Genomic DNA, 57,157 nt, shown 5'->3' on the forward strand with positions numbered 1-57,157 from the left:
TTAGCTGGGGAGGAGAAGAGCTACGCCGCCCGCATCCACACGGCGGTGTCGTGGAAGGCGGCGCCGCCGTTGGGAGGGACGGGGTCGGCGCCGATCAGGGTGTTGATGCCCACCCGCTCCGGATAGGCGTCGCTCGGCCAATTGCCTTCGACGATGACGACTCCCGGCCGAGCCGTGCGCGCGGCGCGGGCGGCGAGCTTGACCTCGCCGCGGGCGTTGCCGAGGCGGACCATGGCGCCCTCGCCGAGGCCGAGCCGGGCCGCGTCGTCCTCGTGGATCAGGGCGCGCGGCTCGCCCTCGCGCGAGACCGAGCCGGGCGTCTCGGTGAAGGTGGTGTTGAGGAAGGCGCGCGCTGGCGGCACGACAAGGCGGAACGGCAGGTCCGCCGACGAACGCTCGTAGTTCTCGAGATGGTCGGGCAGCGCCTTCAGGCCGGCATGGTACGGCCCGACCGCCTTCCAGTCGGGCTTGAAGTGAAAGCGGCCGTCACGCGACGGGAAGCCGTCGAGGAAGTGCGACGCCTGGAAATCTTCTGCGCAATCGACCCAGCCGCGTGCCGCCGCCTCTGCCCAGGTCCCCTTGCCCGAGGCGCGCAGGGTAGCATCGACGGCGCTCATGCGGAAGCTCTCGTGGGGCGCGCCCAGCCGCTGCGCCAGGGCGCAGACCAGCTCGTGGTTGGTGCGGCAGTCCTCGTAGCGCTCGAGCACGCACGGGCCGACCGTCAGGTGGGTGTGGCCCAGCCCGTAATAGATGTCGTCGTACTCGAGGAACATCGCCGCCGGCACCAGGATGTCGGCGTACTTCGCCGTCGCCGTCATGAACTGCTCGTGCACGCAGACGAACAGGTCCTCGCGACCAAGGCCTCGCGCCACCGCGGCGCTGTCGGGCGCCACGTTGGCCGAGTTGGCGTTCTGCATCAGCATCGCCTTGACCGGCGGCCCGCCCGCTAGCGCGTCCGGCTCGCCGCACAGGACCGGGCCGATGCGCGACTGGTCGAGCACGCGCGTCTTCGGATCGATCAGATCGAGGCCATGCGCCAGCCGGGTGTCGAGCCGCCAATTGTCGAGATTGAGGAAGAACGCGCCGCCACCGCGATGGCGCCACGCCCCGGTCATCGCCGGCAGGCAGGTCACGGCGTGCATCGCGGTCGAGCCGTTGCGCGAGCGGGTGAAGCCGAAGCCGACGCGCAGGAAGCTGCGCCCGGTGCGGCCGTAGAGGCGGGCGAAGTCGGTGATCTCTTCGGCCGGCAGGCCGGTGACGGCGGACGCCCAGTCCGGCGTCTTGTCGGCGAGATAGGCTTCGATGTCCGGCCCGAAATCCGTGTAGCGCGCGAGATAGGCGCGGTCGGCCAGTCCCTCCTTCAGGAGCACGTGCATCATGGCGAGCGCCAGCGCGCCGTCGGTGCCGGGGCGCAGCACCAGGGCGATGTCGGCTGCCTCGACCGTCGGCGTGCGGTAGACGTCGACGACGGCCAGTTTGGCGCCGCGCTGCTTGCGCGCCTTGGCGATGTGGGTCATCGCGTTGACCTGGGTCGAGACCGGGTTGCCGCCCCACACGACGATGAGGTCGGAGTCAGCCATCTCGCGCGGGTCGGGGCCGGTGAGCTTGCCGACGCCGGCGCGCCAGCCCGACTCGGCCGGCGTCACGCAGATCGTCGTCTTCTGACGCGAATAGCCGAAGGCATGGCGCAGGCGGTCGAGGCCCCAGCGCTGCACGACGCCCATCGTGCCGCCGGAATGGTAGGGCCAGACGGACTCGGCGCCATGCGTGCGGGTCGCCCGCTGAAAGGCCTCGGCGATCTCGTCGAGCGCCGCCTCCCATGAGATCGGACGGAACTCGCCCCGACCCTTCTCGCCGGTTCGCTGCAGCGGCTGCTTCAGGCGGTCGGGATGGTGCGCCCGCTCGGCGTAGCGCGCCACCTTGGCGCACACGACGCCGTCGGTATAGCTGTTCGCAGCCGCACCGCGAATACGCCCGATGCGCGTCGAGGACAATCGCTCGACCTCGAGGCAGCAGGCGCTGGGGCAGTCGTGCGGACAGGCCGACTTGACGTACTCCTTGACCATCCACTCCTCCGCGACGGCCGGCTCGGCCAGGGCCCGACCAACGATGTCAAATGACGAATGGCGATACTACGAGACCCATCACTAATACTACGAGCATCCTCATGGACGGGCACTTGCGTTGACCATCCATCGCCGCCGGCTATGCTACGCAAAACAACACGATCCTTTTTCGAAGGCCCTGTGTGGGAGGGAATGACATGTCGCTTCGTCGTCGCCAAGTCCTGGCCGGATCGGCCGCCACTGCAACGGCTCTCGCCGCTGCCGGCAGCTTTCCCGCGCCGGCCATTGCCCAGTCCGACCCGATCAAGATCGGCTACCTGCCGGCGCTGACCGGACCCAGCTCGTCGACCGGCATCGGCATCAATCGCGGCACCCAGCTCGCGGTCGAGGAGATCAACGCCGCGGGCGGCATCAAGGGCCGCAAGCTCGAGCTGGTCAGCCGCGACACGCAGAGCGATCCGACCAAGGCGGTGAACGCGGTGGCCGAGCTGACGCAGCGCCAGAAGGCCTCGATCATCTGGGGGCCGCTCAACTCGGGCGAGGCGCTGGCGGCGACGCCGCTGATCGCGCGCGACAAGGTGCCGATGCTGCATCCGTGCTGGGTCGACGAGCTGATCGACGTGAAGAAGTATCCCATGTCGTTCCGCATCGCGCCGACCAACACGCAGGTCGGCAAGGGCGCCAACCACTATGTCGTCAACGTGCTGAAGCTGAAGAAGGTCGCAGTGATCAGTGACACCACCGGCTACGGCACGGCCTCGGTCAACACCTACGTGCCGATGCTGAAGGCGATGGGCGCCGAAGTCGTCTACTCCAACCACGTCGACGCGGCGAACCCCGACCTCAAGCCCGAGCTGCTGCGCATGCAGAACGCCGGCGCCCTGGCGATCATGCCGTGGAGCGTCAATGCGGGCTTCCTGTCGCGCATCCTCAACACGCGCGGCGCCATGGCGTGGGACGTGCCGGTGGTCGGCCAGACGACCTTGGGCTCTGGCCAGACCAAGGCCCTGCTCGACAAGCCGGAGAACTGGAACAAGGTCTATTCCAACAACTTCCGCAACTGCTGCTACGTCGGCGGCAAGCTGCCGGAGCGCGCGGCGGCGTTCGTCGAGCGCCTGAAGAAGAACAAGATCGAGTTCGGAGACACGCTCCTGTGGTGGGTGGCGCTGGGCTGGGACGGCGCCCAGATGATCGCCGACACTTTCAAGGCGGCCGGCACCAAGCCCGCCGACGTCGTCGCCCACATGAACAAGGTCAAGAGCTGGCCGGGCGTCTACGGCACGGTCACCTGGACGCCCGAGCAGCACAACGGCTTCCCCGACCAGGAGGTCGTGATGGCAGAGGTCAACTCGCTGAAGGACGGCGCGTTCAACCTGGCGCCCGGCTACGCCAGCTAGACCATGTTCCAGTCGATCGTTTCCTACGGCCTCGCGGTAGGAGCGGTCTACGCACTGATCGGCATCACGTACAACGTGATGTACTCGGCGTCGCGTGTGTTCAGCTTTACTGCTGGCATGCTGGGAATGCTGGGCGGTGTGCTGGGCGCGCTCTTCATCCACCAATGGGGCATCAACGCCGTGCTGGGCTTCGTGGCCGTGCTGGCGTGCGGCGCCGCGCTCGGCCTCGTCACCGAGATCCTGACCGTGCGCCCGGTGCTGAAGAGCGTCGAGCAGCATCTCTACGTGCTGTCGACGCTCGCCTTCGCCTTGATGATCCAGCAGGTCACCGCGATCGAGTTCGGCACCGAGGCGCAGCCCTTCCCGCCGCTGCTGCCGCTCGATCCCAACCTCGGCGCGGGCTGGCTGGACCAGAAGCTCTGGCTGCCGATCGTGGCCTGCGCCGTCACCATCGGCGGGCTGGAGTTCCTCTATCGCAAGACCCTGGTCGGCCGCGCCTTCCTCGCCATCGCCGAGGACAGCTACGCCGCGCGCGCACTCGGCTTGCCCGAAACGCAGCTCCGCATGGCAAGCTTCGCCCTCGCCGGCGTCATCGGCACCCTGGCAGGCTTCACCGGCGCGCAGATGCTGCTGGCCTTCTTCGGCAACCAGTCGATCCTGAACTTCTACGGCTTCGTGCCCGTGGCGCTGGGCGGCATGGGCTCCAACCGCGGTGCCGTGATCGGCGGCCTGGCGCTCGGCCTGTTCCAGCAGGCCGCCAACTTCCTGGTCGGCGGCATCTTCGCCGCGGTCGCCGTGTTCGCCGTCTTCATCGTCGTGCTGTTGCTGCGGCCCGAAGGCCTGGCCGGCGCTGCGGCGGCGCGGCGCGTCTGACGGGCGGGGACCATATGACAACGGATACCGCCGCCTCCTTCGCGGCGCCCCGCCCACAGGCCGGCCTGCTCGGCTGGCTCGAGGGCAAGGCGTCTTGGATCGCGCTCGGCCTGATCGGCCTGCTGCTGCCGCTGCTCGACGATTCCTACATCGGCGTCATCGCCCAGCGCGCCTACATCTACTGGGTGCTGTCGGCCGGGCTGAACCTCGTGGTCGGCTACGCCGGGCAGATCGCCATCGGCTGGGTGTCGATGCTGACGCTCGGCGCCTACACCACGGCGGCGCTCGCGGCCGGCCGCGTCGGGCCCGAGTGGCCGGCCTATCTTGCGCTCGCCGCGGGCGGCGTCATGGGCGCGATCTTCGGCGTCATCGTCGGCCTGCCGGCGCTGCGCCTGCGCACCTTCTACTTCGCCATGACCACGCTGGGCTTCGCCACCATCGTCACCCAGGTGGCGCTGGCCTGGAAGGACGTCACCGGCGGCGGCGTCGGCACGCCCGGCCCGGTGTTCCCGTGGCCGTTCGATCCCGGCTGGGGCTTCTACTATTTCTGCTTCCTGCTGGCGGCGCTGGCGACTTGGATCACGGCCAACATAGGCTCGAGCCGCTACGGCCGCGCCCTGGTCGCCATCCGCGACGCCGAGGTCGCGGCCGAGGCGTCGGGCATCGCCAAGCCCCGGCTGCTGATGCTGATCTTCCTGCTGGCCGGCGCACTCGGTGGCGTGGCGGGCGGGTTGTTCGCCGCGCTGCAGTCGTACATCACGCCCGACGCTTTCACCTTCGAGATGTCGGTGCTGTTCTTCATCGCCATCCTGATCGGCGGACGCGGCTCGATCCTGGGGCCGGCGCTGGGCACCATCATCCTGACGGCGCTGCCCGAGTTCGCGGCGCCACTGGTGCAGTGGTCGACCTTCCTCTACGCAGCACTGTTGCTGGTGATCGTGCTGCTGATCCCGGGCGGCATCGCCGACCTGCTCGACTTCAAGAACCGCCGGCCGCTCGAGCAGCATCGCGAGATCGTGCCACGGCCCGAGCTTTTGCCGCGCGTGCTCGACAGGAGCGCGCCGAGCACGATCTCGCTGAAGAACATCTCGCTGCATTTCGGCGGCGTGCGCGCCATCGACGGCCTCGATCTCGAGATCCGCTCCGGTGAGGTGCACGGCCTGATCGGCCCCAACGGCAGCGGCAAGACGACGACGCTGAACGTGATCTCGGGCTACTACCGGCCGAGCAGCGGCACGATGACCCTGGGCGGTGCCGAGCTGCCGTTCGAGCAGCCGTACCGGCGCGCCGAGTACCGTATCGCCCGCACCTTCCAGACACCGCGCCTGGTCGGCGCGGCGTCGGTGTTGGACAACGTCATGATCGGCGGCACGGTGCACGGCCAGGCGAGCTTCAGCGAGGCGATGCTGAGCCTGCCGCGCCATCGCCGCGACGAGAAGCATCTCGAGCAGGCGGCTATGCAGGCGCTGGCCACGGTCGGCCTGGAGACGCTGGCCGGCGTGCGCGCCGACCGCCTGCAGCACAGCGAGCTGCGCTTCATGGAGATCGCCCGCGCCCTGATGCTGCGGCCGGCCTTCCTGATGCTCGACGAGCCGGCGGCCGGTCTCTCCGCGGAGGAGATCCGCCGGCTGGGCGCGCTGATCGTGGCGATCAGCCGGGCCGGCACCGGTGTGCTGCTGGTCGAGCACCACGCCGACCTGATCTTCGACATCTGCGATCGCGTGACCGTGCTCAACCTCGGCAAAGAGCTGGCCGCCGGCACGCCAGCCGAGATCCGCTCGCATCGGGAGGTGGTCAGTGCCTATCTCGGGGCGTGAGACTCTGCTCGAGGTCAAGAGCCTCAGCGCCGGCTACGGCAAGATCGGCGTGCTGAACGGCATCGACCTCACGGTCGGCGCGGGCGAGATCGTGGCGCTGCTGGGCCCCAACGGGGCCGGAAAGAGCACGCTCCTGAAGGCCCTGTCCGGCCTGCTGCCGCGCACCGGCAAGGTCACCTTCGCCGGCCGCGACATGAGCACGACCGGTCCGCGCGAGGCGGTCAATGCCGGCCTCGTGCACGTCGTCGAAGGCCATCGCGTGTTCACCCAGCTCAGCGTGCACGACAACGTCATGCTGGCGGGCTACGGGATGGCGCGTCGCGAGCTGGAGGGGCGGGTCGAGGAGGCGCTGGCGTTCTTCCCCGAAATCGCCGAGAAGCGCAACGACCGCGCCGTGACCCTGTCGGGCGGCCAGCAGCAGATGCTGGCAGTTGCCCAGGGCCTGGTGCGGCACCCCAAGCTCCTGATGCTCGACGAGCCGTCGGCCGGCCTCTCGCCGGTGCTGGTCGATCGCGTGCTCGCCGCGGCGGCACGCCTGCGCGACGCCGGCACCGCCGTGCTGCTGGTCGAGCAGCTGATCGAGAAGGCGCTGAATCTCGCCGACCGCGTCTACGCCCTGGCCCGCGGCTCGATCGTGCTCGAGGCGCGGACCGACGAGCCCGACCTGCCCAACCGCCTCGAGCACGCCTATTTCGGCCAGGACGTCAGCGCACCGCTGGCGTGATCATTCTCCTCCCCGGCAAAGCCGGGGAGGTGTCGACGTCTTCGCCGACCTGCCTTCGCCGTAGCGAAGCCGCTTCGGCTTCGCGCAGGCAGGCGGAGGGGTCATGCTCTTCCGGACCGCGGGCGCCCCGCTCGCTCATGATCATGAGAATGAACGGGCGGGACGCCCGCGGTCCGCGTGATTCATGACCCCTCCGTCGGCGTAAGACGCCGGCACCTCCCCACACAAAGCGTGGGGAGGAGAGCTATTCCACCCCGAACGCCTGCTTCATCGCCTGAACGCCCTCCTGGTGCGGTCCCCACAGGCGGCCGCCGACCATGCCGCCGTCGACCACGAGGTCATGGCCGTTGATGAAGGTCGACTCGTCCGACGCCAGGAAGACCGCGGCGTGGGCGATGTCGTCGGTCAGGCCGGCGCGCGGGATCGGCTGGCTCTTGGCGAAGCCGGCCTTCATCGCCTCGGCATAGCTGTCGGCCTTGTCGGGCGGCAGGCCGAGCGCCTTGGCGAAGATGCCGGTGGCGATGCCGCCCGGCGAGATCGAATTGCAGCGCACGTTCTTCTCGCCGAGCTGCATCGCCGCGCACACCGTGAGATGCACCACGGCGGCCTTGGCGGCGCCGTAGATCATCGAGGTCGAGTAGCCGGCGCGGCGCGCCGCCACGCTGCCATTGTTGATGATGCTGCCCGCGCCCTGCTTCATCATGACCGGTGCGGCATGCTTCATGCCGAGCATGACGGAGCGCACCAGGGTCGCCATGGCGGCGTCGAAGCCCTCGACCGGGATGGTCTCGATGCCGCCCACCGGCGCCGGCCCGCCGGCATTGTTGAACAGGCAGTCGAGCCGGCCCCAGCGGCCGAGGCAGGCGGCGATCATCGCCGCGACGTCGGCCTCCCGAGTGGCGTCGGCCTTTATGAACAGGCACGCGTCCTTGCCCAGCGCCGCCTCGAGCGCGCGGCCGAGCTTTTCGCGGCGGCCGGTCGCCACGACCCTGGCACCTTCCTGCACGAAGATCTCGACCGTGCGCCGGCCGATGCCGCTGGTCGCGCCGGTGACGATGGCGATCTTGCCGTCGAGCTTGCCCATGATTTCTCCCAACCGTTTCGGCAGGGATGATACACCAGCGCCAGCAGGGAGAAGCAGATGACGGTGCTGGGCATCCTGGGTGGCAGCGGTGTGTACGAGATTGCCGGCCTCGAGCGCGCGACCTGGCGCCGGGTCGCCTCGCCGTTCGGCGAGACCTCGGACGAGTTCCTGTTCGGCGTGCTCGACGGCCTCGACCTCGTGTTCGCGCCGCGCCACGGCCGCGGCCATTGCCATTCGCCGACCACGATCAACTACCGCGCCAACATCGACGCCCTGAAGCGCGCCGGCGTCACCGACCTGCTGTCCCTGTCGGCCTGCGGCTCGCTGCGCGAGGACCTGCCGCCCGGCCATTTCATGGTCGTCGACCAGTTCATCGACAGAACGTTTGCGCGCGAAAAAAGCTTCTTCGGCGAGGGACTGGTCGCCCACGTCTCGATGGCCCATCCGACCTGCAATCGCCTCGCCGAAGCGGCGCGCGACTGCGCCCAGACGGCCGGCATCCCGCTGAGGTTCGGCGGCACCTATCTGGCGATGGAGGGACCGCAGTTTTCCAGCCTAGCCGAATCGAGGCTCTATCGTTCATGGGGCTGCGACGTCATCGGCATGACCAACATGCCGGAGGCCAAGCTCGCCCGCGAGGCCGAGATCTGTTACGCGACCGTCGCCATGGTCACCGATTTCGACTGCTGGCATCCCGACCACGACCACGTGCAGGTCGCCGACATCGTGCGCGTGCTGACAGAGAACGCCGAGAAGGCCAAGACCCTAATCAAGCTGATCGCCCCGCGCCTCAAGGCGTCGCGGCCGGCCCCCTGCCCGGCGGGCTGCGACCGCGCGCTCGAGTACGCGCTGATCACCGCGCCGCCGGCGCGCGCGCCCGCGATGGTGAAGAAGCTCGAGGCGGTCGCCGGACGCGTGCTGGGCGGGCACGCAGCAGCGTGACTCATGTTCCTCCCCCGTAGTCGACCCGTAGTCGGGGGAGGTGGCCCGTAGGGCCGGAGGGGGAAAGCCTCAAACGAGGTTCGTAAAGTTCCGACGTCGGAATCTCATGGATCTCGTCTGAGGCCTTCCCCCTCCACCCCGTATGACGGGGCACCTCCCCCGACTACGGGGGAGGAATTTGAAACGCGTCCGCTCGATATCGGCAAAGCAGGGGAAGAGCGCGTGCGCGCGCTGACGTCGATTTCACTTGTCACCAAGCGCCATCGAGACGCCACACCACGCTCATCTTGCGGCCGCATGCGGGTCGCTAGAGTTGCCGCCTCGGACAACGGCAACAACGATGCTCATTCACTCCACGGAACGGCGCTTGGGACTTTCATTGACTCGAGAGCAACGGCGCCTGGCGGGAATCCTCGCCCTCGACATGGTCGGCTACTCGCGCCTCCTCGGCCGCGACGAGAGTGGCACGGTCACGCGCTGGCGCACCCATCGCAGCCAGCGGCTCGAGCCGACGCTGGCGCGCCACGGCGGGCGCCTGGTCAAGATGACCGGCGACGGCGCTCTGGTGGAGTTCGCCAGCGCCGTGGAGGCGCTGGGCGCTGCCATCGAGTTCCAGCAGGCGATCGCCGACACCGACGCGCCGCGGGCGCACGACGACGCCATGGCGTTCCGCATCGGGCTGCATGTCGGCGACCTGATCGTCGACGGCGACGATCTCTATGGCGATGGCGTCAACGTCGCGGTCAGGCTGGAAGCCGAGGCCGAGGCAGGCGGCATCATCATCTCCGGCAACGTCCTCGATGCGACCAGCGGACGGGTGAAGGCGACGTTCGACGATCTCGGCGAGCTTGCGCTGAAGAACGTCGGACGCCGGGTCAAGGCCTACCGGGTGCGCTGGCAGGCCTCCGACTGGCGGGTGTCGGCGCCCAGCGGCACCGCGCCCTCGCCCGTCAAGCCGCCGGTCGAACCCGCGCTCGCCCTGCCGGAGCAGCCGTCGATCGCCGTGCTGCCGTTTCAGAACATGAGCGGCGATCCGGACCATGACCATTTCGTCGACGGCATCTGCGAGGACGTCACGACCGAGCTGTCGCGCTTCTCCTCGCTGTTCGTGATCTCGCGCAACAGCGCCTTCACCTACAAGGGCCGCGCCATCGACGTCCGCCAGGTGGCGCGCGAGCTGGGCGTACGCTACGTGCTGGTGGGCAGCGGCCGCATGTCGGGCAATCGCGCGCGCATCAACGCCCAGCTGATCGACGCCCAGTCCGGCGGTCATCTGTGGGCCGAGCGCTACGACGTGGTCGTCGACGATCTGTTCGACGTCCAGGAGGACCTCACCCGGCGCATTGCCGCCTCGGTCGGCCCACGCGTCGAGGCGGCCGAGGCCTCGAGCCTGCGGCGCGCGCGGCCGAGCCACATGGGCGCCTACCAGATGGCGATGCGCGCCTGGGGCGATGCGATGGCGGCCTACCAGCGCGTCGACACGTCCCTGCGCAACAACGCGATTGCCCAGGCCGAGGCGGCAATCGCGCTAGACGCGCGCTGCGGCCGTGCCTGGACGACGCTCGCCTTCGCCTGGTGGCAGCACGCCAACTTCCGCACCACCGACGATCCGGCGGTTGCCCTGGCGCGCGCCCTCGAGGCCAGCGAGAGCGCGCTCGAGATCGATCCCGACGACTACACGGCGCGGGTCTACAAGGGCGTCGCGCAGTGGCTCGCCCAGCGCTTCGACGATGCGCTCGAGAACATGCGCGAGGCGTGGCGCCGCAATCCCAACGACGTCGCTGTGCTGGTGGCCCTCGGCTGGTCCGAGGTGGCGTCCGGCGACACGGCATCAGGCGCGCAGCGGCTGCGCGAGGCGCTGCGCCTCAGCCCGCGCGATCCGCAGCAGTACAACATCTATACCTGCCTGTGCGCCGCGAGCTTCGTCGACGGCGACTACGCCGCCGGCATCGACTGGGGTCTGCTGGGCAAGCGGCTGCTGCCGACCTACGCGCCGATCCTGCACTATCTCGCGCTGAACTACGCCGGCCAGGGCGATCTGGCGCGCGCCGGCGTCGAGATCGACAGCCTGCGCCGCATCGCCCCCGAATGGCTCGAGCAGCGCCTTTCCGGCTTCTCCGGCCTCGCCCGCCCCGCCGACCGCGCCCGCTCGCTCGCGCTGCTGCGAAAGGCGGCGGGGGTGGAGGCGTAGCTCATCGCCGGGAGCTCTTCTTCCGGACCGCTGGCGTCCCGCCCGCACATGAACCCGCTCATGAGAAGAGCGGGCGGGACGCCCGCGGTCCACATGAGCGTCAGATCACCGGCGCCAGCCGGTGCGCGACCACCGAGGCGTAACGGGCGGCGACAGGCAGGAACGCGCGGAAGTCGAGGTGGCTGTCGGAGCCTGCGAGATCACTCAGGCAGCGCACGTTGACGATCGGGATGTCGGCGCCCCAGCGGCGGGCGATCTGGGCCACGGCGCCGCCTTCCATCTCGACCGCCATGGCGCCCGCGAAGCGTTCCTGCAGGCGCCGGCGCGTGGTCCCGGAATTGACGAAGATGTCGCCGGTGAGGATCGGGCCGAAATGCAGGCCGGGTCGGCGCCGGCCCACGCCGACCGCCTCCGGCAACGGCTCCAGCTCGACCCCGGCAAGGGCGTCCCGCAGGCGCGTCACCAGCGCCTCGGACAGCGGATAGCCGGGCGCCCAGTCGTCGCCCAGCGAGGGCCGGCTGCCCGGCTGGATGGTGACGAAGCCGCTCTCCCGGTCGATACCGTAGTCGTGCTGCAGGTTGTTGGTGCCGATCACGATATCGCCGACGCCCAGCGCCGGATCGAGGCCGCCCGCCACGCCGCACAGCATCAAGGCCCGGCAATCGAAGCGGTCGAGCATCAGGGCGGTGGCGACGCCGCCATTGACCTTGCCGGGCCCGGTTTCGACGAAGACCGCATCGCGGCCGGCGATCTGGCCACGCCAGAAAGGCAGTCCCCCTACCACCGTCTGCTCGCCCGAGCGGTCGGACAGGTGGACCAGCTCTTCCGGAAGGGCTGACAGGACGCCCAGGAGACTGTTTGCCATCGACCGATGGGCTATAAGGGCGCCCGTCCCAAAAGCAACCCGGAAACCGTGCCCCTGCCCCCTCCCGCGGACCTGCGCGCCGCCTGTACCGACCTCGCCCGCGACGCCGCCCGCGAGATCATGCGCATCTACGCCGGCGATCTCGGCGTCCGTGACAAGCCCGACAAGAGCCCGGTGACCGACGCCGATCACGCCTCCGAGGCGATCATCGTTGCCGGCCTGCGCCGGCTGACGCCCGGCACCCCGATCGTTGCCGAGGAGGAGATGGCGGCGGGCCGCGTGCCGGTGATCGGCGACGGCCCGTTCTGGCTGGTCGACCCGCTCGACGGCACCAAGGAATTCATCAAGAGGAACGGCGAGTTCACCGTGAACATCGCCCTGATCGAGAACGGCCGGCCCACGCTCGGCATCGTGCTGGCGCCGGCCAGCGACACGCTGTGGCGCGGCGCGGCGAGCCTGGGCGCCGACAAGTCCGAGAAGAGCGGCGCCTTCGCAGCCATTGCCGTGCGCACGCCGCCGGATGACGGGCTGACCTGCTGCGCCAGCCGCAGCCACGCCGTCTACAGCGATCTCGACATCTGGTTCCGCCGCGAGGGGCTGACCGTCATCGACCGCATCCAAGCCGGCTCGTCGCTGAAATTCTGCCTGATCGCCGAGGGCAAGGCCGACATCTACCCGCGCTTCGGCCCGACCAACGAATGGGACACCGCGGCCGGCCAGGGCGTGCTCGAAGCCGCCGGCGGCGAGGTGGTGACCACCGACGGCCGGCCGCTCGCCTACGGCAAGCCCAACTTCTCCAACCCGCACTTCATCGCCCGCAGCAGGGCGTTCCGGTGACGATTGTCGAGCCGACGGCCGCCACCATCGTGGCTGCCGCCAAGCTGTTGACCGATGGCAAGCTGGTCGCGTTTCCGACCGAGACCGTCTACGGCCTGGGCGGCGATGCCACCAACGAGCGCGCCGTCGCGGCGATCTTCGAGGCCAAGGGACGTCCGCAGTTCAATCCGCTGATCAGCCACGTGCTCGATGCCGGAGAGGCGCGGCGCTTCGTGCGCTGGAGCGATTCGGCGGAACGCCTTGCGTCGCGGTTCTGGCCGGGCGCCCTCACGCTCGTCCTGCCACGCGCAAACGGGTCGGCGATCGCGCTGCTGGCGACCGCCGGCCTCGACACGGTGGCGATCCGCGCGCCCTCCCATCCGGTGGCGCAGGCGCTGATTCGCGAAGCCGGCCGGCCGATCGCCGCGCCGTCGGCCAATCGCAGCGGCGCCATCAGCCCGACCCGCGCCGAGCACGTCGCCGAATCGCTGGGCGCGCGCGTGCCGATGATCATCGACGGTGGCCCATGCCTGGTCGGCGTGGAATCGACGGTGCTCGATCTGTCGCGCGACGCGCCGGTACTGCTGCGGCCGGGCGGCATCTCGCGCGAGGCGATCGAGGCGGTGATCGGCCGCATCGCCTTGAGCGATGCCCTGCCGACAGGAGACGCGGCTCGCAGATCGCCCGGACAGCTCGCCAGCCACTACGCGCCGGCGCGACCGGTCCGTCTCGACGCGACAACCGCTGGCGCCGACGAAGGCCTGTTGGCGTTCGGGCCCGATGTGCCCTCGGGCGCCATGCTGACGTTCAATCTCAGCCCGGCCGGTGATCTCGCCGAGGCGGCCGCCAACCTGTTCGCCATGATGCGCGCGCTCGATCGGCCGGGCATCGGCCGCATCGCCGTCATGCCCATTCCGGAGACGGGACTGGGCCTTGCGATCAACGACCGCCTGCGCCGTGCCGCCGCGGATGACGGCAAAAGCGACCGGCGCTAGTCTCGCCTCAACGGAGGAATTATGCCCGATACAGTCGTCGTTCCCAGCATTCCCACCGTGCCGGTCACGCCTGCGGTCCTCGACCAGCTGCGCGCCATCGTCGGCGACCGGGGGCTGATCCTGGACGATCCGGGCAAGGAGCCGTTCATCCGCGACTGGCGCGGCTCGCTCTCGGGCAGTGCCGCCGTGGTAGTGCGGCCAGCCAACACCGACGAAGTCGCGAAGGTAGTCAAGCTCTGCCACGACCACGGCATCGCCATCGTCCCGCAGGGCGGCAACACCGGGCTGATGGGCGGCGCCACGCCGTGGCCGACGCACAACGGCATCCTGCTCTCGCTCGGCCGCATGAACCATGTGCTCGACGTCGACCCGGTCGGCTACACCATGACGGTCGAGGCGGGCTGCGTGCTGCAGATGCTGCAGGACACGGCGGCGAATCACGACCGCTTCTTTCCGCTGAGCCTCGGCGCCCAGGGCTCGTGCATGATCGGCGGCAACCTCTCGACCAACGCCGGGGGCGTGCAGGTGCTGCGCTACGGCAACGCGCGCAACCTGGTGCTCGGGCTGGAGGTCGTGCTGCCCAACGGCGACGTGTGGAACGGGCTGCGCTCGCTCAAGAAGGACAATACCGGCTACGATCTCAAGCACCTGTTCATGGGCGCCGAGGGCACGCTCGGCGTCATCACCAAGGCGGTGCTGAAGCTGTGGCCGGCGCCCAAGGACGTCGCCACCGCCTGGCTCGCCATCCGCGACCCTCAGGCCGCCATCGAGATCCTGTCGGCGGCGCATGCCGCGTCGGAGGACAATGTCGGCTCGTGCGAGCTGATGTGCCGCAACGTCATCGACATGGTGGTCCGCCACCTGCCCAACACGCAGGATCCGCTGAAGGCCGACACAGAATGGTACCTGCTGCTCGAATGGTCGTCGTCACGTGCCAAGGTGGAGGGCGCGGAGGGCATGTCGGAAAAGCTCGAGCAGTTCCTGGCCGACGAGATGGAGGCCGGCCGCGTGCTCGACGCGGTTATCGCCCAGAACGAAGCGCAGGCACGCAACATGTGGCGCCTGCGCGAGGGCGTCGCCGAGGCCGGGCGCGCCGACGGGCCGGCGCTGAGCTACGACGTGTCGGTGTCAATCTCGAAGATTCCGGGCTTCATCGACCAGGGCGTCAGGGCGGCGCTCGAGATCCTGCCCAGCCTGCGTCCACAACCGCTCGGCCATATCGGTGACGGCAACATCCACTTCGGCTTCGCCGCCCCCAAGGGCATGGACCGCCAGATGCTCGGCCAGTACGAGCCGGAGATCACCCGCGTGGTGAACGACCTGGTGCGCGACATGGCGGGCTCGATCTCGGCCGAGCACGGCATCGGCCAGCTCAAGCTCGACGAGCTGGCGCACTATCGCAGCAGGGTCGAGCTCGACACCATGCGTGCCCTGAAGCGCGCCCTCGATCCGCAGAACATCATGAATCCGGGGAAGATTCTGAGGCTGTGAGCGGTGAGATCTCATTTCCCTCCCCCGTCATCGTCCGTCATCGGGGGAGGTGGGCCCGAAGGGCCGGACGGGGAAGGCCGCAGTCCGATTCTCTCCGAGTCCGACGTCGGAATCAGAAGCATCTTGTCTGCGGCCTTCCCCCTCCGCCCCGTATGACGGAGCACCTCCCCCGATTACGGGGGAGGATTGGACGTGGGTAACCCAATGAGCGCTATCATCGACAAGCTCGCCGCCATCGTCGGCGAGCGCGGCTTAATAACCGATCCGCAGGGCAAGCATCCCTACCTCACCGACTGGCGCGAAAACTATCTCGGCGCGGCGCTCGCCGTCGTCAGGCCAGCCAGCACCGAGGAGGTTGCTGCCGTCGTCAAATTGTGTGCGGCCGAGAGAGTCGCGATCGTGCCCCAGGGCGGCAACACCGGCATGGCCGGCGGCGGCACGCCCGACCAGAGCGGGCGCGAGATCGTGCTGTCGCTCAATCGCATGAACCGCATCCTCGAGATCGATCCGATCGGATACACCATGACGGTCGAGGCCGGCGTCGTGCTGGAGACCATCCAGGAGGCGGCGGCGCAGCACGACCGGCTGTTTCCGCTGAGCCTCGCCGCCCAGGGCAGCTGCACCATCGGCGGCAATCTCTCGACCAACGCTGGCGGCGTTCACGTGCTGCACTACGGCAATGCCCGCCAGCTGGTGCTCGGCCTCGAGGTGGTGACGCCGGCGGGCGAGGTCTGGGACGGCCTGCGCGCGCTCAAGAAGGACAACACCGGCTACGATTTGCGCGACCTCTATCTCGGCGCCGAGGGCACGCTGGGCATCATCACGCGGGCGGTGCTGAAGCTGTGGCCGCGGCCCAAGGACACGGCCACCGCGTGGATCGCCGTGCCCTCGCCCGAGGCCGCGGTCGCCCTGCTGAGCGGCGCCCACGCCGCCAGCGAGGACAACGTCACCTCATGCGAGCTGATGAGTCGCCAGGGCATCGACCTGGTGCTGAAGCACATCCCGGGCTCGGTCGATCCGCTGGCCGAACGCCACGACTGGTACGTGCTGATGGAATGGGGGTCGACGCGGCCGCGCCGCGCCGGCGACAACGCCTCAGGCCTGGCCGAGAAGATGGAGGGCTACCTCGGCGAGGCGCTCGAGGCGGGCCAGGTGCTGGACGCGGCGATCGCCCAGAACGAGGCGCAGGCGCGCGCCTTCTGGGCGCTGCGCGAGAACCATTCGGAATCGCAAAAGCGCGAGGGCCCTTCGATCAAGCACGACATCTCGGTGTCGGTGAGCCGGATCCCCGCCTTCATGAGCGAGGGGCTGGCGGCGATGAAGCGCGTGCTGCCCGAGTGCCGGCCGGTGCCGTTCGGCCATGTCGGCGACGGAAACCTGCATTTCAACTGTCAGGGACCGCCGGGCTGGGACAAGGCGCGCTTCATGACGCACGCCCACGCGATCAGTGGCGCCGTCTACGATCTGGTGGTGAGCCACGGTGGCTCGATCTCGGCCGAGCACGGGATCGGCCAGCTCAAGGTCGACGAGCTTGCGCACTATCGCAGCCAGATCGAGCTCGACACCATGCGCACCATCAAGCGCGCGCTCGACCCGCAGAACCTCATGAACCCGGGCAAGATCATCCGGGTATAGCCATGGGCGGGCGCGTCGCGGTGGTGTCCTACTTTGATTGGTCGGACATTCTAGTTCGACGGCTTTGCCAGCGGAGGCAAAGCCACATTGCGGCCGCGAAAGTTACTCCTGTAGTTAGCGCATCGACCGGCGATCGTATCCCACCCAAGCGCAGCACGGCATAGAACCGTCGCCGATCGCGGCACTGCACGGCCTAGAAGTCGAACTCGACCACGTCACAAGCTGAGTTTCAGCTCCCGATCAGCCTTGCCTCCCGACGCCTTGAAAGCTCGAGCGAAGTCATCTTCGAGGGCAACGGTCGCAAGCGCAAACTCGATCAGATCCGTATCCGTCTCGATGCCGGTCTGCCGCTTCGCCTGCCGTAGCAGAGCCGGACTCACCCTCCCGGAAAGGCAAGTTCAGGAGGCCGGGCTCCACGCTTTCCAGCGCTACGCTACTGGAACGAAGGCGTATCCCTGCCCTTCGCCCACTACCTTGCCGATGCCCGGCCAATCGACGTGAGCGCCGGCCAGCCAGGTGCCGGCAGCCGCCGCATCATGCAGCAGCCTGATCCGGGTGGCCCTGGCCTCGGACTGGTTGGCGTCGTAGGTCCACGTAAGCTCGGGCCTGGCGAACTGGGCGGCGGAAACATGGATGATGTCGCCACAGAACAGAAATTTGTCGTCGCCCGTATCCAGAAGATAGCCGATGTGGCCGGGCGCGTGCCCCGGCATCGCGACCGTTGTCAGGCCATCCGCGAGGCGGGTGCCGCCTCCGATCGGGGCAAGCAGAGGTCGGTATTGCCGGAGATGCGACTCGTTCCGGAAACTTGCCACAGCGTCTTCGGCGATCACGATCCTTTTCAGGCTCGGGAATCCTTCCCGGCCATTTGGCGTCCGCAGCCCGTTGATGTGATCCCCATGCGTATGGGTAAAGGCGACGGTCGTGATCGATGACGGGTCGATTCCGGCCTCCACCAAGGCCGTCTCGAGGTGACCCATGGAAGCGTCCCAGCTTCCCCCTGCTCCGCAATCAATCAGTGTTCTGTCCGCACCCGCGTCATCCAAGAGGAAGCAGTTGACCGACAGTCGGACGATCGACCCTACCTGGGCAAACGATCGGGGCATTCCATAGACCCGGCCGTCCGGCTCCTTGAGCAGCTCGGCGGGAAGATCGACATAGCCGTCGGAAAGCGCCCAGATCCTCCAGGCGCCCGAGCTGCAGCCGAGCGAGTTCGCGCCTCGTGAGGTGATGATCATCGGAGCTCCTGCCGGACCTTCGGGACGGACTTCACGCATCAACCAAAGCAGATCGCAACAATCGATGTCCACTTCTCGATCGACCGTGTCCGCTTCCTGTCGTCCTGAGCGTAGCGAAGGATCTCATCGCCAGAGGTGCAAGAGCACACTTGTGGCAAACGGCGATGAGATCCTTCGCTACGCTCAGGACGACATCACGGTGAATCGCGAGCCCGATCGCGCTCATGTCGCCCTTGTGAAGCAGATCGGCTTGAAGGTCGAGCAACGCCTCCGATGCCCACTTCCCGGCAGGCCAGTCCTATCTCGGGCAGTTCGGCATCCCGTGCATTTGCAGACCTTGCAGATGCGCCGCCACCGTGAAAGCGCCGGCATCGACGACCAAGGCATTGAATACACCCGAATCGAAGACGCGGCCCCGCAACGACAACAGTGGTTTGCCGTCCGGCCGACCCGCGCGCGTGATTGCCATGGAAAGCGACCAGGACTGGGTGCCCGGTGCCTGCACGTGGCGTTGCGATGGCGGTGTTGTATCGGGAGTCCCGGTTGGCGTCCGTTTCACCTCGATCAGGAAAGCAGCCCCTTCCGCCTCGGCGCCGAACATGAGCACCGGAAAGACTTCGCTTCTCGCGAGCAGCCGCCGGACCAGATAGCCCATCGCGGCGACTGGCATCAACGTTTGCGACGGCAGAGTCGATTGCTCGGCGTCACCCGGCGTCTCCACTTCGACCCGGTACGTACCAGCGTTCCTCTGAACGGTACCCCGTACCTCGCGTTCGGAGCCGTTGACGACCTGGACTGTCCGCCAAGTGAAGCCGTTGCCGCCGCGCTGTTCCCTGCCCTCGACGCGCGCGGCGATGCTCACCTTGAGCGACGGGGTCAGCGACATATCGACGGAAAGCTCGCGCCGGATGCGCCAGCCATCACAGTCCAGCTCGATGTCCTGAACGGCCCTGCCGATGCGCGTTGCATTGAGGGCGGTGCCGAGACGCAACGAATACTCGGCCCTGTGAGGCTGCAATTGCGCCTCGGTCGGGCCCGGCGCCAGCATGGCGACTGCAGCGGCCAATCCCGAGACGAGTGCCGCAACTCGCCTCGTGCGTACCGCGCATCCCGCGTTGCGCGACCCGCCGGAGCGGCGCGTCGCCTGCTCGAGCAGGCTCGCGGGGCATATCCAGGCAAGAGGAATTTTCTTGGACGGCACAGCCATGAGAGATCCTTCAGTGCCCTTTCATGCCTGTACTTGTCCACCACGCACTTGCAGCCGCAAACGCGCGGCATCTTGCCGTCAAACACTGCGGGCATGACTGCGGGTGCAATTCAGCGCTCGATCGGTGTCATGATGATGGTGATCGATTCGCCTGCAACAACGACCCTAGCGCTTCCTGCGCGGCCAGAGCTTGCCGACCGCGAGCGCGAACCGCGCCAACGCCGGAACGCGGGTCGGTCGGCACAGACGCGGATCGTAGCCTGCCAGGCGCCGGTCGTTTTCCTCCAGGCAGATCCGCATCAGATCGAGGAATCCGATCTCGACCGACGTCACCGCCTGGGCGCCGTTGACGGTGAAGTTGCTTTCCTGCTGCGTGATCTTCCTGTTGGTGCCGACGCTCCTCGCAAGCCCCACGCGCAGCCCGGCGATGTAGACCCAGGCGGCCGCAACACGCAGCTCGAACCGGATGCGGCGCCACCAACCGAGGTTGGCGCGGTGCCACGCCAGCCAGTTGGCGAAGAACAGGATGTGGCGGCATTCCTCCTGGATCACGGGCTCGAACGTCTCGACGAGCTCTGCGGGAAAGAAGCCGGATCGCCTGGCCAGCTCGAAAAGCCCGAAGGCGAAGAAGCTGTCGATCGATTCGGAATAGCCGGTGACGAGAAAGGCAAACCCCCGGTCTCGCGGCGGCAGATACGGCGGCTCCTCCGCCAGCTCGATGCCGTAGGCACGCACCAGATGCGAGAGGACCTCCTTGTGGCGGTTCTCCTCCCAGGCATTCAGCATGATCGTCGACCGCATCTCGGGGTCGTCGAGCGCATCGGCAAAGGCGGCAAAGCTGAGGCGCGCGCGGCCTTCGGTCTGCACGGCGATGTCCCAGATGGGCAGCGACTTCAGACGCTGCAGTGCGTCGGGACCGAGCGCTGGCCAGGCAATCACCGATGGGCGGTAAGGGTTGAACGTCTCGCGGAACAGCGCGCAGATTGCGCGCTTGTGGGTGGCCGAGCCCGGAGTCAGGGGGCCTTCTTCCGTGCTTGTCCAATGGCGTGCGTCTCGGTCGGCTGCTTCGATAGCCGACGGTGTCGCGGGACGCCTGGGGCTTTCCGGCGGGACAAATCGCAACACCACTTCCTCGAGGAGGCGCGCACCACCGCCCTCGAGCACATCCCCTGCATTTCGCCTCGCTACCGACATCGAAGTACCCTCTGCTCGCCGGCAATTGGAGAATACCGATTCTGGCGTGAACATGGCAGCCCGCGCGTGCACCCCCAGTGCACGCACCGAGCTCGTGGCGCCCGCCCGATGTCAGGCTTTCCTTCCAATCGCGTACGCCTTAGGTTGACCAGACAGCCCGCGATGGGCTGTCTTCGTCATTGACCTGCTCAGTCGATTGCCAAACGAGATCATCAATGACTTCCAAGAGACACATCGCGGCACCCGGCGAGGCGGCGGTAGATAGCGTTGGCAGCTAAGGCAAGTCCCAGGCTGAAGGGCCTGCTCCGCGTCGTTGGCCAGGTCTGTGCGATCCTCGCCATTACCCTGGCGCTGGATTACATCCTGCTGGCCACGGTCTTTTCCGACTGGAAGCGCGGCTGGGCCGACGCCGCGACAGCCTATACCCAGGCCTATGTCCATGCCCCCTGGCATCACGACCTCGCTCCGAACCAGAATTCCATGCGACCGTGGGGTAAGACCCTCTATCCCTTTCGCACCGACCGCTATGGCTTCCGGACCGGCGCCTGTGCGCCGGGCGAAGACGACAAGAGCAAGCCCGCCATCTTCGTCGTCGGTGATTCGTTCACCGAGGCCCTGGGGGTCCCGTACGAGGAGAGCTTTGCCGGGCTGATGGCTTGCGAGGCCGCCGGGGAGGGTAAGGCGGTGTGGAACCTCGGCGTGCTCTCCTTCAGCCCCGTCATCTACCAACGCAAGATCGAAGCGGCTGCCGAGAAGCTCGGCATCAAGCCTACCGAGATATACGTCTTCCTCGACCTCTCCGACATCACGGACGAGGCGATCGTCTATCGCGTCGGCGAAGGCGGCACGATCGGGGTGGCGCCGTCACACCACTGGTTCGACACCGGCCAGTTCCTGCTCGGCAACTTCGCGACTTTCCGGCTGCTCTACAACCTCTGGCTCGACATGCCGTTCGGCTCGGCGGCGCCCGATGAAAGCTGGCGCGCGCGCTGGAGCGTCGATCCCAGGATCATGGACGAATGGGGCCGCCGCGGGCTGGAGCTGGCGAGCAAGAACATGGACGCGATCGTGGAGCTCTGCCAGGAGTGGAAGTGCCAGCTCACCCTGGTCGTCTATCCTTGGCCCGACAATGTCAGGGCGGGCGACCGCAACAGCATCCAGGTCACCCACTGGCGGCAGTGGGCAAGCGAGCGTGGCGTACGCTTCGTCGATGGCTTCGCCCCGTTCTTCCGGGAGCCGCCGGATGTCGCGGTGAGCAACTATTTCATCCCTGGCGACGTGCACTTCTCGGCTCGGGGGCACCGCCTGGTCTTCGATGAATTGAAGCGTTCGACTGGTCCGTTCTGAGCTCTGTGCTTCGCCGGAGGCGTACGAAGGGTTGACCACAAGGATCGAAATCCAAACAAGCCATCCATGTCGCGAACCAGACCGCTGTTCGTGTCGACACTGCGGCTATGCGGGAAGGATCAGTCCGTCGTCATGAAAGATGCGGATGCCGATCACGACATCCTGGAAGTCGTTGTCGCCCGTCGTTGTCGGCAGATCCTCGATGCCGAGCAACAGCTCTTGGCCGCCAAGCGCGACGCCAGACAGCATCTGGTTGGCGTCCGCCTGATTGAGCGTGGCAATCGAGTGGAAGATCGCCACCCCCTCGAGGGTGCCCCGCGTCGCGCTGTACAACACCGGCGGCATGCCGCTGTCGACCGTCGCCGGCGTGGCGGTGCCTCTCACTACGAACGAAAGATCGTCAGGCAGCGTGCCGTAGGCCGTGAACCCGTTCTGGATCAGGAAGACGCCGATGCTCTCGCCGGCGGCCGGCGCACCCAGATCCACGGTAGCGGCCCCGGCGTGCACATCGAGCGTGTTGGCGAACAGCACATGCACGTCATGGATGGTCCCGTCCGCGGCGATCTTGTAAGTGCCCAAGGTGTTGCTGAAGGCAGACACCGCTGATTTGAGCTCCAGCGAGAAGCGGGCGGCGCCGTCGCCCATGAGGAACGGCTCGTTGACGATGCCGTTGATCGACGCCGGATCGACGCCCACGCCTTCCGACAGGGTGGGCAGGAAGGGCTCGAACGTCACCAGGGTGTGGGCGTTCGCGCCAATCCCGAGCGCAACCGTCATCAAATCGCCTTTCGAGAAGTCTCCGACCAGCTCGAAGCTGGAGCCATCGGCACCGACTGTAGCACCATGTGTGTCCTTGGCGACGTCGAGGGCCGCGCGGTCGATCCGCACGCCCGGGATGTCGAGCGTGTCGTCCAGGCCAAAGTCGAAGATTCTGTCGCAATCCAGGGATGTGATCGCGTCACGGACGGTATCCCTTCCCGATCCGAGATGGATGCCGTCGCCGCCGCCGCCGCCCGCGACGACATCATCGCCTGGCCCGGCCTGGATCGTGTCGCTCCTGCTCGTAGCCAGCGGCTGCCCGGCGACCGTCGTCGTCTCGTCAATCGTGTCGGCCCCTGCGGTGCCCTCGATCGTCGTCCCCGGCGCGCTCAGACCCTCCTCGATGTCGACCGCGGCGTCGCCCAGCACGTAGCGGTCGAACGTGCCTTCCGGCTTTGTGATCCTTCCGGCGAATTCCCATCGCTCGTTCCCCAACAGCACCCGGTCGCTGATATCGCCCAGGACGGTGAGCACGTGCATTCCGTCGACGACGACACCGGGCCCGATGCGCACGCCGTGGCTGTCGATCACGAGCGTGTTGTTGTCGCCCGTCAGGTCGATGTGCTCGATGCCCTTGATCCGGCGCACTAGGGGCCCTTCACCGGTGAGATCGAGTGTGATTCCGCTACCGTCGGGATTCAGGGTGTCCACGCCGCCGCCGCCGTCGACGAGCAGAAACGCGAGGTCGCCGACTATAATCGCGTCCTCGCCGGCACCGCCGTGGAACACGTCGGCGCCGCCCAGACCGATCAGAATGTCGTCGCCGGCGCCACCGATCAGACTCTCCGCCGGCGCCGTCCCCCTCTTCGTGACCGGCGCCTTAGACCCGCCAAAGGCGCCGCCGAACACCACGTAGGCCCCTCCCGTCGCCTGATGAGTGCCGCTGCTCAACGTATTAGCTTCCGGCTCACCGATGATCAGATCGGCGAAGCCGTCGCCGTTGACATCACCCGCCGAGGCGACAGACCAGCCGATTTCGCCGCCGTTCGCGTCACTGCTCGCGAGCCGGAAGCCGTCGCTGCCGGTCAGGCTGGACAGGTCGAGGTTGGCGGCAAAGCCCGACGCCTTGCCCAACACGACGTAACTCGCACCGTTCGAGCCGTCCGCCTTTGGGGCGCCGACGATCAGGTCATCGAAGCCGTCGCCGTTCACGTCCCCGGCCGACGCGACCGAGTAACCACTGGATCCGGGACCGCCCAAGCGGAAGCCATCGCTGCCGTTCAGGAGGGACAGGTCCCGTTCGATGAAAACGGAACGGGTGCCAAGAACCACATAGCTCTGCCCCGCCCCGACGCCAGTGCCAACGATCATGTCGCCAAGACCGTCACCGTTTACGTCGCCTGCCGAGGCGACTGACCAGCCGGTGTTGGTGTCCGGCAGGCCGAGCATCGTGAAGCCGTCGTGGCCATCCAGATTTGCCAGATGGACCGTCGCTGGAAAGCCCGACTGCTTTCCGTACACGACGTAGGCGTTTCCCGCCACGACGTGGCCCTTTCCCGCGACATGGCGGGCCTGCGGGGCGCCGATGACAATGTCGGCGAGGCCATCGCCATTGACGTCCCCGGCCGACGCGACCGACCAGCCGCTGGCTTCATTGTCCGACCCGCCTGGCAGCCGGAAGCCGTTGCTGCCGTCCAGGCTGGAGAGGTCGAGGCTGGCGGCAAAGCCCGACGCCTTGCCGAAAACCACGTAGCTCGTCCCGACAAAGGTCCCATATATTGGATCGACGGTATGAGGAGCGCCGACGATCAGGTCATCGAAGCCATCGCCGTTCACGTCCCCCGCGGACGCGACCGAGAAGCCGCTCCCGTCAGCCGCCGAGTTCCTCAGCTGAAAACCGTCGCTGCCGTCCAGGCTAGGCAGGCTCAGCTCGCCGGCAAAGCCCGACTCCTTGCCGAAAACCACATAGCTCGCCGCAAAAGAGGCGGCGACGTTGTCACTGAGGACGCCGACCATCAGATCGGCGAAGCCGTCGCCGTTCACATCCCCGGCCGACGCGACCGAGACATTGCTCAAGTTGGTGACGGTTACGCCATCCAGCTTGAAGCCGTTGGTGCCGGTCAAGGTGGATAGATCGAAATAGTAGTCGAAGCCCGCCGCTGCGCCGAATACCACATAGCTCGTCAGCGAAGGAGCGCCGAACTTCGAGGTGCCGCCAACGATCAGATCCGCGAAGCCGTCGCTGTTCACGTCCCCGGCCGACGCGACGGATGCGCCTACGCGCCCCTCCGATACAAAGCTCCTTAGCCGGAAGCCGTTGGTACCGTCGAGCTCGAACAGGTCGATGTTTGCCGGAAACGACATGCCACTCCCCAATTACCCCTGTTGCCCGCGGTGCCGGTCCACGTCGGACCGAAGGCGCGACCGGAATCCCGCTGCGCGCCCTTCTCACCTGCTACCGCTCCCGAGCAGGCATTGTCGACGCAACGAGGAGAGCCGTAAACAAATGCCGCTTGATCACGGGTCTCGCTTGTCCGGCCGTCTCAGGTAAATGCGGCAGGCGCGTCGCTGGGGGAGAATCCAAAGTGCCGACGGAACATCCGGGCGAAAGTCGCAGGCTGCCGAAAGCCGCACTGCCGAGCGATATCGCCAATCGCCGGCCTGCCTCCAGCGCGCGAGGTCAGCAGCTGCAGCGCCTGCTGGAGGCGAGCGTCCCAGATCGTCTGCGCGACGGTCTCGTCGTGGCATGCGAAGGCGCGATAGAGCGACGCTCGCGAGCAGCCGACGACGGCGGCAACCCGATCGGGGGACAGGTTCGGGTCCCTGCAGTGCCGGTCGATGACGATTCTCGCCGCCTGGTAGAAGCCAGCAGGAAATCCGTCCTCGTCGATACGGCGGTCGAGCTGCGTCCGCAGCAGCACCAGCATCATCTCGGAGGCGGCATCGGTCGCCGCCGCCCGCTCCGGCTCCGACATGTTCGCGACTTCGTCGAAGGTCGTTATCAGATGCTGGCGCAGCACTGACGCCAAGCCTTGACCGGGGATCGGTCTGCCGGCGAGCGAGGAGACGTCGCTTCCGACCACCTCCCGCGCCCGCGCCCGCGACACGATGATGCCGTGTGCGACGTGGCGCGAGCGGATCATGGACACCGGCTGGCCATAGTCGATGAAGCACAGCTCTCCCGGTCGCAGTACGCGGTCGGTCTTCTGAGAGATCGTCGTGGTCGACGTGCAGTGACGCATCAGGTCGACGCTGATGTCGTCGCATCCGTCGCGCCGCAGTCGCAGGGCCGATCGATCGACATCCACGGAGTCGGATCTGTGCTCGACGAGTTCCGCGCCCCGTCCAACGACGAGGCGCATGCCCGCTCGGAAAGGCGCCCTGGGTTGCTCGACGGTGGGCAACAGGCGGCGCAACACGCCTTCCCGGTAGAACTCGAATTGGCGCGGCTCCGGAAGCATCGCCGTCGTCACGACGGTCAATCGACCGGCCCCATCCGATGGCATTGCCTGCGCAGAGCTCATCACCCGCCCCGTACCCCTGCGGCGTCACCAATTCCGCCGGGGCCGCGCACCCGACAACACTCAAGCTAAAATATGGCACAAATAGCGGTGCCCATCTCCCTCCAAGGTCGTGTGGAATTGAGCATCCCACAAGCAGGTTCATTCGCCCGGCGACGACCGCGTCGCTGCCGCGCGACATCGTCAGCGCACTGCCTCCGCATCGCGCACAGCCGCTCGCGCGACTTCTTGCCGCCACAACGCGCTTTAAGCACGGCAGCAACCAACTCGACGCCAGCGGCTCTGTCGGGTTCGATTGAGGCGTATCCGCTCTCGGATGCGCACAATCCTTGCATGTAACGGTGAAGGCTTGCGCCCAAGGTCGCAGTAGCGGACAATGTTTAGTGTCTGCAGATGCCCCTCCCAGGGCACGCGCATAACTTGACGACGCGTTTGCCAGACATAGGCTGTGTTGCCCGCGTGGCAATGCAGCCCGCGAATGCCGACATCCGACTCTGGCCTGGGCCATCGAGGAGTAGATTTGGAATGCGGGTTATCTTGGCTCAGCCTCGAGGCTTCTGTGCCGGCGTGGTCCGCGCGATCGAGATCGTGGAGCGCTCGCTGGAGAAGTTCGGCGCCCCGGTCTATGTGCGGCACGAGATCGTCCACAACCGCCACGTCGTCGAGCGGCTCGAGCGCATGGGCGCAGTGTTCGTCGATGAGCTGGACGAGATTCCCGACGGCGCCGTCACGATCTTCAGCGCCCATGGCGTTGCCCAGTCGATCATCGACCAGGCGAAAGCACGCGGCCTGCCCGTGCTGGACGCCACCTGCCCCCTCGTGTCGAAAGTCCATCTGCAGGGCAAGCGCTACGTGGCGCGCGGTCGGGCCCTGATCCTGATCGGCCATGCCGGCCATCCCGAGGTGGAGGGAACCATGGGACAGATCGGCGCGGCCGTCCATCTGGTCTCCACGGTCGAGGACGTCACCCGGCTCGACCTGCCTCGCGATGCGCCCGTCGCCTACGTCACGCAGACGACCCTCAGCGTCGACGATACGCGCGGCGTGATTGCCGCGCTGCACGCGCGGTTCAACGATCTCGAGGGACCGAACGTATCCGACATCTGTTACGCCACGCAGCATCGCCAGTCGGCGGTGCGCGACCTCTGCGCGATGGCGGACCTGCTGCTGGTCGTCGGCAGCCGCAACAGCTCGAACTCCAACCGCCTGCGCGAGATCGGCATCGAACAAGGGCTGCCCAGCCACCTGATCTCGGATGGCAGCGAACTCGATCCGGCGTGGCTGCGCGGCGTCGAGACCGTGGGACTGACCGCCGGTGCCTCGGCGCCCGAGGAGCTGGTCCTCGACGTCATCGAAGCGCTGCGCCGGCACGGCGAGGTCACTGTCGAGCAGTTGGACGGCGTGCGCGAGAACATCGAGTTCCGCCTGCCTGCCGAGCTGAGGTCGGGCCAACCCGGCGCGGAAACGCCGCGCAAGACGGCCGCAACGGCAGACCAATAGGGCAGCGCGCCATGGGAATCCCTCTCCATCAGGCAGCCCGTATCGGCGCCTATTTGCTGCGCCAGCATCTCAGCCGCCGCGAGCGCTATCCGCTGGTGTTGATGCTCGAGCCGCTGTTCCGCTGTAACCTGGCCTGCGCCGGCTGCGGCAAGATCGACTATCCGAGCGAGATCCTCGACCAGCGGCTGTCGTACGACGATTGCATGGCGGCAATGGACGAATGCGGCGCGCCCGTCGTCTCGATCGCCGGCGGCGAGCCGCTGCTGCATCGCGAGATGCCGAAGATCGTCAAGGGCTTCCTGGCGCGCAGGAAGTTCGTGATCCTGTGCACCAACGCCCTGCTGCTGGCCAAGAAGATCGACGACTACCAGCCCAATCCGTCGTTCACCTGGTCCATCCACCTCGATGGCAATCGCGCCATGCACGACAAGTCGGTGTGCCAGCAGGGCACCTACGACAAGGCAGTCGAGGCCATCAGGCTGGCCAAGTCGAAGGGATTCCGCGTCAGCATCAACTGCACGCTGTTCAACGACGCCGATCCCGCCGAAGTCGCGGCCTTCCTCGACGACATGAAGGCGCTCGGACTGGATGGCATCACGGTATCGCCCGGCTATGCCTATGAACGCGCGCCCGACCAGAAGCACTTCCTGAACCGCAACAAGACCAAGGAGCTGTTCCGCGGCATCCTGGCGCGCGGCCGTGGCGGCCGCGCCTGGCCGTTCAGCCAGTCGATCAACTTCCTCAACTTCCTCGCCGGCAATGAGAGCTACCAGTGCACGCCGTGGGGCAACCCCACGCGCACCGTGTTCGGCTGGCAGAAGCCCTGTTACCTGCTGGGCGAGGGCTACGCCAGGACGTTCCGCGAGCTCATGGACACCACCGAGTGGGACAAGTACGGCGTGGGCAAGTACGAAAAGTGCGCCGACTGCATGGTCCATTGCGGCTTCGAAGCGTCGGCGGTGAAGGACATGGTTCGGCGTCCACTCAGGGCGCTGGGCGTGACGCTGCGCGGCGTGCGCACCGAAGGCGCGATGGCGAAGGACATCCCGCTCGACGGCCAGCGGTCGGCCGAGTTCGTCTTCTCAGACCATGTCGGCCGCAAGCTCGCCGACATCCGAGCCACCAAGACGGGGACCCAGCAGGCGGTGGCCGCGGAGTAGCGCGCGAAAGGCCGTCTCGGCCTCCAATCCGGTTCGGATCAGCGCCGGAAGCTGCCAAGGAGCGGCCAGCAGCGAACCCAGCACTGCCGGCAGATCGAGACCGCCGTCGCGGCGCATGCCGACGCGCGCGGCCGGCGGCAGCGTGCGGTGCGCGGCATCCGAGACGACGCGTGCGGCGGCGAACGGCCGGCGATGGCGATGCGCCACGCGGGCGGCAACGTGCGATTCCATGTCGACGGCGATGGCCATGCTGATGCGGCGCAACTCGGCCTTCTGCGCGGCCGTCGCCGCCACGGCGTCGACGCCGAGCAGCACGCCGCGTTGCGCTGCCGGCAAGCGCGAGACCAGCCGGTCGGTCCAGCCGGGATCGGTCGGCAGCGCGCTGCCGCCATTGCTCACAGCCGTGGCCACCACCCAGCCGCCGGGCCGCAGTCCAGGCGCCAGTGCGCCGGCGATGCCGATGCTGATGACTCCCTGCATGGCCGGGGCCAGGCGCTCGAGCTCCACCTCCAGTCGCGCCGCATCGCCGCCGCCCACCACCACCTCGACGTCCGGCCCGGCAAGGATCCGCCGCTCGCGCTGCAGGCCGGTGACCGCGAGGATCATCACATTCCGTAGGCCGTGCGCCGGCTGTTGGTGCGACGCAGGTTGCGATAGCGGGCCAGCGCCCACAGCGGGAAGTAGGCCGGGTAGCCGTGGTAGCGCAGGTAGAAGACGCGCGGAAAGCCGCCGCCGGTGTAGGCCTCCTGCCGCCACAGCCCGGTCGCATCCTGGGTGCGCCGCAGCCAGGCGATGCCGCGCTCGACGGCGGGATGGTCGACTTGTCCTGCCGCCATAAGCCCCAGCAAGGCCCAGGCGGTCTGGGACGCGGTGGAGGCAGCGGGTTCATAGCCGCGATAGTCGAGCTTGTAGCTCGTGCAGTCCTCGCCCCAGCCGCCATCCGCATTCTGGATGGCAATCAGCCAGTCCGCGGCCTTGCGCAAGCTCGGCGCCGTTCCGTCGAGGCCGACGGCGCCCAGCGCGCATAGCACCGACCATGTGCCGTAGATGTAGTTGACGCCCCAGCGGCCGAACCAGCTGCCGTCCGGCATCTGCTCGCGCTCGAGGTAGTCGAGGCCGGCGCGCATGACGGGACTGGCCGGCGTCTCGCCAAGCTGGGCCAGCATGCTGATGCAGCGTGCGCTGACATCCGCGGTCGGTGGATCGAGCAGCGCGCCGTGATCGGCGAAGGGGATGTTGTTCAGGTAATGATCGACGTTGTCGGCATCGAAGGCGGCCCAGCCGCCGTTGCCGCTCTGCAGTCCGGAAATCCATTCGACGCCGCGCTCGATCGCCTGATCGTATCCCGGCCCGGCGCCTGCCCCCGCCTCGCCCGCCCTCTTCGCTCCCGCCCTCTCCTCACCCAACTGTCGTCGCGCGCGGTCCATCGCCATGACCACGACGGCGGTGTCGTCGAGATCGGGATAGTGCGCGTTGCGATACTGGAATGCCCAGCCGCCGGGTCGCACCTGCGGCCGCCGCTCGCTCCAGTCGCCACGCACCTCGAGTTCCTGCAAGGGCTTCAGCCAGTCGAGGCCGCGCAGCGCGGCGTCCTCCGCCTCGCCCTGCTGGACCTCGAGCAGGGCCTGGCTGGCGAGCGCGGTGTCCCAGACCGGGGAGACGCAGGGCTGGCAGTAGGCCTCGTCGTCGCGCACCACCAGCAGCTTCTCGATCGACTGTCGGGCCGTGGCATAGCTCGGATGATCCGCCGGATAGCCCAGCGCATCGAACATCATCACCGAGTTCGCCATGGCAGGATAGATCGCGCCGAGACCGTCTTCGCCGTTCAGCCGCTCGGTGACGAAGCGCACGCAGCGCTCGATGGCGCGCTGGCGCATCTTCTTCGGCCACCGCGGCTCGATCGCTTTCAGCACGCGGTCGAGCCCATTGAAGAACAGCGCCCAGCCACGGTGCGCATGGGCAGCCAGCCGGGGTTCGGACCGGCCGGTTGTCGCGAACAGCTCCTGGATGTCGACGCCGCGCCGATTGCGCGCCCGTTTGCGCAATGCCGCCAGCACGAGCAGCGGAACGATGACGGTGCGCGCCCAATAGGACATGCGCGACAGGTGGATCGGAAACCAGCGCGGCAGCAGGATGATCTCGACCGGCATGGTCGGCACGTGCGCCCAGGAGAGCTGGCCGAACTGGGCCAGCAGGATGCGCGTGAAGACATTGGCGCGCTCGGCGCCGCCGTGCGCCAGGATCGCGCCGCGTGCTCTCGCCATGTGCGGCGCGTCCGGGCTGTCGCCGATCATCTTCAGGCAGAAATAGGCCTTCACGGTCGCGCTGATATCGAAGGCCCCGCCATGGAAGAGCGCCCAGCCGCCGTGGTCGCCCTGGATGCGCCGGAGATAGGCGCCGATCTTGCGCTCCAGCTCGGGCGCGTCCGGCTCGCCGAGATAGTGCCGCAGCAGGATGTATTCCGAGGGGATCGTGGCGTCGGCCTCGAGCTCGAAGACCCAGTGGCCGTCGTCGCGCTGCAGGCGCCGCAGCGCCTGGACCGCGCGCGCGATGTCGTCCTCGAGCCGGTCTAGATCGTCCCTCTTGGTCGTGGCTGCCTCGCTCGACATCGGTCAGGCACCGGCCAGCGCAAGTTCGGCGGCCCGGTTTCCCGACCGCAAAGCGCCTTCGATCGTCGCCGGCAGGCCGGTGTCGGTCCAATCGCCGGCCAGGAACACATTGGCCCATCCGGTGCGCGCCGACGGGCGGCGCGCCTCCTCGGCCGGCGTCGCGGCAAAGGTGGCGCGTTTCTCCTTCACGATGCGGCAGGGCGGCACTGGAGCCGTCACGTCGTGGACCGCGGCGACGTCGCGCCACAGCAGCACGGCCAGGGTATCGCTGTCGGTGTCCATGAGATGATCGGCGGCGCTGACGGTGACGGATATCCGGTCCTCGAAAGCGAACACCCACTCCGCCGTACCGCCGATCACGCCGACCATGGGGCATGCCCGTGGCGGCGGAACGATCTGGAAGTGCGCATTCAGGATGGCGCTGAACTTCCGTGGAGCGATCACGCCCGGCAACAGCTTCTCGGCCGCCCAGGGCGGCACCGCGACGATCACGCGATCCTCGGGCTGAAGGCTCTGCTCTTCGCCATCGAACGCCAGGGCCACCGCCCTGCCCTTGGCGAACCTGAGGGCGCGCAGCGAGCGGCTGAGCCGGATTTCCGCGCCACGACGGCGCAACCGCTCGAGGGCGGGATCGACGAAGGCGGCGGCAAGACTGGGCGAACTGATGAGAGGGCGCATGTGGCGTCCGCCCCTGGCGAAGGTTTCGCGGACGATGGCGCCGGCCAGATCGGCCGAGGCATCTTCGGGTGCCGTGTTCAAGGCGGACAGCAGCACGGGCCGCAGGAACTTCTCCCACAGCACGGTATCGCGGCGAACGACTTCGTCGATGCGGCGACCGGGATGGCGCCGCATCAATGCAAGCAAGGCCAGGTAGTCGCCGAGGCGCGTGCCAGGCACACGGCGGTCGGCGTGAAGGATCCACCAGGGTATCGGCCCGTCGTCAGGCCGCAGTGACCAGCGAACGCCAAGCTGACGGTCGACGAAGGTGAATTCCGGCCGGTCGGGCCCGGTCACCCTCCCTTCGGCGCCGATTTCGCGCAGGTAGCGATCGACCGCCTTGTTGCCGGACAGGACGAGATGGTTGCCGTTGTCGATCGTCATGTCGAGCTGGCCGTCGTGATAGGAGCGGCACCTGCCCCCGGCCTGCCTGGCAGCTTCCGAGAGAATGATGGGCTCGCCGCGGCCCGCCACAGCGATCGCCGCGGACAAACCGGCCAGCCCTGCGCCAATGACATGAACGGTCATCCGAACACGCTGCAGCGGATGACGAGATAGATGAGATGGGGTTTGCCGATGCGCACGCGCCGGCGCGGCGGTGCCCAGCCTTCGACCAGCATTTGCTGGAGCAGGGCGCTGTAGACGGCCGCCATGAGCCGTGGTGCCAGCAGGCGGCCGCGTGGCCTCGACTTCATCAGACGATCGGCCGCGGCGAAATGCTCGAGCGACCGTGCCGCCAACGTCCGGCAGACCTGATCGACGCGCGCATCACCGATCACGGCATGCGGCTCGGTCGTCCCGATGCCCGCCTGGACCAGGAGCTCGCGCGGCAGGTAGAGGCGGCCCATCCCGGCATCCTCGTCGAGGTCGCGCAGGATGTTGGTGAGCTGGAGCGCGCGCCCGAGATGGTGCGCCAGTTCGCCACCAGGCGCCTCTTCCATGCCGAAGACACGGGTCGAAAGGCGGCCGACGGCGACAGCGACGCGGTCGCAATAGAGATCGAGGGTTGCGAGATCGGGCGCGCGGATGTCGGCGGCGACGTCCATCTCCATGCCGTCGATCACCGCGAGGAAATCGGCCCGTGCTAGGCCGAACGCGTGCACCGATCCAAGAAGGAAGCTCGCCTGGCCCGCCGGCCGGCCGGCATAGAGGGCGTCGATGTCCTCGCGCCATTGCGCCAGCGCCGCAGCCCGCGCCGGGCGCGGCCGCGTCCCGTCGTCGGCGATATCGTCGACAAGCCGGCAGAACATGTAGATCGCGAACATCGCCTCGCGTTCGGCCTTCGGCATGAGGCGCATGGCGGTGTAAAACGAACTGCCGGAGATTCTCGCCCGGATGTCCGCGACCGTGAGGTCGGATTGCGTCACGCTCGTCATCCCCGGCTGCCGCGCAGGCCGGGCTGGCGGGCGCCGACGGCCCGCACCAACCGGCGCATCGCCACGACGATGCCGCCGCGCAGGGCGAGGCCGGTGGTCTCGACAGCGCCATGATGCACGCGCTCCGATAGGGGATCGCGGCGTTCCAGGCGGCGTACAAGACCTTCCGCCAGGGCCTGGATGACACCGACCTCCAGAGCCAGCCGGCGATCGGCGATGCGCTCGGCGAAGGGCCGCGACCGGTCGAGCAGTGCACCGGCCTGCCGCGCCAGGCCGACGATGACGCGGCGGAGCTCGGGCGATGCCTGGCGGGCGGAAAGGCAATCGACAGCGAGTCCCTCGACACCCAGGCGATCGAGGGGAATGTAGACACGATCGAGGTTGCGGTAATCCTTCGCGCAATCCTGCAGATGGTTGATCACCTGCAGCGCTGCGCACAGCGCGTCGTTGAGCGGCCACAGCGCGTCCGATTCGCCGTGCAGGTCGAGCACGAAGCGGCCGACCGGTGCTGCAGAGAAGCGGCAATAGTCCATGAGCTCCGACCAGTCGGCGTAACGCCGCTTGGTGACGTCGCGCCGGAAGGCCTCGAGGAGGTCGCGCGCGTGCCGGTCGGTGAGGTTCCTCGCCTGAAGAGTCGACCGCAGAATCTCGCCTTCAACGCCCATGCCGGCTTGACCGCGCAATCCCGCTTCGAGCCGATCGAGCTGCGCAAGCTTCTGCTCGGCACTGGCCGTCGCGTGGTCGGCGACATCGTCGGCCGTGCGCGCGAAGCGATAGAAAGCGAGGATCGCCGGGCGCAACTCGGCGCGCACGAGGCGCGAGGCCACCGGAAAATTCTCGTCGCGGTGACCCTTGCCGGAGGTGAAGTCGGCGGCGCTCGTCATATGCCGCCCGTCATGGCCTGGGCGCGCCCCTTCCACAAGCCGCCACGGCCGCGCCAGCAGTCGATCGCCGACTGCACGGTGAAGAACGCATAGGCGGCACCGATGGCGGGAAGTGCCAAGCCCCACAACGGCGACTGGCGATAAAATCGGAGCATCGGCTGGAAGCTGAGCGCCATCACCAGCCAGGCACAAAGTCCCAGCCAGCGCGCCGGCCCATCGTGCAGAAGCGCAAGCAGTGGCGGCACGAGATAGACCAGGGCCATCGACGCGATTGTGGCGGCGAGAACGAGCGGCGAGTAGCCGAGCTGCGCGTAGGCCGAGCGCGCGATCATGTGGCCGATCTTCAGGAAGCCGCCGTAAGGCCGCAGGCTGGTGGCGCGGCGCGTCAGGCCGAGCCAGATCGGCCCCTGGTCCTTCAGGCGTCGCGCAAGTGCACAATCATCGATGATCTCGGACCGGATCGCGGCGATGCCGCCGGATCGCTCCAGCGCGTCGCGCCGCACCAAGATGCATCCACCGGCGGCGGCAGCCGTCCTGCGATCACGCCGCGCGACCCAGGCGAAGGGATAGAGCATCCGGAAGAAGTAGACGAACGCGGGAATGAGGGACCGCTCGGCCCAGCTTGCGCAGGAGAGCTCGGCCATCAGCGACACCAGCACGCGGCCGTCCTGCTCGGCACGCGCGACCAGCATCCTGAGATTGTCCGGCGTGTGGCCGATATCGGCATCGGTGAGCAGGAAGTAGTCGACCGGATCGCCCTGGGCTGTGGCATGGCGGATCCCCTGCTCCAGTGCCCACAGCTTGCCGGTCCATCCGGACGGCAGCTCTGTCCCGGACAGAACATCGAGACGACGTCCACCTTCGATGGCCCCGGCGACACCGGCGGTGCCGTCGCTGCTGCCATCGTCCACCAGGACGATGCGGAACGGCCCCGGGTAATCCTGGCGCAGCAGGCTGCCGATCGACCGCGCGATCACATCGGCCTCGTTGCGGGCGGGAACCACCGCCACCACGGCGGGCCAGCGCGACGGCGCGGGAAGCCCGCCAGTGTCGCGTTCCCGGACCAGCCAGAATCCGCCGCGGGCGAGCAGCAGATACGACCAGATCGCCAGCGCGAGCAGCCCGATGCCGGTCCACGCGCTCATGCGAGGTATCCGGCGCCGCGGAACCAGGACAGGGCGTCGGCGACACCTTCCTGATAGGGCCGGCTGCGATAGCCGAGCTCGCGTTCGGCCTTGGCGGAAGTAAAGAACATCCGGTATCTCGACATCCGCAGGCCATCGAGCGTCAGCAACGGCTCCTTGCCGGTCACGCGCGCCGCGGCCTCGGCGGCGAACGCCAACGGCATCAGGGGCGCACGCGGCAGCTTGAGGCGCGGCGCCTTGCGGCCGGCGAGGCCGGCGATCGTCGCCAGCAGTTGCTGCAGGGTGAGGTTCTCGCCCCCCAGGATGTAGCGCTCGCCGATGCGGCCCCGTTCGAAGGCAAGCAGATGGCCGGCGGCGACGTCATCGACATGGACGAAGTTCAGTCCCGTATCGACGAAGGCTGGAATCCTGCCGCGCGCCGCATCGAGCAGGATGCGGCCGGTCGGCGTCGGCCTTATGTCGCGCGGTCCAATGGGCGTCGTGGGGCTGACGATGATCGCGGGCAATCCGTCACGCAGGATCATCTCCTCGACGCCGCGTTCGGCCATGGTCTTGCTGCGCTTGTAGGTGCCGATCGCTTCATGCGGCGCGAGCGCGGCGGTCTCGTCGACCGGCACAGACGCACCCGCGACACGCAGCGCGGCGACACTGCTCGTATAGACGATGCGCTCGACGCCGGCGGCCAGCGCCTCGCGCTTGAGGTTCAACGTGCCTTCGACATTGGCTCGCATGATCTCGGAAGGGTCGCGTGCCCACAGACGATAGTCGGCCGCGACGTGGAACAGGTATCGGACGCCTTTCAGGGCGGCCCTGAGGGACTCGCGATCGGTGAGATCGCCGACCACCACCTCGCATTCGAGGCCAAGGAAATTGTCACGCGGGCTGGTGGCGCGAACGAGTGCGCGCACGCGGACGCCGCGTTCGATCAGAGCACGCACGACGGCTGAGCCCAGGAAGCCAGATCCGCCGGTTACGAGGGTCAGATCGCCCGGCCGCAAGGAAGCACTCATGGCAAGGTACCTTCGGCGCCGCGAATTCGTTCCAAGTATGACAATATACGGTGTTTTCGCAAATTCGTGGGACCTGTTGCCACGGGCGTGAGTATTCGCGAAGCGCTGATCAACCCGGGGCACATGCTGGCGCCGGGCACCGCAAGAGAGTTGAGCGATTTCCTCCGCGCCGAGGTCGCGAAGCACAGCGCCGTCGTCAGGCGCTCCGGCATGCGCCTGGAGTAGCGTCGCGGCATGCGGCCCCTCGAATGGCGGTCGGGCCCCATCGCGGGCTATCGTCCGTGCTTCAACCTCGAGGGCCGGCCGATGGCAAGGCGGGCCGGCCAACCAAGGGCCTCGAGCATTCCCTTGACGTTCCAGGCCCGAGGTGTGACTGTGTTTTCGTGAAGAATATCACAGTAACACTAGATGACGAGACCTACCGCCGGGCACGCATCCGTGCGGCCGAGCTCGACACGTCTGTCTCGGCCTTGGTGCGGCGCTACCTCGTCGACCTTGCGGGCGGCGAAAGTGAGTTCGAGCGCCTCGAGAAGCTGGAACGGATGCTGCGCGAGCGCATCAAGACGTTCCGGGCGAGCGATCGACTCTCCCGCGACGAGGCCCACGCGCGCAAGGCTTGAGCGCGATGTCCACACGACGCTTCGTCGACACCAACGTCCTGCTCTATTCGATAAGCCGAGACCCCGGCGAGACGACCAAGCGCGATCGTGCCGTGGCGCTTCTCACGGCGGACGACCTCGCCTTGTCGGCTCAGGTGCTTCAGGAATTCTATGTTCAGGCGACGCGGCCCGGCCGGGCCGACGCCCTGCCGCACGACATTGCCGCAGGCCTCATACGCGCCTGGGCCCGGTTCCCGGTGCAGGAGATCTCACCGGAGATCGTGACCGCGGCGCTGGAGATCCGCGCAAAGCAAGGCTTCTCATATTGGGACAGCGCCGTCGTCGCGGCAGCCGTGGCGCTCGGGTGTCGCGAATTGTTGTCGGAGGATTTGAGCCACGGCCAGCGGATCGGCAAGCTTCGGATCGTCAATCCATTTCGCTGACGCTTGGCGCACTTCCACAGCAGGATGGCGGCCGCACGACGCAGACCGCCGGCCATAGGCGCCAACTCTTCTCTTCGACCTTGCGTCTTTGCTGGGAGCGCGCCACTCATAGGCGCTAACGTTACCAAGAACCTCACCCTGAGGAGCGGCCCGGAGGGCCGCGTCTCGAAGGGTCGGCAACAAATCGGCTGCTGCGACTCCGCTTTTCCAGCAATCTCGCGGGCATTGCTGCTGGTTGGCTCCGACGTTGGCGCGACGTGGCGCTCGCATCTTTGATCGATCCGGGTAGCGCAGAGGTATGCCCTCCGGGCTCAACTGGGCAATACCCGGCCATCGGTCGCGCACCCGGCGCGCCCTTGTCATCGCGAGCGCAGCGAGGGACCTTTCGGCGATGCTCGAACCGGAGGGAGACCGTCATGCCCGATACTCACAGCACCCCGCAGCTCGAACCGTGGCAATGGAGCGAAGCTCAGTGGCGCAAGCTGGTCGGCCAGGTGCGCGCCGGCCGAGCCTATCGCCCCGAGACGTGGAAGGACGGGGCGCGCTGCGCCGTCGCGCTGTCGTTCGACTCCGACCATGAAACCAACGAGCTGCGCGATGGCGGCAAGTCGATCGGCCGGCTGTGCTGGGGCGAATATGGCGCCCGCGTGGGTGTCCCCCGCATCGCGCGACTGCTCGACAGGCACGGCGTCAAGGCGACGTTCTACGTGCCCGCGGTCGCCGCCCTGCTCCATCCCGAGGAACAGCGCAGGCTGGTCGCCGAGGGCCACGAGATCGGCATCCATGGCTGGATCCACGAGCTCAACTCGGTGCTGCCCTACGAGGCCGAGCGCGACCTGATGCTGCGCTCCGCCGACACGCTGGAGAAGATCACCGGCCGGCGCGCCGTCGGCTTGCGCACCCCGTCGTGGGACTTCAGCCCCAACACGCTCGCCATCGAGAAGGAGATGGGGCTGCTCTACGACTCGTCGCTGATGGCCGACGAGGATTGCTACGAGTTGCTGCTGCACGGCGAGCCCAGCGGCGTGCTCGAGCTGCCCGTCGAATGGGTGCGCGACGACGCCGTCTACTTCGCCATGCACCGCTTCTCCTCGCTGCGCCCCTACACGCCGCCGACCGACGTGCTGGAGATCTTCCGCCGTGAGCTCGATGCGGCGTGGGAGGACGGCGGCATCTTCCAGCTCACCATGCATCCGCACATCATCGGCTACCGCTCGCGCATCTGGATCGTCGACGAGCTGATCCGCCACGCCAAGGCCAAGGGCAAGGTGTGGTTCGCCACCCATGAAGAAGTCGCGCGCTACGCCAGGGCGCACGCGGCCAGGGAGCCTGCGGTATGAGCGCCGGCGCGAAGGTCGCCATCGTGACCGGCGGCGCACGCGGCATCGGTCGCGGCTGCGCCCTCGAGCTCGCGCGGCGCGGCTACGACATCGCGCTGGTCGACCTGCTCGAGCCCGAGATGAAGCGCACGGCGGGCGAGATCGAGGCGCTGGGCCGCCGCGCGCTGGCCTGCCAGGCCGACGTCGCCTCGTTCACCCGCGCCCACGAGGTGGTGGCCGACGTCGTCCACCAGTGGGGCCGCATCGACTTCCTGCTGAACGATGCCGGCGCCTCCAACGCCAAGGGCATCCTCGAAATCCGCGAGGAGGAGTTCGACCGCACCATCGCGGTCAACCTCAAGAGCTGCTTCAACTACATCCACGCCATCGCGCCGGTCATGCTGGCGCAGGAAACCGGCGGCCGCATCGCCAGCATGTCGTCACTGAATGCGCTGAGCGGCGGCGTCACCAGCGCCGTCAGCAAGCATTCCTACGCGGCGGCCAAGGCCGGCATCCTCGGGCTGACGCGTGCGCTCGCCAAGGAGCTCGGCCCCAGGATCGCGATCAACGCCATATGCCCCGGCGTGATCGAGACCGAGCTCGGCAACAGTCTGACCAAGGCGCGCGGGCCGGAGCTCACGAAAGGCATCGTGCTCGGCCGGCTCGGCACGCCAGCCGACGTGGCGCAGCTGGTCGCCTTCCTGGCCACCTGCGAGCCCTGCTTCATCACCGGCCAGCACTTCGTGATCGACGGCTTCCAGTGGTCGTGTTGAGCTCGCGCTCTAGCGCCGCCGCCCGATGGTGACGAGGTATTCCCGGCGGACGTGAAGCCCGGCGCCGACGCGATAGTGGACGTGATAGGCATCGACGTCCTTCTTCAAGGCGCTTCGGCCGGCTTCGTCGAGGCTGTAGTGGAGCGCGCGCAAGGGCCCGAAGCCCTGCAGGTACCAGTCCCAGATGGCGTCGACATCGTCGAAGTAGCAGTTGCTGACGCCGTGCTCGAAGGCGAGCACGAAGTCCCTCCCGAGGAGCACCTGGAGGTGATCCGGATCCCCCCACAGCAGGGGCGATGCCGCCGGCGCCGGCGCCGGGCTATGCGCGGCGATCATTGCCAGGAAGTGAGCGACGCCACCGTCGGGCGTCCAGGTCGCCAGGCAAAGCCTTCCGCCCTTCCGGCAGACCCGGCCGAGCTCGCGCGCGGCGCGCGCTTGGTCGGCAGCGAACATCACGCCGAACGTCGAGATGATCTTGTCGAACTGCCCCTCGCCGAAGGGCAGATTTTCGGCGTCGGCCAGGCGATAGTCGATCGGCGGCTTGCAGTGTCCGGACAGCTCGCGTGCGGCCTGCAGAAGCTCGGGCGCAATGTCGACGGCCGTCACCTGGGCGCCCGCCCGGGCGACATTGCGGGCGCTCCATCCCGTGCCCGTCGCCACGTCGAGGACTTGCTCGCCGGCCATGGGTGCCAGCCGCTGCGCGGCGTGTGCCAGAGCGTCGGAGAGGACAAAGCTCACGTCGTTGTACGCCATGCCACCGGCGCCCCACGTCGCGGCTGCCGACCGGTTATGGTCGATGATCTGGTCGTCCGGCATCCCTTCCTCCTTTCCGTTAGCGGCCCTGATGCCAGCACCGGACGGCTCGCGCGACTAGTCCAGGATCTGTAGTTGGCCGTGATGGGCGGGGGCGTAAGATCGGGCCGCGAAAGGAGAAAACGCCGTGAGAAGCTACAACCAGTTCTGCCCAGTCGCCAAAGCCGCCGAGCTGTTCTGCGAACGCTGGACCGCGCTGATCGTTCGCGATCTGTCGGCCGGCGATCGGCGCTTCTCCGATCTGCAGCGCGGCGTTCCCCTGGTATCGCCGACGTTGCTGTCGCAGCGGCTCAAGCAGCTCGAGGCCGAGGGCATCGTGAGCCATCGCCGCGCCGGCGGTCGCGGCTCGACCTATCGCCTTACCAAGGCCGGAGAGGAATTCGTGCCCATCGTCATGGCGCTCGGCATCTGGGGGCAGCGCTGGACGCGCCGCGCGCTCGCCGAGCACGAGATCGATCTCGGCCTGCTGTTGTGGGCGCTCGAGCAGGGCGCCCATCCCGAATGCTTCGGCGAGGAGCGAACGATCATCGAGATCGAGCTGACCGATCAGCCGCAGCACAAGCGTCGCTGGTGGTTCCTCAACGAGGACGGACATTGCGAGCTCTGCCTGAAGCAGCCGGACCGCGAGGCCCAGATTTACGTCACCGTCTCGCTGCCCGATCTCATTCGCATCTGGCGGGGCGACGTGTCGCTCTCGTCCGCAATGGCATCAGGGCGTTTGGATGTGCAAGGCAGCGGCCGGTTGCGCCGCGTGTTCCGGCAGTGGCTCGGCCTCAGCACTCTCGCGCACGTCAAACCGGCACGGCGCGACCTGGCGGGGGACGCGGAGCGGGCTGCCGCATGACAACGACGAAGATTGCGACCCGGGAGCTCCGCCATGAACGACACGCCAGCCACCGCTCAGGTCATCATCCGCCCGCCGCTCGGCTGGGGGCTAGCCGTCCTTGCCGGGCTGGCGCTTCAGTGGCTCGAGCCCTTGCCGTTCCTGCTCCTGGGCCTGCCGGCCGGCTGGCCCGATCTCTGGCTGGGGGTGGTGGTGTTCCTCCTCGCCCTGGCGCTGGCGGTCTGGGCCATCGCCACCATGACCAGGGCCGGCTCGAACGTGCCCACCAACCGGCCAACCACCACCATCGTCGAGAGCGGCCCGTACCGCTTCACGCGCAACCCCATCTACCTCGGCATGTTCGGCGGCCAGATCGGCCTCGCCCTCGCCTTCGACAGCCTCTGGCTGCTGCTGATGCTGGTGCCCTTCGCGCTGGTCATCCGCTACGGCGTCGTGGCCCGCGAGGAAGCCTATCTCGAGCGCAAGTTCGGCGACGTCTACCGCAGCTACCGCTCGCGCGTCCGGCGCTGGCTGTGACGTCAGCTTCTGGTCCCGTTGTCCTTGCGCTCCACGATCTCGTACTGGACGTCGATCACCTTGCGGTCGGGATGGGCGGGCGGCCCCGCCGGCGGTTTGCCGGTGAACAGACGGCGGATCCAGTCGCGCGCCTTGAAGCCCAGGATGGCGATCAGCACGACGGCGGCAACGCCCGCGATCACGGCGAAGCCCAGCACCGCCAGCACGACGAAGCCGATCAGGCCGGCGATCGCCTGCAGCCAGACGCGCAGCGGCAGGCGGGACAGCATCTCGAGGAATTGCTTGCCGTTCACGGCATCTCTCTCACTGCGCCCAGCGCTTCTCGAAGTCCCAGACCTCGGGGAAGCCCATCAATTCGTGCATGTTGCGGTACTGCGGGACGTTAACCCCGATGCTGGTCCCTTGTTCCTTGAGATGGGACCAGGCCATGCGCATCGCCTCGGCGGCGACGCTGAAGCCCAGGCCGGGATAGATCGCGAGATCGAAGCCCCACTGCTTGAGCCGCGCCGCCTCGACGCGCGGCGTCTTGCCGAACTCGACCATGTTGGCGAGCAGCGGCTTGCTTACCTCCTTGCCGATCCGTTCCAGCTCGGCCTCGCTCTCCGGCGATTCGACGAAGATGACATCGGCGCCGGCTTCCTCGTAGAGCCGGGCGCGACGCAGCGCCTCCTCGAGGCCGTGCGCCGTGCGGGCATCCGTGCGCGCCACGATCATGGTTTCGCCATGGCGGCGCGCCTCGACGGCGACCTTGATCTTGAGCACCATGTCCTCGGCCGGCACGACGCGGCGGCCCGGCGTGTGACCGCACTTCTTGGGCATCTCCTGGTCCTCGATCTGGATGGCGGCGACGCCCGCGGCCTCGTAGCCGCGCACGGTGCGCTGCACGTTCAGGAGGCCGCCATAGCCCGTGTCGGCGTCGGCGATCAGCGGCGTCGCCACGACCGAGCAGATCATCTCGGCCCGTCCCACCATGTCGGAGTAGGTCGCCAGGCCGGCGTCGGGCAGGCCCAGCATCGACGCCGTGGCGCCGTAGCCCGTCATGTAGAGCGCCGGAAATCCCATGCCATCGGCGACGCGGGCCGATATGCCGTCGTAGATGCCGGGAGCGAGGATGAACTCGTCCCTCGCCAGCCGATCGCGCAGCGCCCGCGCCTTGGGATTGCCCGCCATACCCGATCCTTTCGTTCGAGATTCCTCCCCCCCCGCGGAGCTGCCGGGGAGCGGACCATCTCATGTTCCTCCCTCCGTCATACGGGGGAGGTGGTCCGCAGGACTGGAGGGGGATAGCCTCAGACGAGGTTCATGAGATTCCGACGTAGGAACTTCATAAGCTTCGCGTGAGGCTCTCCCCCTCCGCCCCGTATGACGGGGCACCTCCCCCGATTACGGGTGAGGACTGGAGATGCGATCCATCCCCTGCTCTGCGAAGCCGGGAAAGAACATTAATCAGACCGAGACCGGCTTCAGCTCGCTCGAGCCGGCCGACTTGCAGAAGGTCGTCGTCTCGGTCGTCGTCTGGCCGTTCTTGGTGGCCGACATCTCGATTGGCCGGCAGGTGCTGCCGTCGGCACGATTGCTGGCCGGCCCGACCGCCTTGGCCGCGACCACCGTCGGCGGCGCGGTGCTCGAGCGCTGCGCCGGATCGACGGTGTATGTCGTCTGCACGTTGGTCGGCGAGTCGAAGGCGACCTGGGTCGCCTGGGCGAGGCGCGCCCGCTCCTGCTGGTCGAGCGCGCGGCCGACCAGGTTTCCGGCAATCGCGCCGACCAGGGCGCCGCCCACGACGCCGCCCGCCGTGCCGAAGGCAAGACCGCCGACGGCGCCGCCGACCGCCGCGCCCAGGACGGTCCCCATCGCCTGGTTGGAAGGCCCGCCGTCGCTGCTGGTGGTGCAGGCGGTGGCAAGTCCGAGCGCCGCGACCATGCCCACCATCGCCACCGCGATCCTACGCCACGACGCACGCACGGGGGACTCGGCTGCCAGTACAGTCATTTTGAACACCTTTTCTTGTAATCGGAAACAGACACTCTACCCCAAAGGGATCGCTTGCCGCCACGGGCCTCGTCCTCGACGTCGGCATAGGAGCGCGGCGCATCGCACGACGCCAGCACCAGACCGTTGCGCACCAGGGCCAGCGCCAGGTCGTCGCGCTCGGCGTCGGGCACATCGGCCAGCGGTTCCTTGGCCGTCAGCTTGGTGATCAGGCAGCGATAGAGCGGCGTGCCGTCGGTCAGCCGGTCGGTCTGGCGGCAGCGCAGATGGCGCGGCTTGGCAGCCAGGGCCTTGACCGCGAGCTGGTGCAGGTCGGGATCGGCGACGATGTCGACGCCCTGCAGGCGAACCTCGTCGGACCGGTCCTTGAGCCCGATCATCATCAGCGTCTTGCCGAAATGGTCGAACGCGCCGGCGACGAACTCGATCGCCTTGCGAGCGTCCTCGATCGCCTTGCGGCGCGCCTCGGCCTCCTCCTCGGCCTTGCGCCTCGCCTCTTCCTCGGCGCGCTTCTGAGCGGCCATCTCGGCCACGATCTTCTGGCGAGCCTCGGCCTCGAACCGCTTGCGCTGCTCTTCCTCGGCGGCGGCCCGGCGCTGCTGTTCGGCGGCGTCCTGCTCGGCCTTCAGCCGGCGCTGCTCCGCCGCCTCCTGCTCCCCCTTGATACGATCCTGCTCGGCTTTCTGGCGGCGCTCGGCCTCTTCCTCCTCGGCCTTGATGCGATCCTGCTCGGCCTTCTGGGTGCGCTCTGCCGCCTCCTGCTCGGCCTTCTGGCGCGCCTGTTCGGCGGCCTCCTGCTCGGTCTTGAGACGCTGCTCGTTCTCCGCGCGCAGTCTGGCCGCTTCCTCCTCGGCCTGCTTCTGCCTGGCAGCCGCCTCCTCGGCCAGTCGGTTGGCCTCGAGCGCGGCCGGATCGGGGCCGCGCGGCACGAAGGCAAAGTACCCACCGCCTCCCAGCAGAATGAGCACGACCGCGGCGATGGCGATCCACAAGCCGGTGCGCCGCGGCGCGGCGGAGGAGTCACCTTGCGCCCCCGCCAGGATCGGGACATGCCGTCCCTCGGACTTCGCCGGAGGCTTGGGTGCAGGCTTTGCCTCCGGCGTCGGCTCGGAGTCCTTGCCCATTACGACCGTCGAATCGCCCGCCGGCGCCGCGGTCATCGCGAGAATGGGCCGCCAGCCGGCGATCGACTGCGGCCGCTCGCGTGCCGCCACCGAAAGGCCGGCATCGACGCCGGCCAGCACGCCCGGCTTGAAGCCCGCCGGCTTGATCTGCGCCAGCGGCTCGCAGGCATCGTCGAGCATGCGGTCGAAGGCGCTCGGCGGCACCCTGCCGGCGATGGCGTGATAGAGCGTGGCCGACAGCCCGTAGATGTCGGTCCATGGGCCCTGCTTGGCCGACGTCATCTGCTCGGCTGCGGCATAGCCCGGCGTGAAGATCGCGGTCAGCGCCGTGCTGCGGCCGGCCATCGCCGCACGCGAGGCGCCGAAGTCGATCAGGGTCGGATTGCCGCCGGCATCGAGCAGGATGTTGGCCGGCTTGATGTCGCGATGCAGGAAGCCCGCGCTATGGACCTGCTCCAGCCCGTCGAGCAGCGGCCACAGGATGCGGTCGACCTCCTCGGGGCCGAGCTTGCCGTTGCGCTTGATACGGTCTTCCAGGGTCTCGCCATGGAGCAGCTCCATGACGATGTAGGCCGTTCCGTTGGCCTCGAGGAAGTCGAAGACCTGGACGATCGCGGGCACGCGATGCAGGCTGGCGAGCGTGCGGCCTTCGGTGACGAAGCGCTCGCGCCCCCAGCTGAAATCCTCGGCCATCTTGGTCGTGCGTGGCAGCACGGTGATGTTGTCCTGCCGGATCGCCAGTGCCGATGGCAGGTACTCCTTGATGGCCACCTCGCGGCCGAGCTGGACGTCGCGGGCGCGATAGGTGATGCCGAAGCCGCCCTGCCCCAGAACCGAGACGATCTGATAGCGTCCGATCGTCTGGCCGGCCTTCAGCGCCACGTAATCGACGTCGTCCGGAGCCTGCTGTCCGGCAACGATCGTCTGCGACGACGGGTCGTCCGATTGGCTGTCGGGTCCGGTCATCGGCGCACGGCCCTAGAGTTGACGCACGAGCATGTCGACGTCGCCCAGCCGCACCTTGGTGCCGGCGCGCAACGTCACCGGCTCGGTTTGCTTCAGCGCCTTGCCATCGATCGAGGTGCCGTTGGTCGACCCGAGATCCTCGAGCGTCAGCGAGTCGCCGGTCAGGCTGAGCTTAGCGTGCCGGCGCGATACGGTCGGATGGGCGACCACGAGATCGCACTGGTCTGAGGCGCGACCGATCACCATGCCGCCGTTGCGGCTCATCAGCTTGTCGAGCGTGACCTCGAACGAATGGCGCTGCTTGGTCGAATCGGTGCCTTCGAAGCGCAACGTGACCACCGGCATGATGCGGGTCGTCGTGCCGACCGTTGCCGGCGCCTTGGCCGGGCGGACGTGGAAAACCTGCACGGCGCGGCTGACATTCTTCAGCTGATGCTCGCCGCCGTCGACGAAGATGTATTCGACACGCAGCTCGGCGAGGTCGCGCACGGCGCGCGATACGGCGATGCCACCGGGCTCGGCCAGAGCCTGGATGCGGGCCGCGAGGTTGACGCCGTCGCCGAAGATGTTCTGATCCTCGTCGTCGACGATAACCTCGCCGAGATGGACGCCGACCCGGAACAGCATGCGCTGCTCCGCACTCAGCGCCTCGTTGAAGCGTGCCATGCGTTCCTGGATGTCGATCGCTGCCCCCACCGCGGTCACGGCCGAGGTGAACTCCGCGAGCATGGCATCGCCCGCCGTGCCCACCAGCCGGCCCTTGGCGGCATCGATCGCCGGCCGCCAGACCTCGATCTGGGCCGACTTCAGATGGCGGAAGGTGCGCGTCTCCGCGCCTTCCATCATCCGGGTGAACCCGGCGAGGTCGGCATGGATGATGGCGGCCAGACGGCGCTGCATGACCTATTTAGTCTACCAGTCTCGTGGCGATTTTGCGTCTGCCGTCATGTCTCAGCGCCCCTTGAAGGCGGGCGCCCGGCGCTCGCGCAGGGCGCTCAGCCCCTCGCGCAGGTCCTCCGAAGTCTGGCATTCGCGGATGCCGTCGCGAATCCTGGGGATATCCGGCTCGGCTTGGGCGAACTGCTCGATCGCCCGCTTCATGTTGGACATCGACAGTGGCGCCAGGCCCGCGAGCTTTGCGGCAGTCTCGTCGACCCGGATGGCGAAGTCGGCGCGATCGACCAGCCAGTCGAGATAGCCGACCCGCAGCAGGTCCTCGTCGGTGAAATCCTCCGACAGCAGGAAGGCGCGCTTGGCGAAGCTCGGGCTGACCTTCTGGGTGTAGCGGCGCAGCCCGCTCGGGTAGTAGTGCAGGCCGAAGCGCGCCGCCGGCATGAAGAAGCGCATGCCCCGAACGCCGAGGCGGAAGTCACAGGCTAGCGCCATGTCGGTCGCGCCGCCATAGACGCCGCCGTTCAGGGCGCACAGGGTAGGCATCCGCATCGCCTCGAGCCGGTCCATGACCTTCTCGAAGCTGTTCTCGCCATCGGCCGGCCGGGCGCCGTTGCCCGACGGGATCGAGCCGAGATCGTAGCCCGAGCAGAACGTCTTCTCTCCGGCGCCGGTCAGCACGGTGACCCGTACGGCGGGATCCGCATCGGCCGTCTCGATCGCCTGCCGCAGCAGGCCGAGGCCGGCCGGATCGAGGCGGTTGTGCTTGGCTGGATCGTTGAGCGTGATGGTGGCTCGCGGGCCGTCGATGGCAAGCAGAACCGGGGCGAGCGGAACAGGGTCGGTCATGGCGCGAAAATAGCCGAGCCGGTCGCCAAAAGCGACCGAGCGCGGCATATTGCGGCCCCGGAGGGAAGTCATGACCTATACCGCCCCGTTGGCCGACATGCGTTTCGCGCTGCGCGAAGTGGCCGGATTGCAACAGGTCGCCAGCCTGCCGGGCTACGAGCATGCGACCGACGATACGGTCGACGCGGTGCTCGAGGAGGCTGCCAAGCTCGCCGGCAACGGGCTCGCCCCGCTCAACCGCGACGGCGACAAGGTCGGCGCCCGGCTGGAGAACGGCGTGGTGCGAACGGCGCCGGGCTTCGCCGGCATCTACAAGGAATTCGTCGACGGCGGCTGGAATTCGCTCCCGTTCGATCCGGAGTTCGGCGGCCAGGGCATGCCGTGGCTGCTCGCCGCCACCGTGCAGGAGATGTGGCAGGCCGCCAACATGGGCTTCGGGCTGGTGCTGCTCCTGAACCAGGGGGCGATCGACGCCATCCATCATCACGGCTCGACCGAGCAGAAGGCCCGCTACCTGCCGAAGATGATCGCCGGCGAGTGGACCGGCACGATGAACCTGACCGAGCCCCAGGCCGGCTCGGACCTGGCGCAGCTCAAGTGCAAAGCGGTGAAAGAAGGCGACCATTACCGCATCACCGGCCAGAAGATCTTCATCACCTACGGCGAGCACGATATGGCCGAGAACATCGTCCATCTCGTGCTGGCGCGTACACCGGAGGCGCCCGCCGGGGTGCGCGGCATCTCGCTGTTCATCGTGCCGAAGTTCCTGCCCGAGGCCGACGGCAGGCCGGGCAAGCGCAACGACCTGCGCTGCGTGTCGCTCGAGCACAAGCTCGGCATCCATGCCAGCCCGACCTGCGTCATGTCGTTCGGCGACGACGGCGGCGCGATCGGCACCCTGGTCGGCGAGGAAGGCCGTGGCCTCTCCTACATGTTCACCATGATGAACAACGCCCGCCTGTCGGTCGGCATCCAGGGCCTGGCGATCGCCGAGCGCGCCTACCAGCAGGCCTCGGCCTTCGCCAAGACGCGGGTGCAGTCGAAGGACGACGGCAGCGCCCGGCCAGAGCCGGTGTCGATCATCCATCATGCCGACATCAGGCGCATGCTCATGACCATGCGCGCCCAGATCGAGGCCATGCGGGCGCTGGGCTACTACACCGCCGCCGGGATCGACGGCGCACTGAAGCATCCCGACCGCGAGCAGGCGCGCCGCACCCAGGACCGCGTCGACCTGCTGATCCCGATCGTCAAGGCGTGGTTCACCGACCTCGGGAACGAGATCGCCTCGATCGGCGTGCAGGTCCATGGCGGCATGGGCTTCATCGAGGAGACCGGCGCCGCCCAGCACCTGCGCGATGCGCGCATCCTGCCGATCTACGAAGGCACCAATGGCATCCAAGCGCGCGACCTGGTGGGTCGCAAGATCGCCAAGGACGGCGGCGAGGCGATGCTGGAGCTGGTGGCCGAGATGCGTGCGCTTGCCGAGGAGATGGCGGCCCCGCCGGGCGACGATCTGGCGGCGATCCGCAGTGCCCTCTCGGCCTCCGCTGACGCGCTGGAGGATGCCACGAAGTGGGTGGCCCAGTCGGTCAAGGGCGAGCTGGTGGCCGCGCTGGCGGGCTCGGTGCCGTTCTTGCGCCTGGCCGGCACGGCGCTGGGCGGCTGGCTGCTGGCCAGGAGCGCGCTTGCCGCCCAAGCCAGGCTGGCCGCCCGCGACGGGGATCCGGCCTTCCTGGAGGCCAAGCTGGTAACGGCGCGCTTCTATGCCGAAGTGGTCCTGCCGCCGGCGCTGGCTCAGCTCGGCCCGCTCAAGGCCGCCGGCCGCACCGTGTTCGCGCTCACGGAGGCGCAGCTCTGAACCGCGGGCTGATCGAGCTGCCGGCGGACGAGGCGGAAGCCTTCGCCGGGCGCTTCGACCTGGCGGCGCTCGAGCCCGCCTTCCTCGCCGATCCTTTCCCCTATTATCACGCGCTGCGCCGCTTCGCGCCGCTGAAGCGCCTGCCCGACGGCAGCGTCTTCGTCTCGCGCTATGCCGACGTCGCGGTGTGCTACCGCGACGCCCGCATGCGGTCGGACAAGAAGACCGAGTTCGGCCCCAAGTTCGGCGTCGGCACGCCGCTCTACAAGCACCATACGACCAGCCTGGTGTTCAACGATCCGCCCCTGCACACCCGGGTGCGCAAGCTCCTGGCGGCGGCCTTCACGCCGCGCGCGCTGGCCGCCCTGCAGCCTCGCATCGAGGCGGTGGTCGATGGGCTGCTCGCCGAGCATGCCGAGCGGGGCCGCATGGACCTGGTCGAGGATTTCGCCTTCCGCCTGCCCGTCGAGGTGATCTGCGACATGCTGGGCGTGCCGCCGGGCGACCGCGCGCCGTTCCGGCGCTATTCGCTCGCCATCCTGGGCGCCCTCGAGCCGGTCGCCGGCCCGCAGCGCCAGCAAAGCGGCAACGCGGCGGTGGCCGAGTTCTCGGCCTATCTCGACGCGCTGGTGGCCGAGCGGCGGCGCCGGCCGGCCGACGATCGCGACATCCTGGGCACGCTGATCCACGGCGAGATCGACGGCGAGCGGCTGAGCCACGACGAACTGGTGCAGAACTGCATCTTTCTGCTCAACGCCGGCCACGAGACGACGACCAACCTGATCGGCAACACTGTCGACGCCCTGCTGCGCTTTCCCGACGAGCTGGCACGGCTGCGCGAGGACCCGGGCCTACTGAAGAGCTGCATCGAGGAAGGCCTGCGCTACGAAAGCTCCAACCAGCTCGGCAACCGCCGGCTGGCCGAGGATCTCGAGATCGGCGGCGAGCTGCTGGCCGCCGGAACCTACCTGCACATCGGCATTGGCGCCGCCAACCGCGACCCCGACCAGTTCCCCGAGCCGGACCGCTTCGACGCCGCTCGCGAGCCCAACCGACACTTCGCCTTCGGCTCGGGCGTGCACATGTGCCTGGGCGCGGTGCTGGCCCGCCTCGAAGGCACCATCGCCATCGGCCGCCTGGTCGAACGCTTCGACGGCCTCGCGCACGATGGCGCTCCCGAGCGCGGCGGCCGCGCCCGCTTCCGCGGGTTCAACCGCTACCCGATTGCCTGGCGCAGGTAGGAAGCGCTCATGCTCTTCTGGACTGCGAGCGTCTCGCTCGCTCATGAATCTGAGCGAGCGAGACGCTCGCAGTCCGGAAGAGCATGAGCAATTTGCGAGGATACCGCTCCTAACCGTGCGTCCGCCGGAACAGCATGGTCACGTTGCGCCGGCGATTCTCGAAACCCTCGGCGAACCGGGTGGCCGCGGTCTGGTGGAAGATCGTGCCCCTGAACAGCAGCGCCCGGTTTTCGCCGTAGGCGAACGAGGTCTGTCGCGCGCCCTGTTGCCGGAGGAAGGCGTGGATGTCCCGGCTGCCGACGTTGTAGTCCTCGAAGGTCCAGTCGTCGGGAGCGGCGACGTCCCAGACGTCCAGGCCTCCGGTACCGGGCTCCAGGTTGGCGGAGTCCGGCGTGATCCAGAAATTGAGGCTGATGTCGGACTGGTCGGCGTGAACGTCGGTGCCGGGCCGCTGATGCTGGCAAACGAACGACCACCAGTAGTTGAGATGAAGGCCGTCCAGCAGCTCGGGCACGGCCTGCCGCAGCTCCGCCGCGATCTGCAGCAGAAGCGGGCTGAAGAAGCCGGATTCGGGATTTGCCCCGAGATAGCCAGCCGGGTACGGCCGGCGCCAGACAGTCGACCGCAAGCAGAATCGCTGCAGCTGGCGGAGTGCCTCTTGTGTCAGCAGATCGTCGACGCAGGCGACCCCTTTGCCCTCACCGCCGAAGGCTTGCACGACCTGGCTCCAGTCATTTCGCGGGTTGAGGCAGCGGGCGGGCGGCGCCTCGTCGTGTATCACGAGCGGCGGATCGGCCAGCACGCGGCCATATTGGCCGCCCATCGGAAGCGTCGGGATCTCGCTGCCGGCGCCATCCAGCACCTGATTGAGCTTGTGCTGCGCGGCTTCTCTCACACCGGCGGGGACGGGCAGCAACGTGCCGGGCGCAAGATAGTCGGCCTGTTCCAGATAGACGAGCTGCTCGAGATTGTGCAGCGCCTGGTGCGCATGAACGGCGATCGGCCCGGCTCCGACAGGGGTCGTGCCGAGCCGGGCGAGCCCGAGCGCCGCACGGAAGTCCGCCAGCGCCGCCTCCGGCTCGTTCAGCGCCGCCCGCACGCGCGCCAGCATCACGCGCGCGGCGTGATCCTGCGGGCCAGCCGCGACCGCCGCGAGCGCGCTCTCCCTGGCTTCCGTGAGCTCTCCCAGCTGGAGGGTCATGGATGCCAGGGCCACGAGAGCGGCTACCGAAGGTTCCGACCGCACCAGGATGCGCAGGGCGTCGGCCGCTTCCCCATACCGGCCAGCGACGATGCTGCGCGAAATCTCCTCGGGCACCGGGGCTTGCGAACGGACCATGGGTGCACTCTATGAACAAGGCAGCCCTGGCCGGCAACCACCCACGAGCGAAAGGTCTCTCATGGCTGGAGCGCGCCACTCATGGGCGCTGACTTTCGGCCTCCTCCCCAGCTTCGCTGGTGTCCTCGTCTTCGCGGACGGAGGGGTCATGAATCATGAGGATCATGACCCCTCCGTCGCCGTAAGACGGCGACACCTCCCCAGCGAAGCTGGGGAGGAAAGTTGGCGCCCATGCAGTGGCGCGCTCACGGCCATGAGCGTCCTTTAGGTCGGCCCCAAAACGAAAACGCCCGGTCGACGACCGGGCGTTCCGCAATCGTGAAGGCGAAAGACGTCTACGCCGCTTCCTGCTGCTCGGCCTTCTCGGCCGAGGGGCCGGAATCCTGGCCCTTGGCGGCAGTGTCGCGCTCGACGAACTCGATGACGGCCATCGGCGCGGCGTCGCCGTAGCGGAAGCCCGCCTTCAGCACCCGCAGGTAGCCACCGGCGCGCTGCGAGTAGCGCGGGCCCAGCGTGGTGAACAACTTGTCGGCGACATAGGGGTCGCGCAGGAAGCCGATCGCCTGGCGGCGGGCGTGCAGGCCGCCGCGCTTGCCGAGCGTGACGAGCTTCTCGACGATCGGCCGCAGGTCCTTCGCCTTGTGCAGCGTGGTCGTGATCTGCTCGTGCTTGATGAGAGCACCGGCGAGATTGGAGAACATCGCCTTGCGATGCTCCGCGGTGCGGTGGAACTTCCGACCGCGATTTCCGTGACGCATGAGCTAAATCCCTTCCACCGGCCTAGTAGGGCTCTTCCAGCCGCTTGGCCATTTCCTCGATGTTGTCCGGCGGCCAGCCCGGGATTTCCATGCCCAGGTGAAGGCCCATGCCGGCCAGGACTTCCTTGATCTCGTTCAGCGACTTGCGCCCGAAGTTCGGCGTGCGCAGCATCTCCGCCTCTGTCTTCTGCACCAGATCGCCGATGTAGATGATGTTGTCGTTCTTCAGGCAGTTGGCCGAGCGAACCGAGAGCTCGAGCTCGTCGACCTTGCGCAACAGGTTGCGGTTGAACGGGAAGTCGTCCTGCTGCTCCTCCTTGCGGACCTCGCGCGGCTCCTCGAAGTTGATGAAGAGCTGGAGCTGGTCCTGCAGGATGCGGGCGGCGAGCGCCACCGCGTCGTCCGGACGCGTCGTGCCGTTGGTCTCGACCGTCATCGACAGCTTGTCGTAGTCGGTGACCTGGCCGACGCGGCTGTTCTCGATCTTGTAGGAGACGCGCTTGACCGGGCTGAACACCGAATCGACCGGGATCAGGCCGATCGGCGCATCCTCGGCGCGGTTGGCCGCGGCCGGCACGTAGCCCTTGCCGGTGGCGACCATCAGCTCCATCGAGATCGAGGCGCCGTCGTCGAGCGTGCAGATGAGATGCTTGGGATCCATGATCTGGACGTCGCCCGGCAGCTCGATCATGCCGGCCGTGACCTCGCCGGGACCGACGGCGCGCAGGTAGAGGCGCTGCTCGCGATCGCCCTGCATCTTGACGGCCATCGCCTTGATGTTGAGGACGATGTCGACCACGTCCTCGCGGACGCCCGGGATCGACGAGAATTCGTGCAGCACGTTGTCGATCTTGATCGACGTGACGGCGGCACCCTGGAGCGACGACAGCAGGACGCGCCGCAGCGCATTGCCGAGCGTGAGACCGAAGCCGCGCTCGAGCGGCTCGGCGACGATGGTCGCGGTGCGACCGGAATCGACGCCGGCTTCGGTGACAAGCTTCTCCGGCTTGATCAGGTCCTGCCAGTTCTTCTGAAGCACGTGGGCTACCTCTCTAGACCGGTTGGTTCAGGGAATCCCGCGCCACGGCACGACGGGGACCCGTGAGTACATCGAGTGGGGCGGGCGACGCGTACTCGGGCGTCGCCCAGCTGAAATCAGACGCGACGACGCTTCGGCGGGCGACAGCCGTTGTGCGGGATCGGCGTTACGTCGCGGATCGCCGTGACGGCGAGCCCGACCGCCTGCAGGGCGCGCAGCGCCGACTCGCGGCCGGAGCCGGGACCGCGCACCTCGATCTCAAGGGTGCGCATGCCATGCTCCATGGCCTTGCGGCCGGCATTCTCCGCCGCCATCTGGGCGGCGAACGGCGTCGACTTGCGCGAGCCCTTGAAGCCCTGCTGGCCCGACGACGACCACGAGATGGTGTTGCCCTGGGCGTCGGTGATGGTGACGATCGTGTTGTTGAACGACGCGTTCACATGCGCCACGCCGGCGATGATGTTCTTGCGTTCCTTGCGGCGCGGACGAGCGCCGGTAGCGGCGCCGCTCGCGGCGGCAGCAGGCTTGGCCATAGTGCGACTTCCCTCGGGCTTACTTCGTGACTTTCTTCTTGCCGGCGATCGGCTTGGCGGGACCCTTGCGGGTGCGCGCATTGGTATGCGTACGCTGGCCGCGCACCGGCAGGCCGCGGCGGTGCCGCAGGCCGCGATAGCAGGCGAGATCCATCAGGCGCTTGATGTTCATCGCGACTTCGCGCCGCAGGTCACCCTCGACCGAGTAGTCACGGTCGATGGTCTCGCGGATGCGAATCACCTCATCGTCGGTCAGCGTGTTGACGCGCCGCGACTGGTCGATCCCCACTTTCCCCAGGATTTCCTTGGCCTTCGCCTGGCCGATCCCGTGGATATACTGCAACCCGACCACGACACGCTTGGCGGTCGGAATGTTCACGCCGGCAATACGAGCCAATTTCCCAACTCCTTCAAAGACTTATGGCGCGACAGTGCGCGCCCGTAACTTGTTCGCTGGCCCCGGAAAAGCGCGCGATTATAGGGAGTGGCGCTCCCGAGTCAACGGAACTTCGACTTGTCAAGCCCCTGATAAAACTCCAGTGATTTGACGGTAAACCTCGTCCATGGCGGCCATGCCGTCGACCTTCCGCAGCACCCCCCGCCGGGCGTAGTACGGCCGCAGCGGCTCGGTCTGGGCCCGATAGGCCGCCATGCGCGTCTTCATGGTCTCGGCATTGTCGTCCTTGCGCCGGACGAACTCCTTGGAACCGCAGACGTCGCACACGCCCTCGACCTTGGGACGCTTGAACTTGTCGTGGTAGCCGGTGCCGCACTTGGCGCAGCTGAAACGGCCGACGATGCGCTCGGTCAGGGCCTGCTCGTCGACCTCCATCTCGACCACCCGATCGAGGGTCTTGCCCTTCTTGTCGAGCATGCGGTCGAGCGCCTCGGCCTGCGCCTCCGTGCGCGGGAAGCCGTCCAGGATGAAGCCCTTGAGGCAGTCCGGCTGGGCAATGCGGTCCTCGATCAGGCCGACCATCAGCTCGTCGGGCACCAGTTCGCCCTTCTCCATGATGCCCTTGGCCTTGCGGCCGAGCTCGCTGCCCGACGCCACGGCGGCGCGCAGCATGTCGCCGGTCGACAGCTGGATCATGCCGCGCTCGCTCTGCAGGCGCTGGGCCTGGGTCCCCTTTCCGGCGCCCGGTGGCCCGAGCAGGATGATATTCATCGCCGTCCCCTCAAACGGGCCTTCTTGATGAGACCCTCGTACTGGTGGGCGAGCAGGTGCGCCTGGATCTGGGTGACCGTATCGAGGGTCACGGAGACCACGATCAGCAGGCTGGTGCCGCCGAAATAGAACGGCACGCCACCGCGGGCGATCAGGATCTCGGGCAGGATGCAGACCGCCGACAGGTAGATTGCGCCGACCACGGTGAGCCGGTTCAGGATGTATTCGAGGTACTCTGCGGTGTTCTTGCCCGGCCGTATGCCCGGCACGAACCCGCCATTCTTCTTGAGGTTGTCGGCCGTGTCGTTCGGATTGAACACGACGGTCGTGTAGAAGAAGCAGAAGAAGACGATCAGGCCGACATAGGACAGCAGGTAGAGCGGCTGGCCGTGACCCAGCCAGGTCGATATCCACTGCACCCAGCCCGGCTCGCCGGCGCTGCCCTGGAAGGAGGCGATGGTCGCCGGGAACAGCAGCAGCGAGGAGGCGAAGATCGGCGGGATGACGCCCGACGTGTTGATCTTGAGCGGCAGGTGGGAGGCCTCGCCGCCGTACATGCGGTTGCCGACCTGGCGCTTGGGATACTGCACCACGATGCGCCGCTGCGCCGTTTCGACAAACACCACGACCGCCACCACCGCGACCACGCCGATCGCCAGCGCGATGATGAACAGCGCCGACAGGGCGCCGGTGCGGCCGAGTTCGAGGGTCTGGATCAGGGCGCTGGGCAGCGCCGCCACGATGCCGGCGAAGATGATCAGGGAGACGCCGTTGCCGACGCCGCGGGCGGTGATCTGCTCGCCGAGCCACATCAGGAACAGCGTACCGCCGACTAGGGTGACCACGGTCACGAAACGGAAGAACAGGCCCGGGTCGATCACGACCGGTCCGGCCGAGGCGACCTGGCTCTCCAGCCCGACGGCAATGCCATAGGCCTGGAAGGCCGCCAGGACCACCGTGCCGTAGCGCGTGTACTGGTTGATCTTCTTGCGGCCGGCCTCGCCCTCCTTCTTCAGCGCCTCGAGCGACGGCACGACCGTCGTCAGGATCTGCATGATGATGGAGGCCGAGATGTACGGCATGATCGACAGCGCCAGCACCGACATGCGGCCGATCGAGCCGCCGGAGAACACGTCGAGCAGGCCGGCGATGCCGCCGGCGTTCTGGGCGAAGATCTCAGCCAGGGCGTGCGGGTCGACGCCGGGCACCGGGATGTAGGCGCCGATGCGGAACACCACCAAGGCGGCCACGGTGAACCACAGGCGCTTCTTCAGCTCGGTCGCCTTGCCGATTGCGCCCCAGTTCAGGTTGGATGCAAGTTGTTCGGCGGCGGATGCCATGGCCCCTCACGCGTGGACGACAACGACACGACAGGGACCGCCGGGCGGCCCCTCCTGCGCTGTCGGGCTCAGGCCGCCTCGGCCACGGGCTTGGGCGGCAATTCGACCTTACCGCCGGCCTTTTCGACCGCGGCGATCGCCGACGCCGAGGCGCCCGCGACCTTCACTTCGATCTTGGTCTTGATC

Annotated in this window: 51 protein-coding genes (1 of these 51 cut by a window edge); 21 read left to right on the forward strand and 30 right to left on the reverse strand. The window is 67.8% G+C overall.

Annotated elements, in window-relative coordinates; genetic code table 11:
* Positions 1–20: 20 nt before the first annotated feature.
* Positions 21–2,066, reverse strand: a complete 2,046-nt coding sequence (locus tag AB7O82_RS08585; RefSeq protein WP_428619201.1) for a molybdopterin-containing oxidoreductase family protein — start codon at positions 2,064–2,066, stop codon at positions 21–23.
* Positions 2,067–2,263: 197 nt separating this feature from the next.
* Here AB7O82_RS08585 and AB7O82_RS08590 point away from each other — a divergent pair, with 197 nt between their 5' ends.
* Genes AB7O82_RS08590 through AB7O82_RS08605 form a run of 4 tightly spaced genes read left to right on the forward strand, consistent with a single transcriptional unit; the run spans position 2,264 to position 6,877 of the window.
* Entirely contained in the window at positions 2,264–3,463 is a 1,200-nt protein-coding gene (locus AB7O82_RS08590; RefSeq protein ID WP_428537393.1) for an ABC transporter substrate-binding protein, read from the forward strand.
* A 3-nt stretch (positions 3,464–3,466) separates the two neighbouring features.
* Complete coding sequence (locus AB7O82_RS08595) at positions 3,467–4,336, forward strand: branched-chain amino acid ABC transporter permease (protein ID WP_428537390.1); 870 nt, start codon at positions 3,467–3,469, stop codon at positions 4,334–4,336.
* Between the two features lie 14 nt (positions 4,337–4,350).
* Positions 4,351–6,153, forward strand: a complete 1,803-nt coding sequence (locus tag AB7O82_RS08600; RefSeq protein ID WP_428537387.1) for an ABC transporter permease subunit — start codon at positions 4,351–4,353, stop codon at positions 6,151–6,153.
* Complete coding sequence (locus tag AB7O82_RS08605) at positions 6,134–6,877, forward strand: ABC transporter ATP-binding protein (RefSeq protein ID WP_428537384.1); 744 nt, start codon at positions 6,134–6,136, stop codon at positions 6,875–6,877. Before AB7O82_RS08600 ends, AB7O82_RS08605 begins: the two co-directional genes overlap by 20 nt.
* 244 nt (positions 6,878–7,121) lie before the next feature.
* On the opposite strand, the gene AB7O82_RS08610 is transcribed toward AB7O82_RS08605, so the two are convergent.
* Positions 7,122–7,961: an SDR family NAD(P)-dependent oxidoreductase gene (locus AB7O82_RS08610; protein WP_428537381.1), complete on the reverse strand. Its 840-nt coding sequence runs from the start codon at positions 7,959–7,961 to the stop codon at positions 7,122–7,124.
* 57 nt (positions 7,962–8,018) lie between these two features.
* On the opposite strand from AB7O82_RS08610, the gene AB7O82_RS08615 reads away from it, so the two are divergent.
* Together AB7O82_RS08615 and AB7O82_RS08620 are read left to right on the forward strand one after the other, a co-directional pair.
* Positions 8,019–8,903 (forward strand): S-methyl-5'-thioadenosine phosphorylase, encoded by an 885-nt coding sequence (locus AB7O82_RS08615; RefSeq protein ID WP_428537378.1) that lies wholly within the window; start codon positions 8,019–8,021, stop codon positions 8,901–8,903.
* 379 nt (positions 8,904–9,282) lie between these two features.
* Positions 9,283–11,094: an adenylate/guanylate cyclase domain-containing protein gene (locus AB7O82_RS08620; RefSeq protein ID WP_428537375.1), complete on the forward strand. Its 1,812-nt coding sequence runs from the start codon at positions 9,283–9,285 to the stop codon at positions 11,092–11,094.
* Positions 11,095–11,194: 100 nt separating this feature from the next.
* On the opposite strand, the gene AB7O82_RS08625 is transcribed toward AB7O82_RS08620, so the two are convergent.
* Positions 11,195–11,959, reverse strand: coding sequence for a 5'-methylthioadenosine/S-adenosylhomocysteine nucleosidase (locus tag AB7O82_RS08625; RefSeq protein ID WP_428537372.1), 765 nt, complete (start codon positions 11,957–11,959; stop codon positions 11,195–11,197).
* 120 nt (positions 11,960–12,079) lie between these two features.
* On the opposite strand from AB7O82_RS08625, the gene cysQ reads away from it, so the two are divergent.
* The 4 genes from cysQ (at position 12,080) to AB7O82_RS08645 (ending at position 16,896) form a co-directional block, all read left to right on the forward strand.
* On the forward strand, positions 12,080–12,796 hold the full coding sequence (gene cysQ, locus AB7O82_RS08630) for a 3'(2'),5'-bisphosphate nucleotidase CysQ (protein WP_428537402.1): 717 nt from the start codon (positions 12,080–12,082) through the stop codon (positions 12,794–12,796).
* A complete protein-coding gene (locus AB7O82_RS08635) occupies positions 12,793–13,770 on the forward strand; it encodes an L-threonylcarbamoyladenylate synthase (protein ID WP_428537369.1) in 978 nt (325 codons plus the stop codon). The genes cysQ and AB7O82_RS08635 overlap by 4 nt, the downstream gene beginning before the upstream one ends.
* A gap of 21 nt (positions 13,771–13,791) precedes the next feature.
* A complete protein-coding gene (locus tag AB7O82_RS08640; RefSeq protein WP_428537366.1) occupies positions 13,792–15,261 on the forward strand; it encodes an FAD-binding oxidoreductase in 1,470 nt (489 codons plus the stop codon).
* Between the two features lie 204 nt (positions 15,262–15,465).
* Positions 15,466–16,896 (forward strand): FAD-binding oxidoreductase, encoded by a 1,431-nt coding sequence (locus AB7O82_RS08645; RefSeq protein ID WP_428537363.1) that lies wholly within the window; start codon positions 15,466–15,468, stop codon positions 16,894–16,896.
* A 428-nt stretch (positions 16,897–17,324) separates the two neighbouring features.
* Here AB7O82_RS08645 and AB7O82_RS08650 read toward each other — a convergent pair whose 3' ends face one another.
* The 3 genes from AB7O82_RS08650 to AB7O82_RS08660 all read right to left on the reverse strand — a co-directional run bounded on the left by AB7O82_RS08650 (position 17,325) and on the right by AB7O82_RS08660 (position 20,466).
* A complete protein-coding gene (locus AB7O82_RS08650) occupies positions 17,325–18,134 on the reverse strand; it encodes an MBL fold metallo-hydrolase (protein ID WP_428537360.1) in 810 nt (269 codons plus the stop codon).
* A gap of 298 nt (positions 18,135–18,432) precedes the next feature.
* Entirely contained in the window at positions 18,433–19,341 is a 909-nt protein-coding gene (locus tag AB7O82_RS08655) for an EipB family protein (RefSeq protein ID WP_428537357.1), read from the reverse strand.
* A gap of 165 nt (positions 19,342–19,506) precedes the next feature.
* On the reverse strand, positions 19,507–20,466 hold the full coding sequence (locus AB7O82_RS08660; protein ID WP_428537354.1) for a hypothetical protein: 960 nt from the start codon (positions 20,464–20,466) through the stop codon (positions 19,507–19,509).
* Between the two features lie 336 nt (positions 20,467–20,802).
* Here AB7O82_RS08660 and AB7O82_RS08665 point away from each other — a divergent pair, with 336 nt between their 5' ends.
* Complete coding sequence (locus tag AB7O82_RS08665) at positions 20,803–21,882, forward strand: SGNH/GDSL hydrolase family protein (RefSeq protein WP_428537351.1); 1,080 nt, start codon at positions 20,803–20,805, stop codon at positions 21,880–21,882.
* A gap of 105 nt (positions 21,883–21,987) precedes the next feature.
* On the opposite strand, the gene AB7O82_RS08670 is transcribed toward AB7O82_RS08665, so the two are convergent.
* Positions 21,988–25,005: a DUF4114 domain-containing protein gene (locus AB7O82_RS08670; RefSeq protein ID WP_428537348.1), complete on the reverse strand. Its 3,018-nt coding sequence runs from the start codon at positions 25,003–25,005 to the stop codon at positions 21,988–21,990.
* Between the two features lie 179 nt (positions 25,006–25,184).
* On the reverse strand, positions 25,185–26,114 hold the full coding sequence (locus tag AB7O82_RS08675) for a helix-turn-helix domain-containing protein (RefSeq protein ID WP_428537399.1): 930 nt from the start codon (positions 26,112–26,114) through the stop codon (positions 25,185–25,187).
* 573 nt (positions 26,115–26,687) lie between these two features.
* Between AB7O82_RS08675 and ispH the strand changes: the two genes are divergently transcribed.
* Complete coding sequence (gene ispH, locus AB7O82_RS08680) at positions 26,688–27,662, forward strand: 4-hydroxy-3-methylbut-2-enyl diphosphate reductase (RefSeq protein ID WP_428537345.1); 975 nt, start codon at positions 26,688–26,690, stop codon at positions 27,660–27,662.
* An 11-nt stretch (positions 27,663–27,673) separates the two neighbouring features.
* Positions 27,674–28,822, forward strand: a complete 1,149-nt coding sequence (gene hpnH, locus AB7O82_RS08685; RefSeq protein WP_428537342.1) for an adenosyl-hopene transferase HpnH — start codon at positions 27,674–27,676, stop codon at positions 28,820–28,822.
* On the opposite strand, the gene AB7O82_RS08690 is transcribed toward hpnH, so the two are convergent.
* From AB7O82_RS08690 to hpnA, 7 genes are read right to left on the reverse strand one after another with little or no spacing between them, the layout of a single operon-like run.
* Positions 28,745–29,428: a phosphorylase gene (locus AB7O82_RS08690; RefSeq protein ID WP_428537339.1), complete on the reverse strand. Its 684-nt coding sequence runs from the start codon at positions 29,426–29,428 to the stop codon at positions 28,745–28,747. The genes hpnH and AB7O82_RS08690 overlap by 78 nt on opposite strands.
* Positions 29,428–31,431 (reverse strand): squalene--hopene cyclase, encoded by a 2,004-nt coding sequence (shc, locus tag AB7O82_RS08695; protein ID WP_428537336.1) that lies wholly within the window; start codon positions 31,429–31,431, stop codon positions 29,428–29,430. The genes AB7O82_RS08690 and shc overlap by 1 nt, the downstream gene beginning before the upstream one ends.
* Positions 31,432–31,434: 3 nt before the next feature.
* Positions 31,435–32,676, reverse strand: a complete 1,242-nt coding sequence (gene hpnE, locus AB7O82_RS08700) for a hydroxysqualene dehydroxylase HpnE (RefSeq protein ID WP_428537333.1) — start codon at positions 32,674–32,676, stop codon at positions 31,435–31,437.
* The gene (gene hpnD, locus AB7O82_RS08705) at positions 32,673–33,524 is read right to left on the reverse strand and encodes a presqualene diphosphate synthase HpnD (protein ID WP_428537330.1); all 852 of its coding nucleotides are present in this window, start codon (positions 33,522–33,524) and stop codon (positions 32,673–32,675) included. Before hpnD ends, hpnE begins: the two co-directional genes overlap by 4 nt.
* Positions 33,521–34,408 (reverse strand): squalene synthase HpnC, encoded by an 888-nt coding sequence (gene hpnC / locus AB7O82_RS08710; protein WP_428537327.1) that lies wholly within the window; start codon positions 34,406–34,408, stop codon positions 33,521–33,523. The genes hpnD and hpnC overlap by 4 nt, the downstream gene beginning before the upstream one ends.
* Positions 34,405–35,553, reverse strand: a complete 1,149-nt coding sequence (locus AB7O82_RS08715; protein ID WP_428537324.1) for a glycosyltransferase — start codon at positions 35,551–35,553, stop codon at positions 34,405–34,407. Before AB7O82_RS08715 ends, hpnC begins: the two co-directional genes overlap by 4 nt.
* Entirely contained in the window at positions 35,550–36,563 is a 1,014-nt protein-coding gene (gene hpnA, locus AB7O82_RS08720; protein ID WP_428537321.1) for a hopanoid-associated sugar epimerase, read from the reverse strand. Before hpnA ends, AB7O82_RS08715 begins: the two co-directional genes overlap by 4 nt.
* A 383-nt stretch (positions 36,564–36,946) precedes the next feature.
* Here hpnA and AB7O82_RS08725 point away from each other — a divergent pair, with 383 nt between their 5' ends.
* From AB7O82_RS08725 to AB7O82_RS08740, 4 genes are all read left to right on the forward strand, one after another.
* Positions 36,947–37,183 (forward strand): hypothetical protein, encoded by a 237-nt coding sequence (locus tag AB7O82_RS08725; RefSeq protein ID WP_428537318.1) that lies wholly within the window; start codon positions 36,947–36,949, stop codon positions 37,181–37,183.
* Positions 37,184–37,188: 5 nt separating this feature from the next.
* Positions 37,189–37,605, forward strand: coding sequence for a PIN domain-containing protein (locus AB7O82_RS08730; RefSeq protein WP_428537315.1), 417 nt, complete (start codon positions 37,189–37,191; stop codon positions 37,603–37,605).
* A gap of 416 nt (positions 37,606–38,021) precedes the next feature.
* Positions 38,022–38,945, forward strand: a complete 924-nt coding sequence (locus AB7O82_RS08735) for a polysaccharide deacetylase family protein (protein WP_428537312.1) — start codon at positions 38,022–38,024, stop codon at positions 38,943–38,945.
* Positions 38,942–39,697, forward strand: coding sequence for an SDR family NAD(P)-dependent oxidoreductase (locus AB7O82_RS08740; RefSeq protein ID WP_428537309.1), 756 nt, complete (start codon positions 38,942–38,944; stop codon positions 39,695–39,697). Before AB7O82_RS08735 ends, AB7O82_RS08740 begins: the two co-directional genes overlap by 4 nt.
* Positions 39,698–39,706: 9 nt before the next feature.
* Here AB7O82_RS08740 and AB7O82_RS08745 read toward each other — a convergent pair whose 3' ends face one another.
* Entirely contained in the window at positions 39,707–40,513 is an 807-nt protein-coding gene (locus AB7O82_RS08745) for a class I SAM-dependent methyltransferase (protein ID WP_428537306.1), read from the reverse strand.
* Between the two features lie 124 nt (positions 40,514–40,637).
* Here AB7O82_RS08745 and AB7O82_RS08750 point away from each other — a divergent pair, with 124 nt between their 5' ends.
* Positions 40,638–41,354 (forward strand): winged helix-turn-helix transcriptional regulator, encoded by a 717-nt coding sequence (locus AB7O82_RS08750; RefSeq protein WP_428537303.1) that lies wholly within the window; start codon positions 40,638–40,640, stop codon positions 41,352–41,354.
* 33 nt (positions 41,355–41,387) lie between these two features.
* Positions 41,388–41,870, forward strand: coding sequence for a methyltransferase family protein (locus tag AB7O82_RS08755; RefSeq protein ID WP_428537300.1), 483 nt, complete (start codon positions 41,388–41,390; stop codon positions 41,868–41,870).
* Between the two features lie 2 nt (positions 41,871–41,872).
* Here AB7O82_RS08755 and AB7O82_RS08760 read toward each other — a convergent pair whose 3' ends face one another.
* The 6 genes from AB7O82_RS08760 to AB7O82_RS08785 form a co-directional block, all read right to left on the reverse strand.
* Positions 41,873–42,163, reverse strand: coding sequence for a hypothetical protein (locus AB7O82_RS08760; RefSeq protein WP_428537297.1), 291 nt, complete (start codon positions 42,161–42,163; stop codon positions 41,873–41,875).
* 10 nt (positions 42,164–42,173) lie between these two features.
* Positions 42,174–43,040 carry an isocitrate lyase/PEP mutase family protein gene (locus AB7O82_RS08765; protein ID WP_428537294.1) on the reverse strand — a complete coding sequence of 289 codons (867 nt, stop codon included), beginning with the start codon at positions 43,038–43,040 and terminating at the stop codon, positions 42,174–42,176.
* A 276-nt stretch (positions 43,041–43,316) separates the two neighbouring features.
* A complete protein-coding gene (locus AB7O82_RS08770; protein WP_428537291.1) occupies positions 43,317–43,862 on the reverse strand; it encodes a glycine zipper domain-containing protein in 546 nt (181 codons plus the stop codon).
* Entirely contained in the window at positions 43,859–45,952 is a 2,094-nt protein-coding gene (locus AB7O82_RS08775; protein WP_428537288.1) for a protein kinase domain-containing protein, read from the reverse strand. Before AB7O82_RS08775 ends, AB7O82_RS08770 begins: the two co-directional genes overlap by 4 nt.
* A 12-nt stretch (positions 45,953–45,964) precedes the next feature.
* Positions 45,965–46,852 (reverse strand): FHA domain-containing protein, encoded by an 888-nt coding sequence (locus tag AB7O82_RS08780; protein ID WP_428537285.1) that lies wholly within the window; start codon positions 46,850–46,852, stop codon positions 45,965–45,967.
* A gap of 51 nt (positions 46,853–46,903) precedes the next feature.
* Positions 46,904–47,764, reverse strand: a complete 861-nt coding sequence (locus AB7O82_RS08785) for an enoyl-CoA hydratase/isomerase family protein (protein ID WP_428537282.1) — start codon at positions 47,762–47,764, stop codon at positions 46,904–46,906.
* Here AB7O82_RS08785 and AB7O82_RS08790 point away from each other — a divergent pair.
* Both AB7O82_RS08790 and AB7O82_RS08795 read left to right on the forward strand, forming a co-directional pair.
* Positions 47,763–49,553: an acyl-CoA dehydrogenase gene (locus AB7O82_RS08790; RefSeq protein WP_428537279.1), complete on the forward strand. Its 1,791-nt coding sequence runs from the start codon at positions 47,763–47,765 to the stop codon at positions 49,551–49,553. The two genes, AB7O82_RS08785 and AB7O82_RS08790, sit on opposite strands and share 2 nt — an antisense overlap.
* A 206-nt stretch (positions 49,554–49,759) precedes the next feature.
* Positions 49,760–50,794 (forward strand): cytochrome P450, encoded by a 1,035-nt coding sequence (locus AB7O82_RS08795; protein WP_428537276.1) that lies wholly within the window; start codon positions 49,760–49,762, stop codon positions 50,792–50,794.
* A 109-nt stretch (positions 50,795–50,903) separates the two neighbouring features.
* Here the strand turns inward: AB7O82_RS08795 and AB7O82_RS08800 are convergent, their stop codons facing one another.
* The 8 genes from AB7O82_RS08800 to rplO all read right to left on the reverse strand — a co-directional run.
* Positions 50,904–52,133 carry a tetratricopeptide repeat protein gene (locus AB7O82_RS08800; RefSeq protein WP_428537273.1) on the reverse strand — a complete coding sequence of 410 codons (1,230 nt, stop codon included), beginning with the start codon at positions 52,131–52,133 and terminating at the stop codon, positions 50,904–50,906.
* 335 nt (positions 52,134–52,468) lie between these two features.
* On the reverse strand, positions 52,469–52,891 hold the full coding sequence (gene rplQ / locus AB7O82_RS08805) for a 50S ribosomal protein L17 (protein ID WP_428537270.1): 423 nt from the start codon (positions 52,889–52,891) through the stop codon (positions 52,469–52,471).
* Between the two features lie 22 nt (positions 52,892–52,913).
* Positions 52,914–53,930: a DNA-directed RNA polymerase subunit alpha gene (locus AB7O82_RS08810; protein ID WP_428537267.1), complete on the reverse strand. Its 1,017-nt coding sequence runs from the start codon at positions 53,928–53,930 to the stop codon at positions 52,914–52,916.
* 116 nt (positions 53,931–54,046) lie between these two features.
* Entirely contained in the window at positions 54,047–54,463 is a 417-nt protein-coding gene (gene rpsK, locus AB7O82_RS08815) for a 30S ribosomal protein S11 (protein ID WP_428537264.1), read from the reverse strand.
* 19 nt (positions 54,464–54,482) lie between these two features.
* On the reverse strand, positions 54,483–54,860 hold the full coding sequence (gene rpsM / locus AB7O82_RS08820; protein ID WP_428537261.1) for a 30S ribosomal protein S13: 378 nt from the start codon (positions 54,858–54,860) through the stop codon (positions 54,483–54,485).
* Positions 54,861–54,980: 120 nt separating this feature from the next.
* Positions 54,981–55,631: an adenylate kinase gene (locus AB7O82_RS08825; protein ID WP_428537258.1), complete on the reverse strand. Its 651-nt coding sequence runs from the start codon at positions 55,629–55,631 to the stop codon at positions 54,981–54,983.
* Positions 55,628–56,971: a preprotein translocase subunit SecY gene (gene secY / locus AB7O82_RS08830; protein WP_428537255.1), complete on the reverse strand. Its 1,344-nt coding sequence runs from the start codon at positions 56,969–56,971 to the stop codon at positions 55,628–55,630. The genes AB7O82_RS08825 and secY overlap by 4 nt, the downstream gene beginning before the upstream one ends.
* A 68-nt stretch (positions 56,972–57,039) precedes the next feature.
* On the reverse strand, positions 57,040–57,157 hold the end of the coding sequence (rplO, locus tag AB7O82_RS08835) for a 50S ribosomal protein L15 (RefSeq protein WP_428537252.1). Its footprint extends 362 nt past the window's final position; the window shows 118 of its 480 coding nt (coding positions 363–480); its start codon lies beyond the right edge, outside the window; it ends in the stop codon at positions 57,040–57,042.

The sequence above is a fragment of the Reyranella sp. genome, assembly GCF_050185545.1.
Lineage (GTDB): Bacteria > Pseudomonadota > Alphaproteobacteria > Reyranellales > Reyranellaceae > Reyranella.

Bases quoted from the DNA above. Each gene is read 5' to 3' on its own strand.
- AB7O82_RS08585 (WP_428619201.1), bottom strand. From the start codon at position 2,066: ATGGTCAAGGAGTACGTCAAGTCGGCCTGTCCGCACGACTGCCCCAGC.
- AB7O82_RS08590 (WP_428537393.1), top strand. From the start codon at position 2,264: ATGTCGCTTCGTCGTCGCCAAGTCCTGGCCGGATCGGCCGCCACTGCA.
- AB7O82_RS08595 (WP_428537390.1), top strand. From the start codon at position 3,467: ATGTTCCAGTCGATCGTTTCCTACGGCCTCGCGGTAGGAGCGGTCTAC.
- AB7O82_RS08600 (WP_428537387.1), top strand. From the start codon at position 4,351: ATGACAACGGATACCGCCGCCTCCTTCGCGGCGCCCCGCCCACAGGCC.
- AB7O82_RS08610 (WP_428537381.1), bottom strand. From the start codon at position 7,961: ATGGGCAAGCTCGACGGCAAGATCGCCATCGTCACCGGCGCGACCAGC.
- AB7O82_RS08615 (WP_428537378.1), top strand. From the start codon at position 8,019: ATGACGGTGCTGGGCATCCTGGGTGGCAGCGGTGTGTACGAGATTGCC.
- AB7O82_RS08625 (WP_428537372.1), bottom strand. From the start codon at position 11,959: ATGGCAAACAGTCTCCTGGGCGTCCTGTCAGCCCTTCCGGAAGAGCTG.
- cysQ (WP_428537402.1), top strand. From the start codon at position 12,080: ATGCGCATCTACGCCGGCGATCTCGGCGTCCGTGACAAGCCCGACAAG.
- AB7O82_RS08640 (WP_428537366.1), top strand. From the start codon at position 13,792: ATGCCCGATACAGTCGTCGTTCCCAGCATTCCCACCGTGCCGGTCACG.
- AB7O82_RS08645 (WP_428537363.1), top strand. From the start codon at position 15,466: ATGAGCGCTATCATCGACAAGCTCGCCGCCATCGTCGGCGAGCGCGGC.
- AB7O82_RS08650 (WP_428537360.1), bottom strand. From the start codon at position 18,134: ATGATCATCACCTCACGAGGCGCGAACTCGCTCGGCTGCAGCTCGGGC.
- AB7O82_RS08655 (WP_428537357.1), bottom strand. From the start codon at position 19,341: ATGGCTGTGCCGTCCAAGAAAATTCCTCTTGCCTGGATATGCCCCGCG.
- AB7O82_RS08670 (WP_428537348.1), bottom strand. From the start codon at position 25,005: ATGTCGTTTCCGGCAAACATCGACCTGTTCGAGCTCGACGGTACCAAC.
- ispH (WP_428537345.1), top strand. From the start codon at position 26,688: ATGCGGGTTATCTTGGCTCAGCCTCGAGGCTTCTGTGCCGGCGTGGTC.
- hpnH (WP_428537342.1), top strand. From the start codon at position 27,674: ATGGGAATCCCTCTCCATCAGGCAGCCCGTATCGGCGCCTATTTGCTG.
- AB7O82_RS08690 (WP_428537339.1), bottom strand. From the start codon at position 29,428: ATGATCCTCGCGGTCACCGGCCTGCAGCGCGAGCGGCGGATCCTTGCC.
- shc (WP_428537336.1), bottom strand. From the start codon at position 31,431: ATGTCGAGCGAGGCAGCCACGACCAAGAGGGACGATCTAGACCGGCTC.
- hpnE (WP_428537333.1), bottom strand. From the start codon at position 32,676: ATGACCGTTCATGTCATTGGCGCAGGGCTGGCCGGTTTGTCCGCGGCG.
- hpnD (WP_428537330.1), bottom strand. From the start codon at position 33,524: ATGACGAGCGTGACGCAATCCGACCTCACGGTCGCGGACATCCGGGCG.
- hpnC (WP_428537327.1), bottom strand. From the start codon at position 34,408: ATGACGAGCGCCGCCGACTTCACCTCCGGCAAGGGTCACCGCGACGAG.
- AB7O82_RS08715 (WP_428537324.1), bottom strand. From the start codon at position 35,553: ATGAGCGCGTGGACCGGCATCGGGCTGCTCGCGCTGGCGATCTGGTCG.
- hpnA (WP_428537321.1), bottom strand. From the start codon at position 36,563: ATGAGTGCTTCCTTGCGGCCGGGCGATCTGACCCTCGTAACCGGCGGA.
- AB7O82_RS08730 (WP_428537315.1), top strand. From the start codon at position 37,189: ATGTCCACACGACGCTTCGTCGACACCAACGTCCTGCTCTATTCGATA.
- AB7O82_RS08735 (WP_428537312.1), top strand. From the start codon at position 38,022: ATGCCCGATACTCACAGCACCCCGCAGCTCGAACCGTGGCAATGGAGC.
- AB7O82_RS08740 (WP_428537309.1), top strand. From the start codon at position 38,942: ATGAGCGCCGGCGCGAAGGTCGCCATCGTGACCGGCGGCGCACGCGGC.
- AB7O82_RS08745 (WP_428537306.1), bottom strand. From the start codon at position 40,513: ATGCCGGACGACCAGATCATCGACCATAACCGGTCGGCAGCCGCGACG.
- AB7O82_RS08755 (WP_428537300.1), top strand. From the start codon at position 41,388: ATGAACGACACGCCAGCCACCGCTCAGGTCATCATCCGCCCGCCGCTC.
- AB7O82_RS08765 (WP_428537294.1), bottom strand. From the start codon at position 43,040: ATGGCGGGCAATCCCAAGGCGCGGGCGCTGCGCGATCGGCTGGCGAGG.
- AB7O82_RS08770 (WP_428537291.1), bottom strand. From the start codon at position 43,862: ATGACTGTACTGGCAGCCGAGTCCCCCGTGCGTGCGTCGTGGCGTAGG.
- AB7O82_RS08775 (WP_428537288.1), bottom strand. From the start codon at position 45,952: ATGACCGGACCCGACAGCCAATCGGACGACCCGTCGTCGCAGACGATC.
- AB7O82_RS08780 (WP_428537285.1), bottom strand. From the start codon at position 46,852: ATGCAGCGCCGTCTGGCCGCCATCATCCATGCCGACCTCGCCGGGTTC.
- AB7O82_RS08790 (WP_428537279.1), top strand. From the start codon at position 47,763: ATGACCTATACCGCCCCGTTGGCCGACATGCGTTTCGCGCTGCGCGAA.
- AB7O82_RS08785 (WP_428537282.1), bottom strand. From the start codon at position 47,764: ATGACTTCCCTCCGGGGCCGCAATATGCCGCGCTCGGTCGCTTTTGGC.
- AB7O82_RS08795 (WP_428537276.1), top strand. From the start codon at position 49,760: ATGCGGTCGGACAAGAAGACCGAGTTCGGCCCCAAGTTCGGCGTCGGC.
- AB7O82_RS08800 (WP_428537273.1), bottom strand. From the start codon at position 52,133: ATGGTCCGTTCGCAAGCCCCGGTGCCCGAGGAGATTTCGCGCAGCATC.
- rplQ (WP_428537270.1), bottom strand. From the start codon at position 52,891: ATGCGTCACGGAAATCGCGGTCGGAAGTTCCACCGCACCGCGGAGCAT.
- rpsK (WP_428537264.1), bottom strand. From the start codon at position 54,463: ATGGCCAAGCCTGCTGCCGCCGCGAGCGGCGCCGCTACCGGCGCTCGT.
- AB7O82_RS08825 (WP_428537258.1), bottom strand. From the start codon at position 55,631: ATGAATATCATCCTGCTCGGGCCACCGGGCGCCGGAAAGGGGACCCAG.
- secY (WP_428537255.1), bottom strand. From the start codon at position 56,971: ATGGCATCCGCCGCCGAACAACTTGCATCCAACCTGAACTGGGGCGCA.